Below are 57,671 nucleotides of genomic sequence, written 5' to 3'. Positions count from 1 at the left end.
GAGACCGGCTTACCCTCCTGCTTCATCGACATCATGACGTTGAGGCCGGCGGCGCGGAAATCGGCGATCCCGCTCTGGAGCGCGGGCTCGGTGATTTCCACCACGCCGCCCCATTTTCGCTTGTCGTTGTTCCAGCCGAAGCCGATATCGCCCATCAGCTCGCCGAGCTGCTTCAGGCGCACGAGATTGTTCGCCTGATCCTCCTCGGCGAACTCGACCACGAGCACCGCATCCGGATCGCCCTTGATCGCGGTGGAGATGATCGGCCGGAACATCGCGATATCGCGGCCGAGTGCGAGCATGGTGCGGTCGACCAGTTCGACCGCGATCGGCTTCAGCTTGACCAGATGCTGGGCCGCGTCCATGGCCTCGTAAAAACTGCCAAAATGGCAGATGCCGAGGGCCTTGTTGCGGATCACAGGCCACAGCTTCAGCTCGACCTTGGTGGTGAAAGCAAGCGTCCCCTCGGAGCCGACGAGAAGGTGGGCCATGTTGTTGCGGGCGTTGCGCGGCACCAGCGCATCGAGATTGTAGCCGCCGACACGGCGCTGCACTTTTGGAAAGCGCGCGGCGATCTCCCCGGCCTCGCGGGCGCCGAGATCGAGCATGTCGCGGAACAGGGCGCGGGCGCTGTCGTTCGCATCGAGATCGGAGAGATCGCGCGACACCTCGCCGAAGCGGCTCAGCGTGCCGTCGGCAAGCGCGGCCTCCATGGACAGCGTGTTGTCGCGCATGGTGCCGTAGCGCAAGCTGCGGCCGCCGCAGGAATTGTTGCCGGCCATGCCGCCGATGGTGGCGCGCGAGGCCGTGGAGACGTCGACCGGAAACCAGAGGCCGTGTTTCTTCAGCTGGCGGTTGAGGTCGTCGAGCACGATGCCCGGCTCGACCACGCAGGTGCGTCCTTCGACGTCGAGCGACAGGATCCGGTTCAGGTGCTTCGAGAGATCGACCACGAGACCGTCATTGACGGTCTGGCCGCATTGCGAGGTGCCGCCGCCGCGCGGGGTCACCTTCAGTCCCTCGTCGCGCGCGATCGCCAGCGCCCGCAAGGCCCCGTCCATGGTGCGCGGCACCACCACGCCATGGGGCATGATCTGGTAGAAGGAAGCATCGGTGGCGTAGCGGCCGCGGCTGAAAGCGTCGAACAGGACGTCGCCGGTCATTTCCCGGGCCAGACGTGCCGCAAGGCCGTCCTTTTTGGCCGATTCCTGTGATTTCCCGGGCACTTCCGCCGCCATGGTCCGCTCTTGCCTGTTCGCCGCCCCCGTCTTGCCTCCGGTCAGGGCCCTTGGCAAGGCGAGCCCTGCTTCTTGTGCATTGACGGACCCCGCCCGGCGAGGGACAAGCCCGGCGAATAGTGATATTCGAGCGGCTCGCGCAGCCCCTTGAGGCCAAAAGGCTGGAATCAAGCTGGGCTCAAGGCCAAGACAGACGCAAAAGACAGACTCAAAGACCGGGAAGGACGCCGATGACCGTGCATACTGGAAGGCATTTTCTCCAGATTCCAGGACCGACCAACGTGCCCGACCGGGTGCTGCGGGCGATGGACATGCCGACGCTGGATCATCGCGGTCCGGAGTTCGCCGAGCTCGGTTTCGCCGTCCTCGCCGGCATGCAGCGGGTGTTCCGCACCAAGCAGCCCGTGATCATCTTCCCCTCGTCCGGCACCGGCGCCTGGGAAGCCGCGATGGTCAACGTGCTCGCGCCCGGTGACAAGGTGCTGATGTGCGAGACCGGCCAGTTCGCCGTGCTGTGGCGCGGCATCGCCGACAAGTTCAAGCTCGACGTCGATTTCATCCCGAGCGACTGGCGCCATGGCGCCGATCTCGCCGAGATCGAGAAGCGCCTTGCCGCCGACAAGCAGCACACCATCAAGGCGGTCTGCGTCGTCCACAACGAGACTTCGACCGGCTGCGTGACGCCGCCGCTGGAGGTGCGCAAGCTGCTCGACCGGGTCAAGCATCCCGCGCTGCTGATGGTCGACACCATCTCCGGCCTCGGCTCGATCGAGTACGAGCACGATGCCTGGGGCATCGACGTCTCGGTCGCCGGCTCGCAGAAGGGCCTGATGCTGCCGCCGGGCCTCGGCTTCAACGCCGTCTCGGAGAAGGCGCTCGCGGTGGCCAAGGCCAACCCCGGCATGCGCTCCTATTGGGACTGGCAGGAGGTCATCGGCTTCAACAAGCTCGGCACCTTCCCCTATACGCCGGCCACCAATTTGCTCTACGGCCTGCGCGAGGCGATCAAGATGCTGGAAGAGGAGGGGCTCGAGAACGTCTGGACCCGCCACAAGCGCCACAGCGCGGCGACGCGCGCCGCGATCAAGGTCTGGGGCCTGGAGACGCAGTGCGCCGATCCTGCCGCCCATTCGCCGGCGCTGACAGGCGTGCGCGTGCCTGATGGCCATGACGCCGATGCCTTCCGCAAGGTGGTGCTGGAAAACTTCGACATGTCGCTCGGCACTGGCCTGAACAAGGTCAAGGGCAAGGTGTTCCGCATCGGCCATATCGGCCATTTCAACGACCTGATGCTGATGGGGACGCTCGCCGGCGTCGAGATGGGCCTCGATCTTGCAAAGATCCCGCACCGGAGCGGCGGCGTGTTGGCGGCCATGGACGTCCTGAAGGGACGCGACGCGGTGCCGATGACCAAAGCTCAGGTTGCCTGAAGGCCCAGGTTGCCTGAACTAACCTAGAGAAAAGAGAGCGCGCGATGAACGCACCGACGACCACCAACGAAGACCTGCTCTACTCCGTCACGGACGGCATCGCGCGGATCACCTTCAACCGCCCGCAGGCGCGCAACGCACTGACCTTCGCCATGTACGAGCGCATGGCGGAGATCTGCCAGGAGATCAACGCCGACCGCTCGATCAAGGCGCTGATCCTGACCGGCGCCGGCGACAAGGCGTTTGCCTCCGGCACCGACATTTCTCAGTTTCGTGCGTTCAAAACCGCGCAGGATTCGCTCGACTATGAGGCCCGCATCGACCGCGTGCTCGGCACGCTGGAGCAGTGCCGCGTGCCCGTGATCGCGGCGATCGCGGGGGCCTGCACCGGCGGCGGCGCCGGAATTGCGGCGTGCTGCGACCTCCGCATCGGGACTGAAACGACGCGTATCGGGTTTCCGATCGCGCGCACGCTCGGCAACTGCCTGTCGATGTCGAACATCAGCCGCGTCGTCTCGCTGGTCGGCCCCGCCCGCACCAAGGATATGATCTTCAAGGCGCGCCTCGTCGAGGCGCCGGAAGCACTGGCGCTCGGCCTCCTCAACGAAATCGTCCCTGATGTCGAGACGCTGCAGCGCCGCGCCGACGAGACCGCCAGGCTCGTGGCAAGCCACGCCCCGCTCACGCTTGAAGCGACCAAGGAGGCGGTGCGCCGCATCCGCCGCACGCTGTCGCGCGAAGAGGGCGAGGATCTGATCCTCAAGGCCTATATGAGCGAAGATTTCCGCGAGGGAATGGACGCCTTCCTCAACAAGCGCACGCCGAACTGGAAGGGCAAGTAGCGCATCTGCGGCTTAGCTTCGTCAGCCGAAAGTCATAGGCAGCGGCATGCCCGCGTGCTTGAACTCACCCGCATTAATCCGCACAATGCGTCTATAAATTCCTTGCAAACAAAGCCAATAATCCAGGGGACGAAACTCGTGCGAATTCTAGTGAAAGCTGTTGGCGTTGCAGCGGCGCTATCGTTGAGCGCGCCAGCCTTTGCGGGATGGGAGCCGGCCAAGCCGGTCGAGATCGTGGTCGCGGCGGGCGCGGGCGGCGCCTCCGACCAGATGGCGCGGATGATGCAGGCCGCGATCCAGAAGAACAATCTGATGAAGCAGCCGATCGTGGTCTCGCTCAAGGGCGGGGCTTCCGGCGCCGAAGCGCTGATGTACATGAAATCCAGCGAGGGCGACCCCAACAAGGTGCTGATCGCCTATTCGCTCATCTACATGCTGCCGCTGTCGGCGAAGATCCCGTTCAACTGGCGCGAGCTGACCCCGGTTTCGGTGATCGCGCTCGACCAGTTCGTGCTGTGGGACAACAGCGCGGGTCCCAAGACGGTGAAGGAGTTCGTGGCAGCCGCGAAGGCGGCGAGCGCGCCGTTCAAGATGGGCGGCACCGGCTCCAAGCGCGAGGATCACGTGCTGACCGTGTTCCTCGAGCAGAAGACCGGCGCGAAATTCTCCTATCTGCCCTACAAGTCCGGCGGCGAGGCCGCGACCCAGCTCGTCGGCAACCACACCGAATCCAACGTCAACAATCCATCCGAAAATCTCGAGGTCTGGCGCGCGGGCCAGGTGCGTCCGCTCTGCGTGTTCGACAAGGAACGAATCTCCTACACCAGCAAGGTGACTGAGACGCAGTCCTGGGCCGACATCCCGACCTGCAAGGAGGAGGGCGTCGACGTGCAGTATCTGATGCTGCGCGCGATGTTCCTGCCCGGCAAGGTCACCGCGGAACAGCAGGCGTTCTACGTCGAGCTGTTCCATAAGGTGACGCAGACGTCCGAATACAAGGACTACATGGAAAAGCAGGCGCTGAAGCCGATCTTCCTCACCGGCAAGGACATGGTGCAATTCCTCGAGGAGGACGATGCAGTCAACAAGTCGCTGATGACGGAAGCCGGATTCGTCGCGAAGTAGCCGGTCTTCACCTCGCCCCGCTTGCGGGGGCCGCCTAGGCGGCCGTTCTTAAGGGACGCCGACGCGAAGCTTCGGCTACATTGCATCGAAGATGCAATCCGGGTGAGGGGGACTCTCCGCGAGTCCAACTCTCACTGTCCCCGCCGTGACTTCCCCTCACCCTCACCCTCTCTCCGCAAGCGGGGAGAGGGGATCAGCCGTAGCGATTGTTGTCAGCTCATGCCCCAGACCGATCTTGAAATCGTCGTCGACGATCCGACCGCGCCCGAAGACGATTCGCCTTCCGTCGTCTCCTCCGGCACGATCGAGATATTCGTCTGCCTCCTGCTGCTCGCGCTGGCCGCGACGCTCGGCTACGACAATTGGCGCACCGGCGCCTCCTGGGATTCGACCGGACCGGAGCCCGGCTATTTCCCGTTCTATCTCTCCATCGTTCTCGGTGGTGCCAGCCTCTACGGCCTGATCGTGGCGCTGGTCGCGCACCGCGCAGCAGCTGAGACCTTCGTCACGCGTGCGCAAGCCCGCCGCGTCATGGCGGTGTTCGGGCCGACGCTGCTGTTCTGCCTGGCGACGCAGTTTCTCGGCCTCTATGTCGCGAGCTTCCTGCTGATCGCGGGCTTCATGCGCCTCGTCGGCAAGATCGCGCTGTGGAAGTCGCTGCTCACCGCTTTCGTATTCACGGCGATCATGTTCGTGACCTTCGACATCGCCTTCGACGTCATCATGCCGAAAGGGCCGCTCGAAGCGGCCTTCGGCCACTAAGGCGGGCGACGATGGAAGCTCTAGGTCTCTTGCTTCACGGCTTTGCGGTCTTGCTGACGTGGAAGACGCTCGTGCTGATGATGGTCGGGCTGGTGCTCGGCATCTTCGTCGGCGTCTTGCCCGGACTCGGCGGACCCAACGGCGTCGCGATCCTGCTGCCGCTCACCTTCACGATGGATCCGACCTCGGCGATCGTGATGCTGTCCTGCATCTATTGGGGCGCGCTGTTCGGCGGCGCGATCACCTCGATCCTGTTCAACATCCCGGGTGAGGCCTGGTCGGTCGCGACCACCTTCGACGGCTATCCGATGGCGCAGCAGGGCAGGGCGGCGGAGGCGCTGACGGCGGCGTTCACGTCCTCTTTCATCGGCTCGCTGGTCGCGGTGCTGCTGATCACCTTCCTCGCGCCGATGATCTCGTCGTTTGCGCTGAAGTTCGGCCCGCCGGAGTTCTTCGCGGTGTATCTTTTGACCTTCTGCTCCTTCGTCGGTCTGGGGCGCGAGGCCAAGCACAAGACCGTCATCTCGATGTCGCTGGGGCTGTTGCTCGCGGGCATCGGCATGGACACGGTGTCAGGCAATCTGCGCATGACCTTCGGCTCGTCCGAGCTGCTCCGCGGCATCAACTTCCTCGTCGCCGTCATCGGCCTGTTCGGCATCAGCGAGATCCTGCTGACGATGGAGGAGCGCCTCGCGTTGCGCGGACACGCGGCGAGCATTTCGTTGCGCGTGGTGCTGAGTGTGTGGAAGGACCTGCCGAAATACTGGGTGACGCTGCTGCGCTCCTCCTTCATCGGCTGCTGGCTCGGCATCACGCCCGGCGGCGCGATCGCAGCCTCTTTCATGGGCTACAATCTCGCAAAACGTTTCTCCAAGGATCCCGAGAGCTTCGGCAAGGGACGCATCGAGGGCGTATTCGCGCCGGAGACGGCGGCGCATGCCTCCGGCACCGCGGCGCTGCTGCCGATGTTGGCGCTCGGCATTCCCGGCTCCGGCACCGCGGCGATCCTGCTCGGCGGGTTGATGGTGTGGGGGCTCAATCCGGGACCGCTGCTGTTCGTCGAACACAAGGATTTCGTCTGGGGCCTGATTGCATCGATGTATCTCGGCAACGTCGTCGGCCTCGTGCTGGTGCTGACGACGGTGCCGATCTTCGCCTCGATCCTGCGCGTGCCGTTCGCCGCGGTGGCGCCGATGATCGTGGTGTCCTGCGCGATCGGCGCCTTTGCGATCCAGAACGCGATGTTCGATATCTGGCTGATGCTCGGCTTCGGCGTCGTCGGCTACGTCTTCAAGAAGATCGGCATTCCGCTTGCGCCGTTCACCCTCGCGCTCGTGCTGGGCAACCGCGCCGAGGATGCCTTCCGTCTGTCGATGATCGGTGCCGGCGGCGACCTCAAGGTGTTCTGGTCGAACGGCCTGGTCGGCTCGATCACGACCTTGGCGCTCGTGCTGCTGTTCTGGCCGGTGATCGACGGTTTGCTGGGCCGCATGGGCTCGGCGCGGCGGGCGAAGCAGACGCCGAACTAGGCGGGCGAATCTATCTCCCCAGGTTCCCAGCGAAGGTATCATGCTGACAGGCCGCAGCGTGAGTGTTGCTGGTTGTTGAGTGGGCCTACACCACTTTGGCGTCCCTGAGCTTGGCAATCTCGTCCGTGCCGAAGCCGAACTCCGTCAGCACTTCGTCGGTCTGCTCGCCGAATTCCGGCGGCCGCGCCACCATCCTGCTCGGCGTGCGCGACAGCGTCACCGGCTGGCCGACCAGGCGGATCTCGCGACCCTCTTCATTCGGCACCTCCTGCGCGATGCCGAGATGCCTGACCTGCTCGTCTTCGAACATCTGGTCGATGGCGTAGATCGGCCCGCAGGGCACGCCGGCCTCGTTGAGTTCACGGACCCACGTCTCGGTGGACTTCGTTAAGGTACGCTTCTCGATCTCGGCATTGAGCGCGTCGCGGTTCTTGGAGCGGGCGGGCGCGGTCAGATAGTCGGGGTGGCTGTAGAGCTCCGGCGCGCCGATCGCCTGCGCGCAGCGCTCCCAGATGCGGCCGCCCGTGGTGGCGATGTTGATGTAGCCGTCCGAGGTCTTGAACACGCCGGTCGGTATGCTGGTCGGGTGGTTGTTGCCGGCCTGCTTGGCCACTTCCTTTTCCATCAGCCAGCGTGCGGCCTGGAAGTCGAGCATGAAGATCTGGGCCTGCAGCAGCGAGGTCTGCACCCACTGGCCCTTGCCCGAAACCTCGCGCTCCAGCAGTGCGGTGAGAATGCCCATGGCACAGAACAGACCGGCGGTGAGGTCGGCGACCGGAATGCCTACCCGCATCGGGCCTTCGCCCGGCGCGCCGGTGATCGACATCAGTCCGCCCATGCCTTGCGCGATCTGATCGAAGCCCGGCCGCTTGTGGTAGGGCCCGTCCTGGCCGAAGCCGGAGATGCTGCCGTAGACGAGGCGCGGGTTGATCCTGGCGAGGCCCTCATAGTCGATGCCGAGCTTCTTCTTCACGTCGGGGCGGAAGTTCTCCACCACAACGTCGGCCTTGGCAGCGAGGCGCTTGAACACGGCGAGCCCGCGCTCGTCCTTCAGGTTCAGCGTCATCGCCCGCTTGTTGCGATGCAAGTTCTGGAAGTCGGAGCCCCGCCGCGGCCCGCCCGGCTGTTCGCCGCCGGCATCCTCGGTGAGCGCGTCGATCTTGATCACGTTCGCGCCCCAATCCGCGAGCTGCCGCACGCAGGTGGGCCCGGACCGGACGCGGGTCAGATCGAGCACGGTGAAGCGTGACAGGGCTTCCGAGGCATGCGGAAAGGGCATCTTGATGGGCTCCGGGATAGATTGCGGGCCTACCATAGTGCCGAAAGACCATGCAGCAAGACATCACGCGGCAGGTCAGGGCCGCGCGGATGCCACCTGTTGACAATGCAATGCCTGAGGGTCGCCCGCGAAGGATCAGCGCGCCAGCCGCTTCAGCTCAGTGCGCGCCTGCGCGGCCAGCGGGTCATCGCCGTGGCGCGCAATGAACAGCTCGAACGCCTCCCGCGTTCCCGTGCGCCGGGCGGATTCGTACTCCTCCGCGACTGCAGCCGAGGGGTCGCGGGCCATTGGAACGGAGGGCGCGCGCCCCGCTGTGCCGCCTTGCCTGGCGCTTTCCTTGCCGCTCTCATCCGCATTGGCTTTGCCGACCATGACAGGCAGTCCTCCGAAGGGTAGATCGCCCGGCCCGGCGAGCGCCAACAGGACGCCGAGCAGGCCGGCCGAGAGAGAACGAATTTTCATGATTTCACTCGTACACGGCAGCTGGCCGGAACCGACGTCCTTGTCCCGACCGTATGACTACGGGATTTCATGGCTAACACAGCCTTGTCCAGCGCGTTTGCGGGGCTTTTTTAGAACTGCAGGGACTATCTAGGGATCGTTGAGCGGACCCGCGGCGGCTATCGACATTCTGCGTACTGGCTGCTAGCCCGGTTTCCCAATACGGAAAACCCTGATCGGCGCGGTAGTGAAGACGTGGCGGATGATGGCCGGGTGACGGGCATGACGTTGAGAAAAACACCGCCTGATCTACTGGGGAATTCCGCGTGGAATGCGATGGCCTTCGTGGTAGCCGTGGTGCTGAACCTGGCCATCCTGCCTTTCGTGATCACCCATCTCGGCCTCCCGGCATTCGGTGTCGCGGGTCTTGTCACTGCATGCATTGCGCCAGCATTGGTGTTCAGCAACGCGCTCGGACTATCGACGTCGCGCGAGCTTGCACAGCGACTGGAGCCATCCGACCGCGACGACGCGCGACGCTTGTTCGCGACCGCAGTCATGCTCGCGGTCGGCGCGGGCGGGCCGATCGCCATTTTCCTTTTGGTGGCCGGGGCTCCGCTCGCGCGTCTCGGATTTCATCTGGCCGGTCCGGCCGCCGAGGATCTCGCGCTGGCGTTTGTGTTGGCCGGTATCGGGTGGTTATGCCAATGTCTATCGGCCGTCTTCATTTCGTTGTTCACCGCGCGGCAAGACTATCGCCGGATCGCCTCGATCGGCATCGTCAGCACCGTGGTCTCGACTCTTTCGATGCTCCTCCTGATCCCCGCCGCGCCCTACGCATCGACATTCCTGGGTTGCCAGGCGCTGGGGTTGGCGATCGGCCTGTTGCTGGCGATGGCTTGGTGTCGCGGCCAAATGCGTCAGTGGCTGGCGCCTCCAGCATTGCATCGCGAGGCGCTTGGCAGGCTGGTTCGGTTGGGCGGATGGCAGGTCGCCGCACAGGGTGGTGCGCTGCTTGCGGGCCAGGCTGATCGATATCTGCTTGGCGCGCTGCTGCAACCGCAGTTCGTCGGTTTCTACGGCGTTGCGCAGCGCCTGCAGGAGGCGACCTATATCGGTATCCTGAAGGTTGGCGAGATCCTGTTTCCCTTCTTCAGCACGCTGCAAGGGGAGAGCGAGGACCGCAAGGTCGATCTGCTGTTCCGATCGTCGTGGATTCTCAACGTCCTGGCCGCAAGCGCGCTCGGCGGGTTGATCCCCGTGGCCGGTCCGCTGCTGCATGTTTGGACCGGCGCCGAGGTCGCGGGCGAGGCTGCACAGGTTCTCGTCGTCCTGTCGATTGCCGGGATCCTCGGATCGAGCGCGAACGTCTTCGGCTTTTACTTGCTGGCGCACGGGCGGTCGCGCTCCAACGCGCTCATCGCCTTGATCACGGGTGTCGTCACACTCGTGACCAGCGCCATCGCGTTGCCACGCTTCGGATGGCAGGCCGCAGGCTGGAGCGCATGCGCCGGAATGGTTGCGCAGATGGCGACGATTGTCTTCTTAGTGCGCCGTAGTTTTGACGTCGCCGGCATGTGGTCGCGCATCGTGCATTGCGTGCTGATGCCGCTTGGCATCGGGATCGCGACGGCGCTGGCGGTGCGATATGGTCTCGACCGCGCGCCATTCCAGCCCGCGCCGTCGTGGTGGTCGGTGGGAGCTGTTTCATCGGTGACGGCCGCGATCATTTTCGCAATCGCCGTTGCGGCGTCGCAATTGGGTCCGTATCGAAGGGCTTGCCGGCAGGATATTCGTTCGATCGTCGGTCGCTTCTTGCCCCTCAAGGCTGTCTAGGACATGTGCGGAATCGCAGGCATCGTAAACCTGGGTGGCAATGCGGTCGAACCGGCCGACATCTCGCGGCTGACCAGCCTGATCGCGCATCGCGGTCCGTTTGGCGAGGGGACCTGGTTCAGTGCGGACCGAAGCCTTGCATTCGGCCACCGCCGCCTGGCGATCATCGATCCCGGCGAGGGCGGCTATCAGCCCATGCTGTCCGCGGACGGCCGCCATGTGATCGTGTTCAACGGCGAGATCTACAACTTCCTCGAGCTTCGCCGCGAGCTCGAGGCGCAGGGCGCGGTGTTCCGCAGCCAATCCGATACCGAAGTGATCCTGGCCGCCTGGCAGGCCTGGCGGGAAGACATGCTGCCCCGCTTCAACGGCATGTGGGCCTTGGCGGTCTTCGACACCAGCACTCGCGAGCTTTTCCTTGCGCGCGACCGCTTCGGTATCAAGCCGCTGCTCTATGCCGCGTCGCCGGAACGATTCATCTTCGCCTCCGAGCAGCGGGCGCTGGTGCGGAGCGGACTGATCGATACTTCCGTTGACATGGAGGTTGCACGCCGGCTGCTGCTCGATGCGTTCGGGATCGAAGGGAGCGAGCGGACCCTGTTTCGCCAGGTTCGCCGCCTGCAGGGCGGCCACTGCCTGTGGCTTCGCCAGGGCAAGGTCAGTGTCAAGCGTTGGTGGCGAACCGTGGATCATCTGCCCCCGGTGCCGGCCACCGAAGCCGAGCGTGTCGCGCGCTTTCGCGAGCTTTTCCAGGATGCCGTGGCCCTGCGCATGCGCAGCGATGTCCCGATCGGAACGTGCCTGTCTGGTGGCTTCGATTCGTCGGCCGTGATTTGCGCCATGGCCGCGCACGAGAAGGAAGGCATGGGGCCGCGCGACAGCACGGCATGGCGTCACGCCTTTGTTGCGACGTTCCCCGGCGCCTCGAATGATGAGAGGCCGATGGCCGAGGAGGCCGCCGCCTGGGCCAATGTCGCGCCTATTTTTCTCGAAATCGGACAGGCCGATGCGCTGACGGATATCGGTCAGATTCTCGACGATCTCGACGACGTCTACATCGCGTTGCCCAGCGCCGTTTGGTTGCTCTATCGGCAGTTGACGCGAAACAGCGTGACGGTGTCACTCGACGGCCACGGGGCCGACGAGCTGATGGGCGCCTATTTGCAGGAAGGACGAGTGGGCGCATTCCGAATACGGAACGCGGCTGAGGACCTCGCGTCGCGTTCGAAACTGGCCCGGCGCTGTGTGGATGTCCTGCGTGCGTTGGCCCTCAAGCGGAAGGGCGTGTATTTTCTGCGCGGTGGCCTGCGCAAACTTCCTGCCCCGCTCCCGCTGATAGCGGAGGACGATGTGCTGCCGCGTGAATGGGGTGGCTTGAACAAACGCCTCTATCGGATGTTTCACAGCACGGTGCTGCCGACCATCCTGCGCAACTTCGACCGGCTTTCGATGGCGCACGGCGTCGAGGTCCGCATGCCGTTCATGGACTGGCGGCTGGTGACTTATACGATGGCGCTTCCCGACAGCAGCAAGTCGGCAGACGGCTATACTAAAGCTGTTGCCCGGCGGGCGATGGCCAATTTGATGCCGGAGTCCATTCGCACCGCGCGCCGCAAGGTCGGCTTCAATTCGCCAATGCCGGAATGGTTGAACGGGCCGCTGGCCGGCTGGACGGCTGACCTGCTGGACAGGAACGTCCCGGCGTTCGCGGAACTGGTGGATGAAGCGGGTCTGCGCGCGGCGGTCAGCCGTTTGACGGCGTCGAAGTCCTGGGATTGGGAGTCGGTCGGGCGGATCTGGCCCTATCTTAATATGAAGTGGACTCTGGCAGGGTACGTCTAGAATATGCGGGTTTTTCAGAACTGCGGTCTCACTCCGTCCTACCTCGCGCGCTTGGATCGCCTTGCACCGGAGGGCCTAAGTTTTCAGGAACGGCGTAACACGTTTCTGGATGATCGTTTCGGCGCACTTCACCTTCTACAACCTGTGCTCGCAGGCGATGCGAGTGCGTTCCTGACCTGCGCCAACGATGGTCGTCTGCAAGGCCGCTGGGCATGCGAGCATGGCGTCCGCCGGGGAGCTACGCCGGAAGACATTCTGCTCGCACAGATCGAGCATCACCGAACCGAAGTGCTCTACAACCTCGATCCAGTCGCATTTCCGAGTTCTTTCGTTCGCAGGCTGCCCGGCTGTGTGAGGAAGACATTATGTTGGCGCGCGGCGCCGTCGGGCAACGCTGACTTGACTGCCTACGGAGCTGTGCTCGGAAATTTCCCGTCAATTCTGGATTCCTGGCGCGACAAGGGGTGCCGGGCGGAATGGTTTTCTCCCGCGATTGATCCTGTAATGAGCGAGTACGTGCAGGATGAGCGCCCCATCGACGTGCTGTTTGTTGGCGGCTACTCGCGGCATCATTCGGCGCGTGCAAGAACGCTCGAAAAGGTTGCTGCCCTCGCCGGAAGCCGCAACATCGTCTATTGTCTCGACGCGTCGCGGTTGACCAGGCTCGCGGAGAGCTCGATCGGCTACTTGCTGCCGCTACAGAAATATCGGCGCCCGAGGGTAGTTGCGGCAATCGCCAAACCGCCGGTCTTTGGGAGAGAGCTCTACGAGTTGATCGGACGATCCAAAATCGTCCTCAATGGCGCGATCGACATGGCAGGTCAGGACCGGGGAAACATGCGTTGCTTCGAGGCGATGGGGTGTGGTGCGCTGCTGGTTTCAGACGCTGGCAACTATCCCGAGGGAATGGTCGCTGAAGATACGATGCTGGCCTATCGCGATGAGAAAAATTGCCTTGAACAGATCGAGCGAGCTATCTCTGACTGGAGCGCTGTGCGGCGAATGGCAATGAACGGGCGAATTCGGGTTGATGAGATCCATACCAAGGCACGTCAGTGGAGCCTTTTTCAAGCTATCGTAGCGAGTCTTTAGCCATTTGACGCATCATGCCGAACGTCGTCCATTGGAGATCGAGGGTATTTTTGGGGCGATTCTGTGCAGTTTCGCGCGCACGTGTCGGCGCCGTATAGGAGGAAACGTTGATGTCCAGGCTCGGCGGCCTTGCGCGCCACGGCGCAAGATTCATAGACGGGATTAATCTCCATTTTCTCGCCCAGCGGCTCATCGGGCGTGCCACCTGCCGCCTGCAAGAGCGTGCTTTTCTGGCTCACTGCGCAAGGATCCGAAACGCGCTTGGCGATAGCGATCAGATCGTTATCGGACGCTATTCGCATATCAGGGGTGAATTGATGGTCCTCGGTCACGGCGGCCGGATTTCAATTGGAGAATGGTGTTACGTGGGCGTAGGGACGCGGATTTGGTCGGGAGCGTCAATCCAAATCGGCAACCGGGTCCTGATCTCGCACGCCGTGAATATATTCGACAATCTCTCGCATCCGATCAAAGCCGCCGAGCGGCACGAGCAGGCTAGGCAGATTTTTTCGACGGGCCACCCCAGAAAGGTATTTCTTGATGATCGTCCGATCAAAATAGGTGATGACGCTTGGATCGGGGCCGGCGCGATGGTCATGCGCGGCGTGACGATTGGCGAGGGCGGCATCGTAGCGGCGGGAGCGGTCGTCACCAAGGACGTTCCGGCCTACGCGATTGTTGCTGGAAATCCCGCAACCCTCGTCAGGGAGTTGTCTTCGGATGAGCGATGAGGCAATCAGTGAGGCGTCAGATTGCTACCGATCCGGCTTGCGATCGGAATGCGGCTAGTTGAGCATAAGAAAGTTCGATGTCCATCTGGGTCACGGGTGCAAATGGGTTCATCGGACGTCATCTCGTTCGCGAGTTGGCGAGCGCCGGGCATGCGGTCCATGGCGTCGGTCACGGTGCGCTCGATCCGGCCCAGGCACAGACCCTCGGTTTGCAGACCTGGATCAATGGCGAAGTTGACGCGGCCAATCTGAGCGCGCTCGCGGCCTCGCACGGGCTGCCGTCGCGAGTCTTCCATCTGGCCGGCGGATCGTCGGTCGGGCTGTCGATCGCGCGCCCGTTCGAGGATTTTTCGCGGACCGTGACGAGCACGGCGCGGCTGCTCGAATGGCTCCGAAGTTTTGCGCCCAGCAGCCGGCTGATCGTGGTGTCGAGCGCCGCGGTCTACGGCGCCGATCACACGGGTCCGATCCCCGAGAGCGCGGCGCTTCTGCCGATGTCGCCCTACGGACACCACAAGCTGGTGATGGAGCAGCTGTGCCAAAGCTACGTCCAGAGCTTCGGCATTCACTGCATGGTCGTGCGACTGTTCTCAGTCTACGGTCCCCACCTTCGCAAGCAACTGCTCTGGGATATCTGCTCTCGGCTGCGGAGCGAGGTGGAAGCGCTGAATCTCGGAGGGACGGGAACCGAGATAAGGGATTGGACCGACGTTCGCGACGTCGTTCGCTTGCTGGCGCGCGTCGCGGAGGCGGAGTGGCGCGACGATTTTTGGGTGATCAATGGTGGTTCGGGGCGCGGCGTGAGCGTGGCCGATATTGCCGACGAACTGATCAGGCATTGGGACAGCAAAACGGTCGTGCGCTTTTCCGGAGTCGGGCGGCCAGGGGACCCGACGAGCTTGCTGGCGGACAATGGGCGCGTGCTCGATATGAATTTCGATTGGCGTATCCCGCTGGAGCGCGGTCTGGCCGACTACGTCGAATGGTTCAGGGGCCAGGCTCGTGCCTGAGCGCGCGCCGCTGCGGATTGCTTTCACCAATATCCCACGTCGACTATGGGCGGGCGGCTACAACTATCAACGCAACCTGTTCGAGGTGCTCAACCGGCATTCTCCGGGGACGGTGGTCCCGGTGCTATTTGCCGGAACGGCGGACGATCCCGAGGAGATCGCGGTGCTGGCCGGCATTCCCGGCGTTGAGGTCGTGCGCTCGCCGGTGTTCGATCACGCCGCGACCGGTCTTGCCCGCGCGACGGACCTCGCCCGCGCGATCGTCTTTGGTTTGGACGCACCTGCCGTCGCCGCGTTCACGGCCAGCAAGATCGACATGGTGTTCGAATCCGCGCGTTTCTTTGGCTGGCGCCTGCCATTTCCGGCAGTCGCATGGTTCCCGGATTTCCAGCATCGACTACTCCCGCATCTGTTCTCTAGAAGTGCGTATTGGCGGCGCGATCTCGGCTTTCGGGTTCAGATCGCATCGGGCCGGCACATCATGTTGAGCAGCGCCACGGCGCTGCGCGATCTCAAGAAGTTCTATCCCGGCAATTCAAACGGCGTCTCGGTCGTCCGGTTTGCGACCGCGCCGCCCGCCAGTCTGCTCGCCACGCAGCCATCCCAAGTGATTGCGCATTATGGTCTTCCGTCACGCTATTTTTATCTGCCAAACCAGTTCTGGCGGCACAAAAATCATCAGATCGTGGTCGATGCGCTTGATCTGCTGAAATGTCGGGGGCTGGACGTCGTCGTCGCGGCATCCGGCAGTACGCAGGACTTCCGTGAATCCGGACTTTTCGAGCGGACCATGAGTGAGGTCAGGTCGCGCGGTCTCGAGATGAACTTCAAGCATCTTGGAATGATCCCGCTGGATCACGTCTACGCCCTCCTGCGCGCGTCGACGGCCCTCATCAATCCGTCGCGCTGCGAAGGGTGGAGTACGACGGTCGAAGAAGCAAAGTCATTCGGTGTCCCGATGCTTCTGTCTGGCCTCGATGTTCATCGCGAGCAGACCGGTGGTAAAGCGCGATATTTCGGCGTTGACGATGTCCAAGCGCTGGCCGATCACATCCGGGATGCCGCAGAGAGCGCGCCGGACGCAGTCGTTCGCCAGTTGCAGCCGGATCTCGATGATCGGGTTCGTGCGTTCGTCGCGGATTTCGTCCACCTCGCCACCGAAGTGGCCCGCGGCGCAGGAACGAGCTAGTCTCAGCCGGCCAAAAGGACCCTCTTCTGCCTTGATTTGTCGTGTTGTTCGGATAGAAACAGGTTCGGGTTCACCGGGAAATGCGTATTTTGGGGCTTTCAAGCCCTCCAGAGCATTCGCTCTGACGACGGCGGGAAGTCTTGATGATCAGATTCGGCCTGCTCGGCTGCGGGCGCATTGCGAAGCGTCATTCCGACTTGTTAGGCGGTAACCACATCGTGGGGGCCAAGCTCGTTGCCGTCTGCGATTCCGATCGAGCACGCGCCGATGCGATCGCGAGCAAATTCGCCGTCGCCGCGCATGACGACATCGACGAGTTGCTGTCGCGCGATGACATCGACGCCGTCGCGGTGCTCACTCCGAGCGGGCTGCATCCTCAGCATGCGATCGCCTGCGCGCGCGCCGGCAAGCATGTCGTGGTCGAAAAGCCGATGGCGCTACGTCTCCAGGACGCCGACGACATGATCCGCGCCTGCGACGAGGCGGGCGTAAAACTCTTCGTTGTCAAGCAGAACCGCTTCAACGTTCCGATCGTGAAGGCGCGGCAGGCGCTCGATGCCGGCCGGTTCGGCAAGCTCGTCCTCGGCACCGTGCGCGTGCGCTGGTGCCGCGACCAGAGCTACTACGATCAGGACTCCTGGCGCGGTACGTGGGGTTATGATGGCGGCGTACTCACCAACCAGGCCAGTCACCATATCGACATGCTGGAGTGGTTTTTCGGCGACGTCGTCAGCGTCCATGCGCGTAGCACTACCGCACTCGTGAAGATCGAGACTGAGGACACGGCGGTGGCGACGCTGAAGTTTCGCAGCGGTGCGCTGGGTATCATCGAGGCGACGACGGCCACGCGTCCCGCCGATCTCGAAGGCTCGCTGTCGATACTGGGCGAGAAGGGGACGGTGGAAGTCGGCGGTTTCGCCATGAACCACATCCGGCACTGGCTTTTCGTCGACGCGCTGCCGTCGGACAAGGAGGTGATCGAGAAATTTTCGGTCAACCCGCCGAACGTGTACGGCTTCGGCCATCAAGCCTATTATCAGCATGTCGTCGATTGCCTCGCGGATCGCGGCGCAGCGCTGGTCGACGGATTGCAGGGTCGCAAGAGCCTGGAGTTGATCTCGGCGCTCTACGAATCGATCGAGACCGGGCAGGAGGTGTCGCTCCACTTCGTGCCGCGACGTAGCCGGCTGGGTGTCGCCTCGTGAATCGGCCGGAGCTGCGTCAGGTCGGAATCCGCGATGTCGCCTTTGGCGCTGGCGTGAAGGTCGTTGAGCCCTGCAACCTCTATGGCTGCATGATTGGCGATGGCTGCTTCATCGGGCCGTTCAACGAGATCCAAAAGGGAGTCGTTATCGGCGCTCGCACGCGCGTGCAATCGCATAGTTTCATCTGCGAGCTCGTCACGCTCGGTGAGGATTGTTTCATCGGCCATGGCGTGATGTTCATCAACGATACGTTTGCGAGCGGCGGTCCGGCACGTGGCCGCAAGGAGTTGTGGTGTGAGACCAGGATCGGCAATCGAGTGTCTATCGGCTCGAATGCGACCATCATGCCGGTGCAAATTGTCGACGACGTCGTAATCGGTGCAGGTGCAGTGGTCACCAAGGATATCACTGTTGCCGGCGTGTACGCCGGAAATCCCGCGCGTCGGCTTCGGATGTAGAGGCGCACATGGCGGTTCCCTTCGCTGATCTTCAGCTCCAGTATCAGAACATCAAAGGCGAAATCGATGCCGCAATCGCCGCTGTGATTCGCGACAACGCCTTCATCCGCGGCCCCTACGTCGAGAGGTTCGAGCGGGAGTTCGCCAAAGCTGCGTCCGTGGAGCATTGCGTCTCATGTGCCAACGGAACCGATGCGCTGTATCTCGCGATGATCGCGCTGAAAGTGAAGCCGGGTGACGAGGTGATCACGACGGCACATTCCTGGATTTCGACTTCCGCGATGATTACGCATGCTGGCGCAGCCGTGAAGTTCTGCGACACCGACGGGCCGACCTTCACCATCGATCCCGCGGCAGTCGAGGCAGCGATCACCCCCCGCACCGTTGGCATCATTCCGGTGCACCTTTACGGGCAGCCCGCGGACATGGACGCGATCATGTCGATCGCGAAGAAGCATGGGTTGTGGGTGATTGAGGATTGCGCGCAGGCGCATCTGGCGGACTACAAGGGCCGGATGGTCGGAACGTTTGGCGACGCCGCGACCTATTCCTTCTACCCGGGCAAGAATCTCGGTGCGATGGGCGATGCCGGGGCCGTCGTCACCAGCGATGCGGCCTTTGCCGAGCATATCGCGATGCTAGCCCGTCACGGGGGAATCGTGAAGCACCAGCACCAGATCGAGGGTATCAACAGCCGCCTGGATGGCATGCAAGCGGCGATCCTGTCGGCCAAGCTGCGGCATCTGACGGGCTGGACGCGGGCGCGCCAGGAAGCCGCGAGGTTCTATGATGCCGCCCTGAACAAGATCGAGGGTGTGCAGGTCCCTCAATTGGCGCCCGGGCGAAGCCACGTCTATCACCTCTATACAATCAAGCATGCCGAACGAGACAAGCTTGCCGCGCATCTGAACCTCAGGGGGATCCAGACCGCGATCAACTACCCGACGGCGCTGCCGCTGCTTCCAGCCTATCAACGCTTGGAGCACAGTCCGGCGCAGTTTCCGAAGGCCTATGCTGACCAGCAAAGCATCCTGTCGTTACCAATGTTCGCTGAAATCACCACTTTGCAGCAGGAAGAGGTGGTGCGTGCGGTGCGCGAGTTCTCGGCCTGACGGTTTTCGGCCACGCGCAATTTACGGCTTCTCTTCGAAAATGCTCCAGGGCGTCATATACCAGAGTAGGAAGAGGAGCGCGGTGCCGAATTCACCATGGCGACCTGAGCGGGGAATTGAACAGAACTGCGGAAGTGCACCAATGGAGATCAAAAACGAAAGGTTGCGGCTCCTATCGGCCAGCGACGGTCGTTGGGACGTGGAATGAACAGCTGCAAACGCCTCCCGCGTTCCCTTGAGACGGGCGGATCCGTACTCCCCCGCTACCGCATCCGAGGGGTCGCGGGCCATTGGAACGGAGGGTGCCCCTTCGGCTATGCCGCCTGCTTGGATCTGCATTGGGCTTGCCGACCGTGACAGGCAGTCCTCCGAATGGCAGATGACCCGGCTCGGCCACCAGGGCCGGCCGAGAGTGGACCTAGTTTCATGCTTTCACTCTCAACACGCGGGTAGGCGGAACCGACATCCTATTCCTGATCCGTATGAATACGGGAGCTGAAGGCTAACACGCCGTTATGGAAGGAGTCTGGATGTCTTCGCCAAAATTTAACCTAACGTTTAGCTCTCAAGCTAGAATCACCTGTCCGCGCCCCGAATCGAACGGGGTTTGCCGCTTCGGAGATTCCCTTGGCCACCGCTGTCACGGTCAGTAAGACCAACAACGCAGATATCGACGGCCTGCTGTCAGGCTACAAATGGTCCGGCACGATCAGCTATAGCTTTCCTGACTCGCCTAGCGACTATGTCAATCCATACAGTGGCGGAAGCAGTGAGCCGACCACGTCGGGTTTTGCATCGGCACCCAGCCAGATGCAGGCGGCGATCAATTACGCGATCGGACTGATCCTCGGCTACACCAACGCCAACATCCAGTATGCCGGGACGAACGGCGCCGACATCATGGTCGCGCAGTCGCCCTCGGCCAATCCGACATCTTACGCTTATTACCCCGGCAATTACGCGTCGGGCGGCGACGTGTGGTTCGGAACTGCCTACAACTATTCACTGGCTGCGCTCGGCAATTACTATTTCACGACTGCGCTGCACGAGCTCGGCCACGCCCTCGGCCTCAAGCACAGTCAGGAAGCGGGCGGCCCTGCCAATGTCGCGGTGCCGAGCGCGCATGATGACAGCGAATACACCGTCATGACCTATCGCAGCTATGTCGGCGCTTCCACGACGAGCGGCTACACCAATGAAGCCTATGGATATCCGCAGACCTATATGGCCAACGATATCCTCGCGCTGCAGATAATGTATGGCGCGGACTACACCACCCAGGGCGGGAATACTGTTTATACATGGAGCCCGACCACAGGGCAGGAGTTCATCAACGGCATCGGACAGCTTGCGCCGGGCGGGGGTGCCGGCAGCTCTGCCAACCGCATCTATGAGACGGTATGGGACGGCGGCGGCGTCGACACTTACGACCTGTCAAACTACACGACGAACCTGAGCATCAATCTTGATCCCGGTGCCTTTTCGGTGTTCTCCACCGCGCAACTGGCTAATCTCGGCAACGGCCATCATGCGTCGGGCAACGTCTACAACGCCTACCTCTACAACAACGACGCGCATTCTCTGATTGACAACGCCACCGGCGGCTCCGGCAACGATACGATCCTGGGCAACGCCATTGCGAACGTGCTGAACGGCGGCTCCGGCAATGATACGATTACCGGAAGTGGCGGCGACGACACCGTCATTGGCGGCGTCGGCGCCGATTTGGTGGTGTACTCGGGCGGGAAGCTCAACTACAGCATAGCCTACAATTCGAGCACGCAGACCTTCACCATCAGCGATCTGCGCTCAGGCTCCCCTGACGGGAACGATACCGTAACGGGGGTCGAGGAGTTCACATTTGCAGACGGCACGATCTCAAGCACGGCGCTCATCGACCAGATCACGCCAATCACGATCGAGGCGATCGGCGCTACCAGCCTCGTGCAGGTTGGAGGGCATTATTCACTGAATCCCGTTGGCGGTCTCGCGGGACCTCTGCTGACGGGCGGTGGCCTGGCAGTAACGGTCGGTCAGTTCGGCCTCTCTCCCATCGGTGCGGAACAGGTCGCAGGTGGTGGATATTACGTAGCCTGGAAGGCGGCCGGTGCGGATCAGTACGCCGTATGGTCCACCGATAGCAGCGGCAACTTCATCTCCAACCTGACTCCGGGCGGGGTGGCGGGTAGCAGCACCAGCTTAGAATCATTCGAGACGGCCTTCCAACAGGATCTGAACGGCGACGGATTTATCGGAGCGCCCCCGACGATTGTGATCGAAGCGATCGGCACCACCAGCCTCGTGCAAGTGGGAGGTCAATATCTCCTGAATCCCGTTGGCGGTGATGCTGGACCTTCGTTGAAAATCGGTGGCTCGGCGGTCACGCCCGGTCAGTTCGGCCTCGCGCTCATTGGTACGGAACGTGTCGCAGCTGGCGGATATGATGTGGCTTGGAAAGCAGCGGGCGTCGATCAGTACGCCGTCTGGTCTGTCGACAGCAGCGGCGAATTTCTCTCCAACCTGACCCCTGGCGGGGTCTCGGGCAACAGCGCCGCATTAGGGGCCTTCGAGACGATCTTCCATCAGGATCTGAACGGGGATGGCGCAGTTGGCAGCCAAACTTCGCAAATTGTGATCGAGGCGATTGGCGCTACTAGCCTTGTGCAAGATGGCAGTATCTATTTGCTGAATCCCGTCGGTGGCGGGAGTGGACCATCGTTGAAGATTGGCGGTACGGCGGTCACGTCTGCTCAGTTCGGGCTCCTGCCAATTGGTGCAGAACAGGTTGCTGGCGGCGGGTATGACGTGGCCTGGAAAGCAGCGGGTGTCGATCAGTACGCGGTCTGGTCGGTAGACAACAACGGCAATTTTGTCTCGAACCTGACGCCCGGAGGGGTAGCAGGCAATAGCGCCACACTGAAGTCATTCGAAACGACGTTCCATCAGGATTTGAGCAGTGATGGAGCGATCGGCATGCTGCCCGCATCTACGAGCATGACGGAATTTACCGAGGGTGAAAATGGGACGTCTGCCTTCGTCTTTCGCCCGAAATCGGACACGACCAACACGCCAGCTCTGAATAGCGGCCCTGCAGAATTGTCTTTAGGCTTTACCCTCCCGAGTGAGTTTCGGTGGATTTTGGATAGCGCTCAGTCTGAACATCTGCTCGCAAACGGCCACGAGCCTCTAAATTTCGGGACCCAACTCATTGCTGGGCATCTCGATCATTTCTTTGTTTCCTGATTTCGGCGGGTTTGAGCAAGATCAGATTGCCAAAGCGCGATGAGATCGGAATGCCTCGTCATTGCGCTTTAAGTTGTTGTTGAGGATGACCTTTTGGAAGACCGCGCCTTTAGTCCAACACGCGCTTGAAATACTCTATGGTTTCCTTGAGACCGTCATCCAACGGTACCTTTGGCTGCCAGTCGAGCTCCGCCTTGGCCTTGTCAAGATCAGGCTGCCGCTGCCGGGGATCGTCCTGCGGCAATGGCTCGAAGATCAGCTTTGAAGCTGAATTGGTGAATTTGATCACCTTCTCGGCCAGCTCGAGAATGGTGAATTCCGAGCTGTTGCCAAGATTGATCGGGCCGGTGCAATCATCCGGTGTCAGCATCAGTCGAGTGATTGCCTCGACGAGATCGTCGACATAGCAGAATGATCGAGTCTGTCCCCCGTCTCCGAAGATTGTGATGGGATCGCCCTTCAGTGCCTGAACGATGAACGACGAGACGACTCTTCCGTCATTGGGTTGCATTCGCGGACCATAAGTATTGAAGATGCGACCTACCTTGATTGGCAATCCATGCTGTCGCCAATAGTCAAAGAACAGCGTCTCTGCGCATCGCTTTCCCTCATCGTAGCAGGCGCGAATGCCGATTGGATTGACGTTGCCCCAGTAGTCCTCCTTCTGAGGATGAACAACTGGATCGCCGTAAACCTCGCTGGTGGACGCTTGGAAGATCCGGATCTTCAAACGCTTGGCCAACCCAAGCATGTTGATGGCGCCATGTACGCTAGTCTTGGTGGTCTGCACTGGATCGCGCTGGTAGTGAATCGGCGAGGCTGGGCAGGCAAGATTGAAGATTGCGTCGACCTCGAGATAGAGGGGAAAGGTCACATCGTGCCGTATCGCCTCGAACAGCGGATTGTTCAAAAGACTGGCGATGTTGCGGCGGGTGCCCGTGTAGTAGTTGTCCACCGAAATTACTTCCGCGCCTTCGGCGAGCAGCCGTTCGCACAGGTGCGAGCCGACAAAGCCCGCCCCGCCGGTTACGAGGATGCGGCTGTTTCGATACTGATCAAGGGGCATCGGTTTTTCCGTTCTTCCATCGGGTGGCCTGTGAACTAGTGGGCGGGGAGTGGTATCGATCTCGATCGGATTATCAACATCTATCTCGATTTGTTGTAATATGATACCTCTAAGAGAGGTCTAATGGGACGACACAAATCACGCACGAGAATCCATTGGCTTGCATATCGACCCGGGCAGCATTCGGTTGTTTTGGTGCTAGCGTGTGGTTCCCGGAGGGCCCGCGGTCAGGGTTATCGGCCGACAATCATGGTTGATCGGGGGACCTCTTAGCCTTACGCACAAAGCTGCTGTGCGCCTTTCGTGGAGCTGCTGCATCAAAGCCGGAAATATTTGCGCCAGCGAGGTCGGATCCTCCTTAGTGGGTGATCAGCCGAAGTCAGCGAGAGTCTGGCACTGCAGCAGGCTTTCGGGTAAGGGTGTTTGTCGATGTCGAATTGATCTCGACTTCCGGACTGTGATCATCCGCGAAGTCCGGGCCGCGTCTCTCATGCACAGTTCACAATCATTGAAACTTAAGTGCTGAGGAGAGTTCACTTCAAATGGCTGAGCTCGTCTCCATCATAACGCCGGCTTACAAAGCGGCGGGGTATATAGACAAAGCCATCACATCTGTCCAGCAGCAGACCTATCCACATTGGGAGTTGATCGTAGCCGACGACTGCTCTCCGGACGACACCAGACGGATCGTCGCCCGCTATGCGGAGCGAGATCCGCGCGTGAAGCTGGTCGAGCAGCCCGTAAATCAAGGGCCGGCAATGGCGAGAAACGCCAGCCTTGGAAAGGCGCAGGGCAGGTTCATCGCATTCCTGGATGCCGATGATTGGTGGCTGCCAAGGAAGCTCGAGCTTCAGCTCGATTTCGCTGGTCGTTCAGGGACTGCGCTAACCTACACCCAATTCAAACGGGTCGATCAGGATGGTAATAACGAAGGCCGCCTAATCAAAGTGCCGGACCGGCTCACGTACCGAATGCTCCTCGGTAATACCGCGATCGCAACATCCACGGCAATGGTCGATCGGAAGCAGACAGGCGATTTTCGGATGACCAAAACCTACTACGACGATTTCGCCCTCTGGCTGAAGTTGCTTCGCGCCGGACACGTCGCTGGCGCGCTGCACGAGGATCTTATGCGCTATCGAGTGCTGAAAGGGTCGGTATCGCGCAGCAAGGTCAATTCGGCAAAGAAAGTCTGGTCCACGTATCGGGAGATCGAGGGCCTCAGCATCACAAGCTCGTCCGTCTATTTCTCTCTGTATGCCTGCAACGCTCTTCTCAAATACGTCCGGTTTTGATGCTAGCATACGGCCGGCAAATGCATTGCCGCCATCACGATGAGACGAGCGTTCAGTAGAGCTTCGGCTAGCAGGAAATCGCAGGAATGAAGCAAGGCGTCGGGGGGAACATCAAGCGCGAGGTCATCATCGGGAAAAACTCGGCAGTCTGGCGCGAATTGGCGAGACGGCCGGATATCGCTGCAAAATTTCAAGTTGCACTCGGCCACACCGAGATTGCGAATGCTGGACTTCTGCCGACGGACCGGTTGTGGGTTCTTGCGTATTCGAGGAAGGCGGACGAGAACGCGGCGTTGATCGAAGAACTGGCACGCGCCGGCGCCGCCGAGTACGTCTATGTGTCGTCGGCTACGACAAACGTCGTTCCCTATACCAGATGCTACAACTACCCCACGGCGAAGCTGATGGCGCAGAACCTGTCGCGCGAGAGGCTGGACGCTCGCATTCTAATCATCGGCGTTGTCTTCGGCCGAATCTCCGAGCTGCCGGCTGGCGCAACGATCGCGACAAGCTACGACGATCTGGCCGGTTTCATGCTGGCGCCGCGTTGGCCCGGCACTGTTGACCAGGCGGTATGCCTGTTCAAGCCTTGCGAGCGCCCCTTCAGAAGCAAGGCGGAGGCGATTGCGTTCAAGCTCTATGGGTACGCCATGCGCGTGCTGCGAAAATGGCCTTGTGTTCTCCGCCCGGTGGATTTCGTCCTGCGAGGAATGGGATACAGGTGGTATGGCTATCTTTATCTGAGTAACAAGACGTGGTTTACGACGACATCATAGTTGGCTCCGGGCTGGCAGCGCTTGCGACCGCCCTTGGGCTTGCGCCATCGCGAAAAGTTCTCGTTCTCGGCGGGCCCGAGACGGGGCAACTGGAATTCTATGGTGATCAGAAATCCATCCCCTCCTCCTATAGTGGGGTCGGGGGGCTAGGCAATTTTTGGCATGGCGTCATCCCGACAGCAATTCGGGCTCCCTATGCGCGTGAGTCCCGCAGCGAAATTGTCGAACTCTTCCAGTATTTTTATCCGCGAACTTCAATCCAGGAGAAGATCGATCAGCGTTGGCTTTTTGTACCAAGGAGGCCAGTGCGGCCGCGGCAGGAATGGGAAAGATTGTCGCGCGAGCGTGGTGGCAATCTGCGATTTGTGCCGCTTGCCGTGGATCGATTTGACATGGGTGGTGGCGGCCAAGCGGTCTTGACTGCCCATGAAACGTTCAAGTCGAGGCGGCTTTGGATCGCGGCAGGCGTGCTCAACTCGCCCAAGATCCTGTCCAGATCCGTCTCCCCCGATCTGAGGCGAGCATTCATATCAGACCATATCATCTGCTATGCGGGACAGATCCACCAGCACACGCCGGACTATTCTCCACCGCAGGTGGAGAGGGCAGGGGACGGGTTTTGGCTTGCTTTTGAATTCAGTTCGAGTGGTGATGCGCTACTCACGCAGCGACCTGCGCGTTTCGACTATCGCACGCTCGATCGCGGGATCGAGCAGCGGGCGGTATACGGGCTCCCGACGAACAGCGCGATGGTCAGGCTCCTGAAGACGACCTCGCCGGGGCTGGTGGCGGAAGCGCTCTTCAACAAGTTTGGCCTGTTCCCGCGTTCGCCTGTGTTGAGTGTCTACGCGCAGCTGGTGGTCCGCGACGCGCTGGACTTCTCTCGAGAGGATGCCGCGTTGAACCCAATCGACCACAACGCCGCGCAGGCTGTGTCTCGCTTGTCGCTTCCCTGGCCGGCGCTGCTCAGGACCGGGAGACCGGATTTGTTCATCCGGGGTATCCACCTTCACCACTCAATCGACCTCGACGCTTTGAACGCCGCAGGGCTAGCGACTGATGAATCGACCGTCAGGGTCGTCGATGCTTCGACGATTAATGGTATCGGCCCCGAACACCACAGTTTCTACACGATGGCGCGCGCATATCGTCTCGCCCGTCAGGCGAGTTCGTAAGTGACGATCTGCTGGCTCCCGCGATCTTCCCAACAGATTGCTGTCCGCTCAACATATCGGCTGGCGTTATTTTCAAGGGGCAAGTCATGAGCAATCTTCCGGCTTGCGCGAGGCGGGCGTGAACTATAGGGGTATAGGCAAGTATACTTGTCCGGGGCGCTCGTGACCCACAAAACGAACCTCCATTTTGACGTGGTGCGAGGCGTGGCCGCGATTGTCGTGTTGGGCGCACACGTTGCTCAGGCCTTCCTCTGGCGGCTTTACGGCGCAGGCTCGTGGGCGGACATGGCGTCCGGCTGGGCCGCACGTTTTGCGGTGCTGGCCTTCTTCCTGCTGTCAGGACGACTGATTGTGGCTAGTATCGGTTCCAATATCCGCAGGAACGGCTCCTTTGATCCTATCGATTATTTCCTCAATCGCATCGCCCGCCTTTACCCACCGCTTCTATTCGCAATCGTGCTGACCGTGGCAGTCGTCACAGCAATTCAACTATTCGGGTTACCAGGTTCGAAGGGCAGCCCCCTTGGCACTCTTCGCGCGTCCGGCATTTCGCTTCGGCTCACTGAGCTCGCGCAAAGCATCCTGCTTTATAATGGACTGACAATCGCGGACGGCCCGCTTTGGACCCTCTACATTGAGGTAAAGCTCTACATCGCGGCTGCGGGCGGCGCGATGCTTATATTCGGACGAAACTTGGCAGCAAGAGCCATCGGCTCTGCTTTGGTGCTGTTCGCCGTATGGACTGGCATCGACCATCATCGTTTCTGTTTTTTTGCGGTGATCTGGTGCCTCGGAGCGTTCACAAACCTACCTGTCGCCAGGAGGCCCGGCATCTTCCTCGCGGCGTCTACGGCGTCAGGGATCCTTTGCTACATGACTCCGGGCTATTCCGACTATATCGACGGCTCTTTTGGGACTTTGGCGCAAGCTATAGGTTGCGCCGGAATTGCCTACGGCTTGCTTGTTTGGAACGGGGAGGGATTCATCTTCCCGGCGTGGCTGGTGAAGACCGGTGATTTCTCCTACACGCTTTACGTGACCCATTTCCCTATACTGGCGCTCGCCCTGTCAATATCGCTTGCAATCAGCGACAAATCGTTTGTCGTAGCGGGGCTCGCTGCTTTTCTGGCTTCTGCAGCAGCGCTCGCTCTCTCTGTTTGCGCTGCGTCGCGGCTCGAGGATACGGCCGCATTCAAGCGAGCGCTGGTGGCAGCTTTTGATCGCAAATCAAACCTGATAGACTTCGCTAGATATGGCCGCCGCCTGTAGGGGCTACCATCGAGCCAGGTGCATCGGCGGGATTCGTTAAAGCGCGATGAGATTGGGATGAATCGTCATCGCGTTTTAGGTTTTTGTTCGTGCATGATCGTCTCGGAAAACCCTGCGCACTTTCCGGATCATGCTCAACTCTATTGATTCTTGTTTTGGGAAGGGACGGGCACCATTAACACCAGCGGGTAGACCTCGTCTAATCGATCGGGATCAACAGGTTCCAACGTATTCTTTCTGCCCTTCAAGAGCAGCTTCAGAGATCGCCAGATCTTGGAGCGCCCGGTGTCATGCATTCGAATGCCATGTAGCTCATAGCCCGGTATCGCGCGCGCAATGTTGACCAGATTGGGCTGCGCCTTTGTGAAGAGCTCGAATCCCACGAGTGGCCTGTATTGCCGCAGAAGGGGTTCAAGGGACTCGATGATCTCCTGTTCCATCCCCTCGACGTCTATCTTGATGAACGCGCGAGAGAGCTGGTCTGCGTATTGCGCCACGAAATCATGTGCCGACTTGAGTTGAATAGAATATCGATTTCCGAATTGCTCTTCCGACAGGCCGAACGTCTCCGGCGGCAGCACAGACCTCTCGGCCACGCGGCTGATGGAATGCTCGTCCGGAGACTCCTCCAGTGTCACGATTCCCTCGGTCTTGCCCAAGCCGAAGTTGTGGCAGGACAAATGCGACATCCGGTTGCGTAATACATTGGCCTCCAGCACCCGATAGAGAATCGGATGAGGCTCGACCGCTTCCACCCGCCGGAACAGCGGCGCCAGCGCGATGCTGTGGTTACCGATGTTGGCGCCGATATCGATCATCAGCTCCGTGGTGCCTGAGCGGGAAAGGACGTAGCGCAACGTCTCTATCACGCCCTTTTCGAACAGCCCCTCTGACAAAATATGCCGATCGACGGTGCTCGATACTTCGACAAACATCTTTGCGGGCCGTTTGCGGGCACGACGCGCCAGGAGCGTGAGCAGTCCGAAGCTCGTCAGATAACGGATCGCATCGTAGCCGGGTTTCACCTCGAAGAAGGAGGTACGTTCTATCCTGTTAGGCTGCACTCCATCCCCCTCCGACCGGTCTCGTCGAGACCGGCCTCTTTCGCACTGCTTCGACCAGCATCGCGAGATGCTGCGGATCGATCAGTGGCCATCGTCGCCCCCCTGAACGAGGGAAAACCGAGCTGGCGAGACAGGCGCTGATGAAATCATGCTTCTCAGTCTCCGACAAGGTACGAGCCGACCGGACAGCCGCGACGATAGTTTCGGCCCAATTGTCGATCGACGCAAGGTCGAGATAAACAGCGCCCGACCGGGCAAACCAATAGCTTGTGTTGCTGAAAGTGAATATGGGTTTGTCGCGAAGCGCGGCTTCGATGCCGACGCTGCCGGCGCCCAGCAGTACCGCATCGCTTCTTGCCATGACCTCAGCCGAATATTCGAGCGGCGGCACCATCACGACATTGGAGATCGACCTGAGTCGCTCGTAGAATACAGCGTTGCGCGCCCCGAGCATATGCGGGTGCTCCTTAATGGCCAGCGCGCAGTCCACTGATAGTGCCGCGACGATCTCGACCGTCTTGTTTTCATAGTCGATGATCGATTTATCCTTGATCCAATAGTCGATCGCCGCTTCGGGAAAATAGGCCAGCGGCACAAATACAGTTGGAGAGGACGACTTCTTCTGCAGGGAGGTTAGCTCGGATTGCCAGTCGTTGCTGAAGCAATTAGCGGATGGAAAGTCCCGAATTCTGCGCCGCTCAGCCAAGTAAGGAGTTATCGCATAATGTACATGAAGAGGATCGCGCTCCAGATATCCTTTGGCGAGAAAGGCAATGCGCTTGACATAGTAGCGACCTATGCCGAGCACGTGGCGGCACAGGGAATAGTTCAGGCGTTGGTTGTAGTCCTGCCGGAAGAATGGCTTCACCACGGCGGCAATGGCTTTCTCGATCTCGTCGGAAGACGGAATCCTGATGTCGAAAGCATCGCCATTCGCAGAGCTGGTGAGCTGGAGGAGGCCTGGAAATAGCGAGTGGGCATAGCCCACAAACCTGATCCCGCGGCGTCGGGCGAAGATGCTCAGGAGATGCGTCACGTACTCGTCAACCCAGTGGCAGATGATCCCCTCGGGATTCAAGCGGTCCAGCCACTCCTGAAGCGCAGCCGCCATTGCATGAAGCCGTCGCTCGGCGTCGTCCCGGTCCAGGTTGCGCAGGAGGCGGCAACGCCGAATGCAATCGTCGCTTTGATCTGCGTCCAGCAGCGCCGCAGGCCGCCCGGATCGCAAATGGCGATAGAATGCCTCACGCGTGTCGTCGGTCCCCTTCTTCCTGCCGTCGGTGAGAAAGAACAGCTTCTCCGCGCGCGGGAGCGCAGCGAAATTGGCCTTGAAATCGTCAACCAGGTACGGGCGACAAAAAACAAGGATTCCTGAGGGATCTGGTGAGACTGCTTTGGTCAATAGAAAGATTACCTGCGCTTTCCGGAATTGGCGAATGCCAGGCGGCCTGCCGGGGCTTTACTGACTGTGACGCAATCCGCTAAACATTGGAAACGGTCAAAGTCAAGCGAGAGGATCAGAGTGTTTGTCATCTCACATGTGCGGCAATTATCGCGTAAGTCCTGCAATGGCCGGTGCTAATGTCGTATGCGGAACCCGGCGTTCGCGCGCTGCTCGACGCCGACTGGCAACGGTTAATGGTTGCGATGGGCAAGCCGTCCCGAAACCGGAAATGGACCGACGCGTTCTCGCCCAGGTTCGCTCATATCGTCCTGATCCGCTGGGCCCATGCATTCCACAGATCGGGCTGGCGCCGGCTCGGAAAACTGACATCCTTGTTGAATTTTTGCCTGTTCGGCATGGAGATCCCTAGCAGTCTCAAAATTGGCCCTGGCCTGATCATACCACACACGAATGGAATTATCCTCGGCGCCGCTTGGATAGGGGCCAATGTGACCATCTACCAGCAGGTGACGCTGGGAGCGAAAATGGCTGACTGGGACTACGACCTGGCCCAAAGGCCGGTGGTCGAGGATGGCGCGACCATCGCTGCCGGCGCCAAGGTGCTGGGGCCCGTTGTCCTGGGAAGCAGATGCGTGGTCGGGGCAAACGCTGTGGTCGTCAGCGACGTAAACCCGGGAGCGGTCGTGGGCGGAGTTCCCGCCCGGGTACTCTCGTCCGAGAGGTGATCAGGGGCCTCTCGGTCGCCGCCCTAGGGCGTCGGCGACTGCGCGACTGCAGCCTTTACAGCATGATGTGGAAAAGTGCGCGGCGGTTGTTCGAAAAAATCATGCGCAAACAACAACCTGAAGCGCGATTACGATTCATCCTATTCCCATCGCGCTTTAGCGCAGATAGACTCGATTCACATATCGGTCGAGCGCAACACCGTTTTGCTCCGGCGTAAACTTTGCAACCGGCCGCTTGGGGCCGCCGACATATTCGACGAGAGAATAAAGAACCTGAAAAAGCAGACGGGTTCTTGTCTTGGGCGGAACACCGCGGTGAATGCCATAAGTGTTTTCGAGGAAGGCGGTGCCGGCGGGTCCGGAAAACGACAACATGTTCTCCCTGCCGAACTCGAGGGCAACTTCCTCTTCCGAAAGTCTGCGGATGTTTGTCAGCTTGTCGATGTTGTGTGTGCCGCGCACAAAAGCGTGGGGGCCCGACTCGTCGTCGACATCCGTCAAATAGACGAACAGTTTGACGAAGCGATAGTCGTCCACGTCGCGATGATAAAGTTCTGCTTCCTGGGGACGCTCGCCGTGCGCGATGGACCACCAAGCGGCCATCAAGCTGATCGTCGGCTTGGCGCCAAGAACGTCCGCCACTGCGGAGAGCACGATAGGGTTGTTGGCTATTGCCAAAACGTGGGGGCAGCTAACGACGTCGAGGTGATCAAAGTGCGCAACATGGGTGCTTTTTGGCACGCCGTCCGGCGCATTGAATTTGGCGAGATCGGGGCGATACGGGTCAAAAGCGAGACGCGCCTGAAAATATCGACGGATGTCGCTGACCTGCTGTGGCGATACCAAATCGGGAAGCATGGCATAGCCGTCGACGTTCAACCGCTCGAACGTTTCGGAGGCCTGTGGCAGATTCACGTAGCTGGGAAGCTGAGTGACAATGCGGTCCGCTGCTGCGTTTCTTTCCTTGAGGCCAACCACGCGACGTTGGAGATACATGTGCCGGTAGCGAGGATCGTAGAGAAACTTCGCCCTGTTGCTGATCGCAGACTTAATTCCCATTTGGTCCCCGTTCCGTGATAGGCCCGTTGTACAGAGTAGAACGCTGGAATATCCTGGTCAATCAGCGGAGCGTCCCTGCTCCATCCCTTCGCGCGATCATGACTATTGCGACGATCATCTGGGCCGCTCGCGCGCACCCCATCGACAGCATGTAAGCCGGGAATCCCAGCTGGAAAAGCGAGACGACGAGAAAGAGTGCTGCCCAGACAAGCACAAAAGCCACCGCTCCTGCGAAGACTGCTCGCTCACTGTCGAGCGCAATGAGCGCCCAATCGAAGACGGGACTAATCTGAAGCGTCAAGGCCATAACGGTCAACGCTGCGTCGGACCAGGAGAGCCGGTATTTTGCCCAATAGATGTCGGGATAGACCTGGTTCAGGAGCACGAAGGAAGCCGCTGCTCCGACCGCCATAAAGACTGCCACTTCGGCCGAGCGCGACAGTGCCGCCTTGAGGATGCCACCACGCTCGGCAAGTCTCGTACGAATAAAGTCCGGTCCCCATTTCTGGACAAATATGCTCGTCACCGTGTAGGCCGCGCTTAGCCAGATGCTGAGAAACGCATATTTTGCGCTATCAATTCCTGATGCGGAATGAAGTACCCAGCTTCGGTCGAAGCTGATTGGGATAAGCGCGCTACTCGTCGCTGCAAAGAGCCAGACGCCATCCGCCTCCCGGCTGACGAACGAATCCTTGTCGCTGGCCACAAGGTTCGGAGCTTTGGCTCGCGAACGAATGATTGTACGAAAATAGAGCAGTACGGCAACGCCGATCAGTGCAGAAGACGCGGCTTCCGCCCATAGGCCTACCTCCCAGTTGAACAGCGATGCAAACGTAGCGCAGAATACCAGCGCGCATACCGCGCGCAACATCGTCGCCGCGCTCATTGCGAACGGCTTGTCGTACGCCCTGAACAATGAAGCTGAAATGGCGAAGGCATTGGTAGCGAACGCGAGCACGGCAACGGCGGAAGCCACGATCGTCATCCGTAGTCCGTAGACGGCGAGGGCGATCAGGGTAAGGGCACCCAAAGCGGCCAGATGTCTCCAGGCGAGTTTTCGCACGTCCCATCCAAGCGTACGGCGCAGTTCATCGGAGCGGCCGAACGCGACCAGACGTGTGAATTTCTTGACCATGCCCTCGGCAAGGCCAAAACTGATTACGCTTGCCGCGAGGCTCACGAAAGCGAACGCCGCTGAATACTGAACAAAGTCTCCGGGCGATAGCACGCCTGCCAGAATCGCAGACTTACCGAGGGTTACCACGCTCGCCAATGCCATAAGCGTGAAAAAGATGTAGTGGGACTTCACCCTTTTGACTTCGGAAAGGTTTTCGCCGGACAGCCGATTGCAATCGAATTCGGCGGAACGTCCTTCGTGACGACGGCGCCGGCACCGACGACGGAGCCTTCACCAATAGTCACACCGGCAAGCACGGTTGACCGATATCCAAGCCAGACACCGTTTCCAAGAACAATCGGTTTGGCTACGTGCGAATAGGGGAGAGGGCCGCCGATATCAAGGCCGCCAGTTTCAACGCACGCCCCCTCGGACAATCTTACATGATCACCCATTGTGATGCCTCCCATTGCTCCCAGGACACAATTGGGACCGATCCTGATACTGCGTCCTAGTACAATGCGCTCCGGATGTTTGACGCGACAGTTCCAGAATATATAGGTATCCTTTTGCCAGGAATCTGACCATAGGTAGCTGGAATAAGCTCGGTTGGCTATTCCCTCGGCGACCGAATGCATCTTGGCAAGGGCGTGCATTAGCCCTCGTGGGCCGCTTGTCGCGAAGAGGCGTGTGATCATTGTTTTTGACATGGTCATCCCATGGTACCAGTAGCGCTAGTTCGACATCAATCGTGGACAATATGCCGGCTTTTTATATCAGCTGTCGCTTGGTGATTGCACTTGTCGTGGGAACTCTGGTTGTTCCGATGGTCTTGGTCGTAGGCCTCCGGTACCTGACCGTATATGGCACGTGGCCTTCTATTAGCGTCGGTGCCTGGGCTTTCCTGCTCGGATGGTATCTCGCGTTCTTCCTTGGGTTTCTACTTCCGGTCCGCTTGAGATACTCACCCGGCCGGACTGCGGTCGGCCGGAAGAGATGGGATACGAATTTTTGGACGATCGGTCTCTCATGTGTGGCAGCTGTCGGCGCGGGAGTCATGACCTATAATTTCGCGGTCGTTCGCGGCTTCGGATTTGATGTCCCGGTCACGGAGCTGCGCACGATCGTCATCGAAGCGGCGTCTGCAGGCTATGTCGGTTCGTGGTTGGGGGGGGTGGGGCGGCTTTTCGTCTCTGCGATTGCGGTGGCTTGGATTGTCGCTTGCTTGAAATGGAGGGAGCTTTCGTGGCCGGCTCTGACGATCCTCTTTATCTCAACCACGGCGGTCTTTGCTTACCAGGCGAAGTTTGAGGGAGGGCGTTTCTTTTCTTCAGCAATTCTGCTGGCATCGTTTTTTGCGACGGCGGGCTTCTTTGTTTCGGACGTCGGTCGAGAGCAGCGCGTGAACATTTTCGCCGTCCGGCCAATCCACGTCTCTCCCGTCGCGATTTTGTTGCTGATGTCGGTCGGAGTAACTGCCTACAATGAGATGGTGTTCGTTTCTCGTGGCGCTCGATCCGCGCAAACCTTCGCTCAGCTGAAGGCAGATGACGCTCCGGCTGCAAAAAAGGTCGAGGAAGCAGTCGGGCTGGAGAGGCTTGCGGAGGACCAAAATCCCCTTGCCATTGCTTATCTGCAGTATGCTGCAAACTTCAGTATCGATCTCTCGTCTGCTGGTGATTCCCAAGCAATCGCAACAAGCTATGGCCGAGCGATGGCCTGGATTTACCTCACGCAGGGAATTGGCGAATTCGACCGGATTTTCCGGATTGAAAACTTGCGACACTCCGCCGGCCTTTATCAGTTTTCGCAGATCGCGCAGGTACTGAGCAAACTCACTGGTAAAGACATGCGGTACGATGTGGCAGAGAATCTGCCGAATTACGGCAGCTATATCACGCTGCCGGGCACGCTGTATGTCGATTTTGGCACAGTCGTGGCGCTCATGCTTGCAGTTCTCGTGGGGATCTGTTTGCGTGCCGGTGTTGAATTGATGTTTGCGGGCGCCAGCACCTTCCTAGCCATTATGGCGCCGATTCTCTTTGTGGTCGTTGCTACAGGACCAGTCACCACTTTGGTGCCCAATCTCTGGCCGTGCGCGTTCTGGATAGCGCTCACGCAGATTCCTATCCACGCGAAATCCCGGTAGATTGCGACGTTGCCTCTTGGGGGAGACTTCGTAGAAGCTTGCTACTGCGCGCCTGTCTTCGTCAGACCTCTGCGAACCGGTATGCCCGCATTCGCCATGAATTTCTTCGCCTCGGCGGGCGTCTTGTCAGTGAAATGGAAGATGCTGGCTGCCGCCACCGCACTGGCCCCGCCGAGTTTAACGGCATCTACAAAGTGCTGATAATGTCCTGCGCCGCCTGAAGCAATGACCGGAAGGTTTACTGCGCTGGCCACTGCTCCGATCAAGTCAAGATCATATCCCCGCATGGTTCCGTCGCGTTCGACTGACGTGAGCAGGATTTCTCCTGCTCCGAGATCGGCGACCATTCGCGCAAAGGAGACCGGATCAGTGCTTTCTGGTTTCGATCCGCATCGGCTCATACAAACGTGCGTTCCGTCTTCATTCCGGGCGACGTCTATGCTGACCACGACACACTGCGAACCGAAATAACGCGCGGCTTCCGCGACCAGCCCTGGGTTCTCATGGGCGGCGGTGTTGATGGAAACTTTGTCAGCGCCGGCTCCGAGTAGCTCAGCTATCTGATTTATATTGGTGATACCGCCCCCAACGGTGAGGGGAACCGAAACGCTCTTACCCAGACTTCGTACAGACTCCACATCCGGCTTTCTGCCTTCAGCAGTTGCAGCGATGTCCAAGAGCGCCAATTCATCGACGTCTCGCTTGTCATATATCTTGATGGCCGGCAAAACCGAGCCAACGCGCCGCCAGCTATCAAAGCCTACGCCCTTGACCAGCCCATGTCCTTTCCACAACAGCGTCGGGATAACGCGGACCTTGAGCACGCCTAAACCTCTAGAAAGTTTTGGATTACGCGCGCGCCGGCCGTCGAGCTCTTCTCAGGATGGAATTGAGCTCCAAAAGTGTGTCCGCGCTCGATCGCGGAAGTAAACGGAAGGCCATACGTTGTCGTGGCAGCAGTGCTGGAGGAATCCTTTGGCTCGAACGCAAAGCTATGAACGAAATAAAAGTCGGTCCCGGACGGGACGCCGAGAAATAGAACGCTGTTGCTCGTCGGTGAGATGCTGTTCCACCCAACGTGGGGGATTCGAAGCGACGGGTCCTTGGCTCCCAAGGAGGTGACGCGACCTGAGACGAGGCCTAAACCGCTCGTGATGCCGCCTTCCTCGCTCTCGTCCGCGAGGAGCTGCATACCTAGGCAGATGCCCAAAAGCGGCATTCTGCGATTCAGGACGGCTTCACGTATCGGAGCAACCCACCTGAATTCAGTCAGGTTGGCCATCGCCGCCGCGAATGCGCCCACGCCGGGTAGTATGAGCTTGTCTACCTGATCAATATCGCCCGGCTTGTTGAGGACGACGGCAGACGTGCCCAGTCTCGCAAGCGAGTTGCAGACCGAGGCGATATTGCCCATTCCATAGTTGATGATGCCAACGTTCATCGGTTGTCATAATTCTGCTTCTGCAGATTTCCGCGTTTGTCCTTCTTGAGATTCCCTTTGTTGTCACTTTGGAAGATGCGCCGGTTTGTGAATTGGTCACAAACGTCGACGAATTCATCCACTGAGAGGTCTAGCGGCTCAAGGATATCTTCCAGTGATTTGCCCAGGTAGCTCCACGGAAACTTGCCGTCGTTGCGACGAACCATTTCGAGCCCATCTTCTCGAGAAATCCGGCCGCGACGAATATGAAGGCACGCTATGTCCGTAGCACGCCCGAACCCAAACTTCAGAAACTTGAAATAATCGTGGATACCGGTTTGATAGTTGTCAAGATTCTCATAGTCGACCACGGACCCTTCGATGGCCTTGCCGTAAGTTCTGAGCCCGTTCGCTTGCGCTATCAGGGCATTCGCCAAGCCGTCCCACGACATGTAGTAACCAAGAAACAGGCCGGTGACGCCTACGCGCTGTAAATCGTCGTCAGAGGGATATTGGTAGGGGATGATATCTCCGGGGGTAAAACCGTAGACATCGCAGAGGTCCGACACACGCAGACCGAGGAGCCCGCCAAATTCCTCGAGCCAAGCTCGTGAAAGAGTATTGTTCTCGGCCGCGGCTGCCGGTCCACCATACTCGTTTTGCGAGTTCTCACCCCAAACTATGAGGGGAACGTCAAACTGGACGGCTGCCCGAACCGGGATGGTGAAAATTCCGACGTGCTCCGGCCATGAGATATCGCCAACTTCAGTCAGCCCGATTCTGTTCAGCCTTGCGCGGACGAGAGGGTTCGGTGACATCTCGATGAGATCGACACCCAACCGCTTGATATTATCGAGATTGTGCCGGCCAATCTCCGACAAATCGCATGTCGTTGACGTGACGCAGAGAGGCCGCAGTCCGAGTTGCAGCATCCTGACAACCTGGGTGGTGCTATCCTTTCCGCCACTCACCGGGACGATGCAGTCCCAGTTCGTTCCGCCGCGACGATATTTCTCCAGAACGTGCAGGAGCTCGTCTCGCCGGGCGTCGAAATCGATGACTGCCCGGTTCTCGTAGGAGCGGCAAGCGCTACAGACGCCTTGATCGTCGAAGTGCAGGTCCGGCTTCGTGCTCGGCATCACGCATCGCTTGCAGTAGATCAGCATCGGTTTACGCGCCCTTCTTCATCAGGAACCAACTGATATCGTCTTGGGGAAACGCGGGATCACGATGATACGCGAAGCCGTAGTCGACCAGACGTAGATCAGGATATCTATCCATGATCTCCCCGGCAAAGTCGCGCTTGAAAAGTCGATCGTGGTGGCCGCGGTAAGGTATCGAAACCGGGCTGGGATTGTAATACTCGCAGACCAGGAGATATCGAGACGTAGCGTCGTACAACTTATCGTAGACCAAGGGAAGTTGTTCTGGATTAATGTGAATAAGTACGCCCTTGATCAGCGCCAACTCGGAAACGTCGGCAGAGGCGTAATCCAGGATCGAACCGCAGAACACGTTCGATGCGCCGATTTCGTTCCCAAGCAGTGCAGCGGCCTTTTCGTTGATTTCCACGCCCCTCAAGGTGCAGTTGGGATATATCTGACGGATGGCCTTCAGGTTCATTCCTATGTTCGCGCCAAATTCAATGCAGCTCTTGGGAGGAAGGGCAGCATTGAGGCCCTTGCTGAAGAACTTGATGTTCGAAGCAAGAAGCGCGGGGCTCATGTTTCTGGCGATATAGTCATTCCCGAAATCGCCAGCCCAGAAGCCTTCCTGAGCACTATGAGGATCAGATTTCGGCATGGCTTCATTCTCTTTCGGTTTTGATTAACGGCCCCGTTGAGGAGCGTAGATGGACTAGCGGGGCGGCTTGTCGGCGCACACGATGGAGGCTCACGGCCACGTTGTCGTATCGTCTATTATCGGGTTCCCCTCAGGCGGTACTGAAAGATGCGTTCCGCGATTTCAAGATCTTCGGGCGTATCAATGTCAACGGCGGTGTCGCGCGCGACCGGAAGGATGGCTGATGGAACCACGTCGTACGAAGCGCCTGCAAGGGCGGTCTCCGTTTTGGACAGATAGAATTGTCCGGCATCGTGATACGCGGGGGGCAGATCTTGCGATCGCGCAGAATAGTATTCGGGATAAGCCATGCGCACGCGCCCGTCGTCGGTCATGAAGAGAGCGCGCTGGATCCGCGAGGGAAATTCGACGGCCGAGAAGACCATTTCGCAATTCAGACTATCGATTGTAGCTACGGCGCTTTTGATGTCATCGGCGGAAACGAACACGGCGGTTGGATAGACAGTAAGGATCAGATCGGGCCGATAGCGGTTGCTAACGAACCAGTCGACCGCGTGCTTTGTCACGGCCGCAGTGCCCGTGTAGTCGTCTGACAGCGAGGCAGGACGCATGAATGGCACCTCGGCGCCGATGTTCCGAGCCATCTCCGCAACCTCCTGGTGGTCCGTCGAAACCAGAATATTCGCTACGAGACCGGACGACTTCAGCATGCCTATGGGCCAAGCCATCATCGGCTTGCCATGAAAGAGAGTGATGTTCTTGCGGGGAATTCGCTTGCTTCCGCCGCGTGCGGGGATGACCGCCAATATCGTTGGTAGCGTCACGCGAATGCACCTTGGCAAATGATCTCATCGCTCGCAGCAGCGCCCCATCGAACGAGATCGCCGAAACGATCTCGAACATTCGCCTTCGCCGCAAGGATCGCTTCCGGGGGGCGACCAAAGTGCGGCGCCCTCCTGTTGGGGAGCCCATTCGTGAAAACAGAACGAGCAAAGTTCGTTCTTGACCATCGAATGTCTTCCGATCGCCCCGTTTTCCCTTCAATCCGGATTACACAGCGTAAGCATGAAGATCAACCCTGCCGGTAAGTACTCCTGAGAGGCGGAATCGCCGACTTGGCCGTCAATCGCGACGGACGTTCGCTCAGCCCCTTCCGATTTTGTGTTCTCTGAATGTTCCATTGGGCGTAAGCGCTGCGCTTCTACAGCTTGCGTGCGCCAAGCTCCTTCCAAGAGGAGCCGCAGCCGATCGACGCAGTCCAAGGGGATCAAATGAGACTTGGCCGTGGCGCTCCAGAATGGTGCGTAACCCACGGGCGCCTCTGCCTACCGAAGGTGTTTCAGCTCACTGACGGTTGTGACAACGTGGTCCTGCTCGGCGTTTGACAGCGTTGGGAACATCGGCAGGGTCAGGATTTCTCCATAGACTGCCTCGGCTTGGGGGCACAACCCAAGTTGATATCCGAAGCGTTCGCGATAGAAGCTGTGATGATAGACGGGGGCATAGTGGACGTTCGCGCCGATGCCGGCCGCCCTGAGATGATCGAACGCCCGGCGTCGATCCACCTTGAGCTGATCAAGGTCGAGGCGGATTACATACAGGTGGTAGGAGTGAGATCGGTCTGCATGCTTCGCGAGGGGACGCACGAACGGGATTTCCGCAAACATCTTGTCGTAGCGGGCCGCAATGGCGCGACGTCGATCCAGCCATAACGGCAAATGCTTCAGTTGCGCGATTCCAAGAGCGCATTGCACGTCTGGCAGTCGGTAATTGAAACCGAGTTCGACCATATCGTAGGAAAATGTTCCGCTTTTTTCCCTCGACCTGTGATCGGAATCGATCCCATGATTGCGGAAACGGCGCATGTGGGCAGCCGTTTCGGGATCGTCTGTCAATACCATCCCCCCTTCGCAGGTCGTGAGGTGCTTCACAGGATGGAACGAGAAGGCAGAGAGGTCGGCCAGCGTCCCCACCTTGCCGCCCTTGTAAGTTGCTCCGGGAGCATGGCAGGCGTCGGCGATCAGCTTGATACCGCGGCCGGCGGCAAGCGCGCGCAGGGCGTCGTAGTCGGCCGGCTGCCCGCCGTAGTCGACGGCGATGATGGCTCGGGTCCGGGCCGTAATTTTCTGCTCGACGGATGTCGGATCTATCAGCAGCGTTTCGCGCTCCACATCGGCGAAGATGGGCGTGCCCCCCTCGTAGACCACGGCATTTGATGAAGCCGCAAACGTGATCGCCGGAACGATCACTTCGTCGCCGGGTCGGATCTTCAAGGCGCGCGCGGCGGCATGAAGCGCAGCGGTTCCGCTGTTGACAGCAACGCCCTCGCGCGCCCCGCAGAACTCTGCGAATGCACGCTCGAAATCGCCGACTTTCGGGCCGGTCGTGAGCCATGCCGACCGTAACGTCTCGGCTACCGACGCGATATCCTCATCGTCTATGATCTGCCGGCCGTAAGGAATTGAATCCCTAGCCATGCAGGCTCGCGGGATTTTCGAGCATCGTCGTCAGCGCCGCAGCATCGAGCCATTCCGGATTGTTGTCGCTGGCGTAACGGAAGCCTTCGGGGACGAGCCGGCCAATATCGCCGTATCCCTTATAGCTCCACCAGGCGAGCGCTGGCTGCACGACGTAGCGATCCTCCAATTCAATGGTGAAGCGCGCATCGTCTTCGGTGATCATCACCTCGTGAAGCTTTTCGCCAGGCCGAATACCGACGATCTTGTGCGGGCAGTTCGGAGCCATTGCCTTGGCCAGATCGACAATCGACATCGACTTTATCTTCGGAACGAACAATTCCCCGCCCTGCATCATCCTGGCGCTCGAGAGCACGAAGTCCACGCCCTGGTCTAGCGTGATCCAGAAACGCGTCATGCGCGGGTCGGTGATCGGCAGATGTTCGCTCCCCTTGGCAATGAGATCTCGGAAATACGGAACGACCGAGCCGCGGGATCCGACCACATTTCCATAGCGAACGACAGCGAACTTAGTCCCGGTGTTGCCGGACAGATTGTTAGACGCGACGAAAATCTTGTCCGAGGCGAGCTTGGTGGCGCCATACAGATTGACCGGGTTGCAGGCCTTATCCGTCGACAGCGCGACGACCTTGGAAACCCGATTCGCGATCGCAGCTTGCACCACGTTTTCGGCGCCGACCACATTGGTCTTGACGCACTCCATCGGATTATACTCTGCGATTGGAACGTGCTTCATGGCCGCCGCGTGAACCACGAGGTCAACTTCGCGCATGGCCATATTCAAGCGGTTGAGATCACGCACGTCACCGATGAAGAAGCGCAGCCGGTCATCGGGCATCGCCTGCGCCATGATGGCCTGCTTGTACTCGTCTCGCGAGTAGACGATGATCTTGCCGAGGTTGTGATCCCGCAACAGGGTCTTTACGAGCTCCGTGCCGAACGAGCCGGTACCCCCCGTGATGAGAATGGCCTTTTTGTCGAGCATGGTTCCAATTGTGGATCGTTGAAGAGCCGACCGGTAGTAGTCAGTTCGCGCAAATATTGCAAGCGAGAGTGGTTGGCTGGAATTACACGCCGCCTTGGGACGCTCCGGTTTGCGTGGCCTCAAGGCGATGGACCGCCCTCGAGCGCCGAGGCGGTTGAGCTCGTCGTTTACGTGATCGCTGACCACGTCAGCGCCTCACCATAGGCGATGTCGCGCGAGGCCGTACGTCCGATGATGTCAGGCAGGTGCTTCGGCGGCAGACCAAAACCGGGTCTGATCACGCGCACATTCTCGGGCGTGAACGGCTGGCCTGCTTTGATCGACTTGACCGCGTAAATCGAGCGGCGGAAGCGGGTATTGGCGGCTTCGCTCGGTGCCAAGCCGTAGTCGACCCTGCCAAGAGAGGACCATGCCGACTTGCAGTCAGTGACCAGCTTCCGGAATTCATCCGGTTCCAGCGAAAACGCTGCGTCGGGCCCACCATCGGCACGTGAGATGGTGAAATGCTTTTCGATGATGGCGCCCCCCAGGACGGTGGCGGCGACGCACGCAGCGGAGCCGGGCGCATGATCCGAAAGGCCTGATATCACGCCGAACGCATCTCCGAGGTGCACAACCGTGCGCACGTTGGCTTCCTCGATCGGCGCAGGATAGGCGCTGGTACAATGCAGCAGGGCGATGCCACCGGCGCCATTGTTCCGCGCCGTTTCGACCGCTTCCTGGATCTCACCGAGATTTGCCATGCCGGTCGAGATGATCATGGGCTTGCCGCGCTTGGCTACATATTTGATCAGGGGCAGGTCTATCACCTCGAAGGAGGCTATCTTATAGGCTGGCGCCTTGAGACCGGCGAGCAGGTCGACTGCGGTTTCGTCGAACGGCGTCGAAAAGATCGTGACGCCGACCTCGCGCGCCTTCGCAAACATCTCCGCATGCCATTCGTAGGGTGTGTAGGCTTCCTTGTAGAGTTGATGCAGTTGATAGCCGTCCCACAGCCCGCCCCTGATCTGGAAGTCCGCGCCTTCGTGCGGAATCGTCATGGTGTCCGGCGTGTAGGTCTGAATCTTGATGGCGTCTGCGCCGGTTGCCGCTGCCGCCTCGATCAACTCCAGGGCTTTCGCGAGGCGCCCGCCATGATTGGCCGACAATTCGGCGATGATATAAGGGGGCTGGTTGCGACCGATCTTGCGGCCGGCGATTTCGAGTTCCGCGTCCGTGCTCATTGTTGACCTCTCGCAACACATTGCAGCATCTGCGACCGAGGTCGCCGGTCGAGCGCAATTTCGCGTGTCATCCGCTTGTTCCCGTTCAGTTATTCCCTTCGGACGCGGCGCGCAAAGAAAGCTGGTACACTAGGAACTCAGTCTCTTGGCCAGTTAGCACGAAGCCGGCCTTCAGGAAGATTTTCTGAGAGGCGAGATTTTCCCGCTTCACTCGTGCTTCGACGCGTTCGCAGAAACCCTGACCAAATGCTTCCTGGCAGGCCAGAACGAGGGCAGTGGCACCGTAACCTCGCCCGCGGACGTTACGGGCCATTGCAATACTGACCACGGCCGTCCCCGTCAATTCGATGTGAAATCGTACGTTGCCGCAAGGTCTTCCATCGGCCTGGATGATGTAAATAAGAGTGTTCGCATCCGCGATGCGGTTGTTAAACCATTTTGTGTGGGCATCCCAAGGCACTGCTCGGCTATCTCCGGACATTGCGCGGGCGTCGGGATCGTTGCGCCACAACCAGAGCCGCCGTGCGTCATCGGCAGTCGCACGGCGCAGCGTTAACTGCCCGGTACGTTCCTGCTGCACAAGCGCATCGATGGCCTCGCCAACGCGTTGCGCGCCAACGCCATCACACACGTTGGCGGCCTGCCGCGACATCCGGGCGAGTTCGTCGGGCCGTCGGGCAAGTTCAGCCAGGATGCGCGCAATGGTATCAGGGGCATCGCAACCGGGCGGGACGATTCGTGCTGCGCCCGCCTGCTCAAGCGCGCGAGCATTCTCGCGCTGGTTGTCAGCTACAACGAGCTGGATCGATGGAAGACCGAGGCAGCACCGCTCCCAACTCGATGTGCCGGGCGTTCCGATCGCGATGTCGGCATTCGCCATCAATTCGGCAATCTCGGGAGGATCGACGTGGACTTGAACCCGCGTTGATTCTTCCCCAAGCGCGACGACCTCATTGAGAGATGAAGCGGTTGGGCCGATCACAACGATGATACGCGAATACGTCCCCGCATTTGCCAGGGACCGGGCGATGTCCGCCGTCTGCCCCCCGACGTCGGTGAGCCCGAGCGAGACATATATCGACGCAGGCTCAAATGCCTCGCGTCGTCGCGCAAGTGAAACAGCGCGCAACTCCCAAAACGCACTGCGCAGCAGCGCATAGGGCGAGCCCGCGATGACGCGACAATGCCGCGGGATCAATCCGGCGTAGTCGTCGGCGCTCCGGCCCAGCGTCATGTCTACGAGAAGGTCGCAATCATGTGGGCGCACGGGCGCATCGTCGATCACGAGGATCGGACATCCAAGTCGGCGTAGAGAGTGCTCGAACGCTTCGCCGAGCCGAAAGGAGTCGATGACGATGAGATCGATCCTCGTCCCCGCAAGTCGGCCGTCCTTGAGGTCCGTGTTCCAATCGTGCCGATCAGCCTCTAGCCACCGGATGCCGCAGTGAGTGAGGGCTGGCACGGTATCGGCGGTTATCGGAGAGCACACGAAGAGAACGTCTGCGCCGCGCCGTTGCATTTCGGTTGCAAGCGTCAAGCACCGCATGACGTGGCCGCCTCCAGTGGCCGGATCGGCATCGGCTCGGAAAACTATCAGCATCGCACTTTTGGTTCAGGCCGGGTCAGTTGGAGCGTTCGGCCCCGCTTAGGCTTGCGCGGGGCGTAACATACCAGAGCACGAGCAAAACGAGAAATCCATGGGTCAGGAGGATCACAGTCAGGGGTACATTGAGAAAAATCTGCGGTAACAAAGCTGCCGACATAAGGACAAATCGCGGCGGCAGGCCCGCGGATACACGGTTGCCAAGCGCGACCACAAGTCCGCCAACGGCAGCTGTCGTCGGCGCCAACCAACTACCCACTGACGCAATTCCCTCTGTCGCAAATAGCGAGGCATTGAAGTACCCGCCAATACCAAACGCCTTGTAGATAACAATGCCTAGCGGTTCGCGATAAGGGCAGGTGGTCAGGGCTTTTAGAAAGCTAATTTGGCAGAAGAGTGTGAGGTCATTCTTGGAGAAGAACTCATTATAATAATCCATGGCCAGCGAGGGAAATGTCATCATGCGGAGATTGATCAAGGCGAAGTAAGGGTGCGCCACTGAAGTCTGCATTAACCCGGATTTCCACAGGATGATCATCAAGATGCCAATTGCTGTTGGAACCAAGAGAGAAGCGATAACAAGAAATCGCGCTTCCATGAACCGGGCCGCCATTGCGATCAGGCTGATCCAGGCTGCACTGAATAGGGCGACCTTGCTCAGGGTAATCGGATAAAAGAGCAGCAGGAGTCCTAATGTTGTTGCAGCCCGCTTGAACGTGCGGCGTTCCACAAAACAGGCGAATGCGAAAGGCAGCAGTGCGCTGCTCGTTATTCCAAGAAGATAGTCGAGGAGCTTCGGGAATTTGAGCGTGTCGCGCGAAACGTAGATGTCACCATCAAGCCTGATCAGGTTGAGCAATTGGGCCAAATCAAAATGGTATGCTGCGCCGGCAAGAAGCGTCGCTCCGGCGCCCAACAGGATCGCATTGAGAAAGCGGTCAAACCCAACGGGGGAAGGCGTCCAGAGCTGCCTGAGGGGAGCTTTCATCAGTACTGCAGGCAAGATAAAGGCCACCGCAGAAACATACGCAGAGATGCCCGCCAGCCGGTGGTCGTATTCGAAGGTGGAAAAACAGTTCAGCCAAAGATAACCTGCTATCATGGAATAAAAATAGAATGCGATGAAATAGCCGAAGCTGAATTCGGAAACAACAAAGATGGCAGCGATTGGCAGGAATGTCGCCACTGCGGCGAGCGCGAAAGGCAGGCGGTCCGTTCGAAAGGCCAGGTACTGAGGGTAGAGCTGCGACGCGAGAAAAAGCGTTAGGCAAAATGCAGCCACATGAAGGCAAATCGGCGCAAGAAGTCGAATGTGTCGCATGTTTTTGCCTGATGCCGCTTACTTTTGACCTCGTATCCGAGTCAGGACACGTGAACAAGTCCGAAAGATCGGATCTCCCTCGGTGCTCCGGACGATCAGGCCGAATTTAGCGCGCGCGGCACGGTCGTGGTGACTTCGTGATGACAGTGGGAAGGCGCACATGGCTGCAGGGATTGATATCGAAGACGTTCGTGATCTAGGCGTCGCGAGACGATAATGCTAGCCGTAAGCCCTCGTCGAGCGAAACCTGCGGCTGCCATCCCGTCGCGATTGCCTTGGACACGTTGAGCTCAAGCGAGCCAATCAGGCTGTCGTGCGCATTCTGCTGGCCCATCACCCTAAGAAGCGGCCTGAGCAACTCTGGGGGCACACTAAACAGCCGGGGGCTCTTGCCCGCCGCCCTTGCCAGCCGCTCGATGAATTCGGGCGTCGAGACCTGCTCTCGGTCGGCTAGGAGAAAAATCTCGAGATTGCTCTCACCATCCGGTTGGGCAAGCCGGTGCACGATGAACGACGAGAGATTTTGGACTGCGAGGAAGGCGCGATGATTGCGGATCGCCGCAAAAGGCAATGGCAGTCCCAGATTAACCGCACGCGCGAGCAGCGCAAAATTGCCCTTCGCACCGGCACCATAGACCAAGGGGGGGCGGATCACCGAGATCTTCATGGAGCTCTCGTGCGCCAGCTTCCTCAACCCCGCCTCTGCCATCGCCTTGGACATGCCATAAAGGCCGCGCGGCGTGAGGATGTCGCCTTCGCTGAAGGGCGCACGACCGTCATTGCTGCGGCCATGCACGAGAACCGTGCTGACGAAGATAAAGTGTCGCACCCCGGCAGTCGCTGCACTGCGAGCCAGGTGCAGCGTGCCGTCGACGTTGACATTGCGGTAGAGCTGGACTGCATGCTCTTCGTGCTTGTGGTGCACGCGGGCGGCGAGATGCACCACGCAGTCGATGCCTTCAAGAGCCACTGACCAATCGGTGTCGGGGCCGATCGTCTCGACCACGACATCGTCTATCATGCTTTCCGCACTGAGGACCGCGCGACGGACCGACCATCTTTCGCGAATTAACGCGGGTGCCACATGGCTACCGATGAAGCCATTTGCCCCGGTAACTAGTACACGTGAACGTTCCGCCATTCTGTGTTCGTCGCTAGTAGGTATTGCGTGGCGAGTTTAGTTTGCCGCATAGCGGATCATGTTCCGCATACTACGAGCGGAGCGGGTTGTCAGTCGCAGCGCACAGGAAAACGCAAAAACTAGTGTTAAAGAGAAATTGACGCTTTGTCGACGACCAAGCTGCGTGGAGTTGGCGGCAATGAAGATGCTGTCGAAGAGGGTCTTTCGACGGAATTCTCCGCTTCGGTCTCTGGTGCATGTGCTTGTGCGCTGCCCCTAAGGAATGGCAGGGCAGCACTTGCCTTCCAATACTGCTTGTCTCATGGCACACCACCGATGAGCCTTGCTCCGCTCCATATCTGGATTGTGTAGCCATCTTCCGGATACTTCTGTCTGATCGCGGCTGATCTTCTTGTTCCCGCGGCTGGTTGAATTTTGGATCAGCTGTATGACAGTAGGTAGCTTATCGTCCGTTACCCCGCGATCGAGCGGCTGCCTCGCGACCGTCTTCAAGGTCCGAATCTCGCGCACCGAACGAAACGCATGCTAGGCGATGTTCGCTTTCACGATCGCGAGGCATCGCTGGAGTGATTCTGCAGCAGCGAACTGGATCTCGTTCTTGATCGGACCTTCGGTTGAGCGCGGACGAAGTTAGCCGGGTCCTGCATTCGGCGGCGGCTATTGATCTCCTTGAGCAAGAACAGCCGCCTCAGCTGTGCCGCGTTCATTAACGTTTCGAATAAGGTGAAGATCTCGCGGGCCTGCACGTAAACTTCGACGCTAATGGTGTGCTGATCGAAGCCATATGATGCGAGACGCGCCTCGATCTCGTCTGCCGCAATGCGATCGAGCTGCCAATCGAGCGCGTTCTGAACGATGTAGCGTTCGGCGTCGTTTTTGAAGTCGGGCACTATGCCGGGCACATCTATCCGACGAATCGTCATCTCGATTGCTTTTTGGCGATATGATTCCAGCAGCTTGTGCCGCAGAATTCGATAGCGCTGCATCTCCCAGGACAGCTCCGCAACATCAATGGTGAGTAGCCATTCAATAGCGGATTGCGGGGCGATGTCTTGGAAGATTACGGCCTGGAGGGCACGATAATGCTCGATGCTTTCTCCGGGCAGGATTGGGGGAGCAGGACACAAGGCCTGGAATTCAGCTGGAATAGCAACTGCGGCTAGCGTTGGGGCGGTGCTGAAGCGGCCGTTCATTGCCGTGTGGCCTCCAACCCGGCTTGCGGAGAAGGATCATACGTGGCCGTGTTTGGCCGTGTGGGTTCGTGAATGGGGCTCGTTGCCCATAACTGGCAGCGACAGGCAATGGCAATATCTGCATATCCACCCACCATGCCTTTTCGTTGCCATGTCGATGGAGAGCCTGATGGTGCGAGCGGCATAATGGGACGGTGTATTCGTCGCTGACCTTGCGCCCGAGTGTTCGCGGCTGGGCGAACTTGAGGTGGTGGGCATCGGACGGAGCCTGCTTGCAGACCAGGCAGGGCTGTGCCCGGATAAAAGCAAGGTGGGCCTTGCTCCGCTTGCGCGGTGGCTCTTTGGTGAAGGCGAGGCCGCCCCCTCGCTGGTCCGCCGGCCCATCGGAGCTTGAGCTTGGGATAGCGGCTTGGGAGAGGGAAAGTTCTTCCGCCGGTTCCTGTCCGGTGGCACGCTCGGGCTCGGATGGTGGCAGATCAGCTTCGGTCTCAAGCCGGGCCATCTCCTCGAACCTCACCCGATAGGCCGCCTCAAGCGCCCGGGCGTCGGCCTCAAGCAGGGTGTTCTTCAGGGGAAGGCTGGTTTTGGCCCAAGCCAGGAGGTCGTCGCTATTCCCCAAGGCTGCAGCCAGCTCCGCCAGCAGCCGCTCCAGTAGCTCAGCGGATTGCTGGGGTTTCAGGATAGCCGGTCGGTTCAAGACGGCTTTGGCGGGCTTCGCTTTCGGCCCGGGAGCCATTTGCGGCTGGGAAGCCGCGGGAGGTCCGGCGATTGCATCGGGCGCGTCGAGGTCGTCCTCACCGGCAATGCCAACCAGAGCAAAAAGCGCGTAGCGGCGGGCATAGGTCAATGAGGCTCCCATCCGATGCGGTGCCTCGACCTCCTTTGCGGGGCAGACCGGCCAATCGGAGGAGATCCATTCACCGGAGGCATGGGCCAGCAGGGTCGTGAGACGCACTTGGCCGCTGCTGGAGTCGATCCGTGTGGTCTGGACGGTTGCGATCTCCTGCTTGCTGAGGGTCTTGCGGACAAGGTCCAGGCCGGAAGCCAGGGAGGCGTAGCGGAAGGTCCGGTCGTCCTCCCGCGGGAAGGGGGACCGGATTACCGCCGTGAGGGTCTTTTCCGGGTTGGTAAGCTCGGCCTGTGCTCGGGCAAGGGCACCCGCGATGGCCCCGATCCGCTCACTGGACTGATGCATCGGACCCCTCCAAGACGAGAGCGTCAAAGCTAATCGCGCCGGACTTGGAGCGCTTGGCCTTGATCCCGTGCCCGCTTGCCTCCTTGGCATCCTCGGGCACGAGCTTCTTCAACTCAGCTTTAGAGAGCTCGTGCTCCCCGTGGGCATCCTTGGTGCGGAGGTAGGTTGCAGCGAACTCGCCCCAGGCATTGGACGAAGACATATCGACGACCTTAACGGCCTCCAGCCTTGGTCGCGGCGTTTCGATGTTGAAGAGCAGAGGCGCATCGCCGCTCTGGACGCAGCGCCAGAATTTCTTCTCGGCGGTGAGGAGCAGGTGCTGATAGAGCGGGTCGGCATGAATCTTGATCTCAACCCATTTGCCACCGCCGGTGATGATCGAGAGTACGGACGAGCGAGCGGCGACCACCCACATATTATGCTGCAGCTGTGCCATATGCTTTTCGGCGGCGGCCTCCTCCGTGAACGCCCAGGGCAGCATGAACTTGGCCTCGAACACCGCTCCCGTCTGCTCGACCATGCCATCGAGTGTTGCCGCCATCCATTTGTGCACGGGATGCCGAACCCGCTTCTGGATGTCCGATATGGTTTGTCCTGTTGAGCGCTGGTACCAGGCGCGATTGAGGACCTCTGTTATCGAGCCGAGCTGAACGATGAGATTATCCGAGAGATCTTCTGGTGCGACCTCTCCACGTTTCTCTTGCCAAAGGCGGATGAGCTTGTCCTGATCGTCACCCATGATGACACGCGCATCCGAGCCGCCGATGAAGTGGCGGCGGTCATTGGGGTTGAACCTGATGATATGATTGGCCGCATCGGCGCCGTTTGTTTGAACTGTTGTCACCGGTATCTCCTACGCAAAACAAGCGGCTTCACATGCCGCACTGCTTGAAGCCCCGCTTCCGCGAGGCGAGATACCGGCGCTACGATCGAAGGTGGCGCCCGGTCGAATCAGTAACGCTCCAATCGCGGATGAAGGCCAGTCCTATCTGCAGCAACAATCTTGCTCGTTTTAGCGGCAGGAATGGCTCTTGTTCTCACGCTCTTAGGGCAAGGACGAGACGAGGCTGGCCGGTATAAAACCGACAAAACGAAGCCAATTCACGCATGAACAGCGAAGACCTACGCAAAAGGCGCTCGCAGCGAACGATGTTGTCCGGTCGCATGAATTGTTGAAACAAAGCTGTGATTGTCGGAAGATCGGGGCGCACCCCTCCAACTTGGGCCTGTGAGATTTGAATCGTCCGGCAGTATTTTTCGATCGCGATGGCGTCCTCAATGAGGACGACGGCTATGCTTTTGATCCCGACAAGATCCGGTGGGTAGAAGGAGCCCAACAGGCCGTCAAAGCAGTCAATGACGTCGGATATCTTGCGTTTGTCGTGACCAACCAGTCAGGAATTGCGAGGGGGTTTTACGAGGAGTGGCATGTTCGGAATCTGCACGAATGGATGTCGCGTGAACTTGCCAACGTCGGTGCCCGTATCGATGCGTTCGAATTTTGCCCACATCACCCCGATGGCCTGATCGAGCGTTACCGTATCCTCTGCAGCTGCCGCAAGCCGCAGCCGGGGATGATTAGAGCCCTCGTTGAACGGTACTCGGTGGATATCGATGCTAGCTTCATGATCGGGGACAAGCAGAGCGACCTTGCTGCGGCGCAGGCGGCCGGCATCGCAGCCTATCTGTTTGATGGGTCTAACCTGCATGCCTTCATCGCACCGCTATTATCTGCCCGGTCCCAAAATCCTCCGTAACAACATCCATCGTCCGCGGAGACGCGGGAACGGAGGAGTAATGCCGTCGATCTCGCGACCGAAGATCGATCGGCTGCCCGTAGCAAGCAAGGAGGAAAGTTGGCGTCAAAGCGACAAATCGAAGCAAATCGCGCAAACGCTGCGAATAGCACGGGCCCGCAAACAATCGTTGGCAAGGCTAGATCGAGCCGCAACGCTTACCGGCATGGCTTTTCCCGTTGGGACGCCGCCGCTGGTTTTGGTTCCGGCGGGTTCGATACAGCGCTTGCGGACGCACTCAGCGGCTCCTTAATGGAAGTCGCACTTCAAGATTTTGCTCAAGCTAGGAAACGTCAGGATCTTCTCCGCGCTCTTAGGTTACGACTGATCCTGGCCGTGATTGAGGGAGCTGATCGAAGGCAAATGAGAGAGCTCTCGGGGCTAGAGCGGTACGAAAAGTTTGCCCTTTCGCGGCAGCGGCGCGGCCTCAAGCGCATGAAGCCCTGCAACGGGTGAGGGACGACAAGGTGGCGAGCTACGATCGCTGCGAGTCATTGCTTGAGCTAAATGACTTTACCCATGGTAGCACTGCGCGTGTTCGAATGATGGAGGCTACAAACTACGTCTTCCCCTCGCTGGCGTGGGCTCTACCACCGGTCTTTTTCGTGCTCCGCGCGATATGGCGTTGTAAATGGTCGATCCCCGGCCCGCTGATGAGGTCCTACGCTGGCGCAATCCGGATTGCGCATAGGTCCTTAACGGGTTGCGCAGGCCTTTCGGTAGGGCGAGCTCCCGTACAAGCGTTCCCAGTTTGCCATTCGCATCTGCATCAAAAGCTGCAATGTGCTTTGACAAACTCAACGGGCCCGGGCGTGTACTGACAAATCGCCATGCCCACTGAGTCCTTAAACGGCCGCGGAGCGGCCGGCATATCAGTAGTTCGAAAGGGAGGACAGACGTCTCCCCCGACGACGGTGTTTAGTCCCGAGGCCATCTTTTTCCGAATACCGAGTCAGGTGCAGCGGGAGGCGCTGAGGCTCTATGTCGTGAGGGCCGCCACTTTGGTCATGATTGCCAGCAAAACGTCCTCGATTGTGGGGCAAAGATAGGGCGCAAATCGAGAGCGAGGCGTCGCCGTGAGATTAATTCGCTCCTTGGCCATTTCACTTAGCGGCAAGAGGAAATAGTCCGTCACCTGTCTGTTTGTTGCAGGATCCAGCCTCAGCGCCAAAATGAACTCGGCGGGTTCAATAATCCGTCGATGTACCAGCCAGGCGGGTGCGTGTCGCGGCGCGATGTAGTAGCGAGCCATCCGAAGGGAAATGGCGAGCCTTCCGTCAACAGTCATCACGTTGGTGTCGTCGTCCCATACGGCCGCAGCGCCAAGTGCTCGAATGCGCGTGGCAAGCTTCGATGCCTGTTGCAGCAGTTCAGCATCAGATTGTCGGCGCGCGTCAAGATAATCGAAATCGCGGTCAGAGTTCACATAGCCGATTCGCCGGAAGGCTTCCCGGAGGCTGCCGAAACGGTGTGCATAAAGTGGAGGGCTAGGCACGCCGTCCGTCGCCGCCATTATCGAGACGCTCAACTTACCATTTGCTGCGAGCGTCTCTCGCAGCTTTTTCAACAATTGCTCGTCCGAAAGCCTGACATACTGCTCTTTCAGAAGCTCTTGAGCTTTGAGAAAAATGCTTCTGTCAACGATTGGCTCGTAGAGGCCAGTCGCTCTAACCCATAATTTAGGGGGGTCTTTTTCATCACCTGCTTGAGCCGGAACGACTTGCGGTTATAGACGCTGTTGCCGATGCTTCGTTGCTCAGTATATTGCGGATCATCCCCTCGGACCATGGCGTTCGCCGATGATTGGGAACTTGTTCGTTGTTGAGCAGGCGTACAATCGACGCCTGCGACCGTCGTCGGACAACATACTCACGGAAAATCTGGGCGACGATTTGCTGCTCGTGCAGGGGGCCGGGTTGGACGAGGACCCGGTCGGTCTGCAAATGTTTGCGCTGTCCGCTGCCCAGAATGATGCCTCTCGAGCAGCGGTCTTCATCAACCAGTTCGCGCTTGAGCCCGTAACTGATGGCGCCGCCCTGCCTGAAGCCAAGGCTCGCCATTCGACAGGCGCCGGCGTGAACCTTGACCGAAAGTTCTCTTGAGTACTCGGCCGCCATCACTCGCTTGAGATTCTTCACTATGGTCGCAATCACACTGCCGTCGTTATCAAATTCTTCGGCGCAATAGCAGACCTTGATCCCAGCCTGACGGCAGGTGAACTCGTAATACGCGCTCTCATCAATGTCCTGGAATCTTCCCCAGCGGCTGACGTCGTAAACCAGTACATGGTCAAAGTCCGCCCGGTCGCTGCGGACATCGTCTATCAGCTCAATCAAGCCTTCGCGGCGATGAATGCGAAGGCCACTCTTGCCCTCGTCTGCGTAGGTGCGAACGATGATCAGACTGTGCTGCGCGGCATAGACGGCGATAGCAGCCGCCTGGTTTTAGGTCGAGTATCGCTGATGGTCCGTTGACATGCGCACATACTGGGCCGCGCGCCCGGTTTTCGTCGGCGCTACATCGGCCCGACGCCGAAGGATCAGTGCGTTGGCCATGCTTCTGCCTCCGCCAGGTTGAGTGAGAGCCGATAGTATCACCAACCAGACCAGGAAGAGAGATGCTTGCCGACCCAGTTCAGCACAACCGAGCAGATGACGGATGCCAAGCCGGCCCAAAGCCAGGATCGCTGCCGTGCCGCGCTTATAGATCTCAGATACAGAAATGCGCCGAGAAGAATGCCGTAATTCCGTTTGAAGTCGCCATTGAGCTGGGCGATCTTCGACAGCTCGCTAGATGCTTGGCCTTCCTCCGCCATTCGGCTGCTCCTTCAATTTCGTAGGACCAGCGCTCTATAAGCACCTGTTTTGCCCGACGGCGCAAGCGATATTTCGGCAAATCGAAATTATCTCAAGTCGAGAGCTCACAAACTGGACTCCGCTTATGGAAATGAACATCTCAGTGGGTGTAGAAGCCGTCAGCATGATCTGGCGCGTAGAAGTGTAGCCAGGATTGGGTTTATCGCCGCGGCCTCCAAGACCTCAATCCGACGAATTGCACGGGTTACCGGCTAGCGCCCAAGCAAACGGCTCCGCCGCTCCCGGATTCCCTTGGTCTTCAGGTGCGAGATTCGCAATCGACGCCCGCCACATCCGATTAATCCCGGTGGTGATCGCCTGGCCAGCGCGGATCGCAGGCAAATAATATCCTTGCCTCTAAACGGCTGAGCGGCTTCTTTGCCCGGTAGCGTCCAAGCTGAATAAGCAGCGGTCAGACTGCCTGCCCAAGGTGGTCGTTCGATTCGAGAAAAAGATGAAACGAGTGCTCGCTATAGCGGTGATGCTACTTCTGCCGATAACCTGCCTGAACGCCGGATCAACGATTGTGGGCGCTGGCTCGCAATCTTGTACCGCCTGGCTGAATAGGAAGAAGAACTTAGTCGTAAAGGCAGCCTTTGAATCCTGGGTCGTAGGCTTCGTCAGCGGACTAAACGTGAGTGCCGAGAGGGACATTGTCGGGGGCGGCGATTTCTCCGCGATCGTTGCTTGGATGGACCGGCGCTGCAAATCTAATTCTTCAGATCAAATTGGAGTTGCAGCTCTGGAGCTAGCGATGGAATTGGCTGCTAACGCGGCGAAGCGCTGATCTGCTAGCCACGCAAGTTGACGCTGAGGCCGCTAACGTCCTTAGCTCGGCCATGAATCACGGAGACACATGTGCGGATCAAGCTACCCGAAACAGACCTCAAGTCAGTGCAAAGCCTTGGTAGCATTGAGCTCAAAGACGAAGGCGGCGGACACGTCGGCCAATACTTTTTCGGAAAGGGTCACGGCCGGACCGTCTTCCTATTCGGGAAGTACAAGGGCACTTTCAAGACCCACGCTGAGTGTCAAGCGTTCATCGATGGCGTGATCGCTGTGATTGATGACAAACGCAGCTCCCGCAGCAAGGAAACTGAAGCGTTATAGCAATAGCTTCGATAGCTTGAGTTTGGAGGCAGTCTGCGCATTCTTCTGGCGCGCCAATGGCAGCGCAGACCGGAGCAGGTGTTTTGAGCTCGGCAAAGCCTATTCGACCGGATTCAGTCGGGTGAGTATTTTGACCGACACGCAATCCTCGCGCCACCCCATTCCGGCTTAGGAGAAAGGGCCAGCCCGTATGGCTGGCCCTTTAAGTATATTACGTAAGCCGTCAGTAACGAGAAGCCGAGGCGGCACCCCAATTAAACCGGTAGTTCAGGCCGGCCTTGATGGTGTGCTCGTCATTGCGGAAGCCGACGGCGGTAACAACACCACCGGCGCTGGTGAAGAGAGCGTTCCGCGTGCCGAAGTCGTAGTACTGGTATTCGACCTTACCCGACCAGTTCTGGGCGAACAGGTATTCGAGACCACCGCCGACGGTGTAGCCGTCGCGACCACCGCCGTTGTTGGTGAAGGTGCCGCCGCCGAAACCGTTCGTAAGGCGGGAGTCAGCCCAGGCATAACCGCCTTTGACGTACAGCAGCGCCGGACCCCAGGTGTAGCCTAGGCGACCGGTGACCGAACCGAGCCCACGGTTGACGAAGGGATTGTCATTGGTGTCGAGGAAGCTGTAGTTCGCTTCAAGACCCAGCACCCAGTTCGGTGAGAACTGATGGTCGTAACCGACCTGCACGCCGCCCATGAACACACCGTCGTTGCTGTTGGTGCCGGTGAAGCCGGGGGCCAGAATGTTGTTATCGCCGCCGAATGCGCCGCCGACGTGACCGCCGATGTAAAAGCCGGTCCAGTTGTAAATCGGCGAAGGCTGCATCGCTGGGGCTTTGGTGTAAGGACGCGCGGCCATATCAGCCGCAGATGCTGTACCCGCTAGGGCGGCAAATGCGACAGTAGCGAGAAGGAACTTTTTCATTTCGAGTCTCTCAGGTTTCAAAGTGTGCCAAAGCTACTACCCCAACTCATCGAATTTGCTGTAGCGCGGCAGACACACAGCGGAATAGATGCTGAAGCAGCACCCTTTTCGCGCACGACCGCAGGCAACGGCGCTTGATTGCGGAACTTCAGCGCCAATCGCTGTCACTCCGCGCTTGCGAAATCAAGCGAGTAAGGCTTGGCCAGCTGACTGATGGAACCTTGCCGTCGCTGCGGCGCCAAAGCGGGCGTCGCGCTGCCAGGTTTGAAAGGTGACTCGAGGCTTGCGCAACGTCAGACCTCTGCATCTTAGGAACTGGCCGAGGCGCGCTGCGACTCTTTAAGGAGCCACACCGGACAATGCGAGCCTGTCGCCGCTGGCTGCACCAGTCGTGACGACACCGGTCGCCTAAGGTGAGGGGGTGATACGGGCGTTGGGGCGCGCCGTTGCGGTTCATGGGGAGCGTAAAAGAGAGCCCGGCATTGCCTCACGCTGAGTTCTGGCCCGGCGGCCGTAAAACTTGCCCAAATTGATCGGACCGCGGTGCCTGAGTTCGACCGCGCCGATCCCGCGTCATGCTATGCCGTTTACACGACCAAGACCCCCGGGCATTTTTTAAAAGCCCGGTATGGACCGCCACCCTCAGTTGACGCCGATGCGAAAACCGAAGCAGCTCTCGTGAGAAACCAGGCCCTAACAGTCAGTTGCTTTGCTCAATTACCTTTAACGGAAGGGACCTGGTTTGCCCCTGTTGATGTACGTGAGCAGGCGCCGGAGTGTGCGCCACTCGTCTTAGTGGCCGCGGCGATTGCCCTACGCACCATCATCTTGCTGACGATCGGCGAAGTCGAATATTTCGCGTACTAGGGCGTGTACTCATTAAGCAGCTGGCCGCCGACGTCCGCTCTATCTCAACAGTGGCGAAAAAGCGGCCATCTCCTGAAGTCGCCGAAGGGCCAGAACCGGAAACGCCTCGCGCCTGTGTGATAGTGGCTCGCGCAGAAATAATAATACGGCGGCTTCGTCTCACGGGACGCACGGAACAGCACGGCCGGTTCTAAGCTATTTCCGAAGTCGCAGATCATTCTGTGGCTTTAAAAAGCTTCCCCGGCTCACCCGCGGAGACGTTTTTGGATCCGCTCGACCCGCCCCTATCCCCCAAT

At 59.5% G+C, this 57,671-nt stretch carries 51 protein-coding genes and 2 pseudogenes (1 of these 53 cut by a window edge); 25 read left to right on the top strand and 28 right to left on the bottom strand.

The genetic code is table 11. From position 1 onward, the window contains the following. Positions 1-1,238: the 5' end (the start) of an FAD-binding and (Fe-S)-binding domain-containing protein gene (locus AC0L20_RS28205; RefSeq protein ID WP_473293969.1), read on the bottom strand. Its footprint begins 1,774 nt before the window's first position; 1,238 of the gene's 3,012 nt are visible here — the first part of the coding sequence; it begins with the start codon at positions 1,236-1,238; its stop codon lies beyond the left edge, outside the window. Between the two features lie 230 nt (positions 1,239-1,468). On the opposite strand from AC0L20_RS28205, the gene AC0L20_RS28200 reads away from it, so the two are divergent. From AC0L20_RS28200 to AC0L20_RS28180, 5 genes are all read left to right on the top strand, one after another. Continuing rightward, positions 1,469-2,668, top strand: coding sequence for a pyridoxal-phosphate-dependent aminotransferase family protein (locus AC0L20_RS28200; protein WP_473293968.1), 1,200 nt, complete (start codon positions 1,469-1,471; stop codon positions 2,666-2,668). Between the two features lie 44 nt (positions 2,669-2,712). Further along, positions 2,713-3,510, top strand: coding sequence for an enoyl-CoA hydratase/isomerase family protein (locus tag AC0L20_RS28195; protein ID WP_473293967.1), 798 nt, complete (start codon positions 2,713-2,715; stop codon positions 3,508-3,510). A 138-nt stretch (positions 3,511-3,648) separates the two neighbouring features. Further along, positions 3,649-4,635 (top strand): tripartite tricarboxylate transporter substrate binding protein, encoded by a 987-nt coding sequence (locus tag AC0L20_RS28190; RefSeq protein ID WP_473293966.1) that lies wholly within the window; start codon positions 3,649-3,651, stop codon positions 4,633-4,635. Between the two features lie 219 nt (positions 4,636-4,854). After that, on the top strand, positions 4,855-5,397 hold the full coding sequence (locus AC0L20_RS28185) for a tripartite tricarboxylate transporter TctB family protein (protein ID WP_473293965.1): 543 nt from the start codon (positions 4,855-4,857) through the stop codon (positions 5,395-5,397). A gap of 11 nt (positions 5,398-5,408) precedes the next feature. After that, on the top strand, positions 5,409-6,926 hold the full coding sequence (locus tag AC0L20_RS28180; RefSeq protein ID WP_473293964.1) for a tripartite tricarboxylate transporter permease: 1,518 nt from the start codon (positions 5,409-5,411) through the stop codon (positions 6,924-6,926). An 85-nt stretch (positions 6,927-7,011) separates the two neighbouring features. On the opposite strand, the gene AC0L20_RS28175 is transcribed toward AC0L20_RS28180, so the two are convergent. Together AC0L20_RS28175 and AC0L20_RS28170 are read right to left on the bottom strand one after the other, a co-directional pair. Continuing rightward, positions 7,012-8,205 carry a CaiB/BaiF CoA transferase family protein gene (locus AC0L20_RS28175; RefSeq protein WP_027566732.1) on the bottom strand — a complete coding sequence of 398 codons (1,194 nt, stop codon included), beginning with the start codon at positions 8,203-8,205 and terminating at the stop codon, positions 7,012-7,014. Between the two features lie 135 nt (positions 8,206-8,340). Next, positions 8,341-8,667 (bottom strand): hypothetical protein, encoded by a 327-nt coding sequence (locus tag AC0L20_RS28170; RefSeq protein ID WP_473293963.1) that lies wholly within the window; start codon positions 8,665-8,667, stop codon positions 8,341-8,343. Positions 8,668-8,928: 261 nt separating this feature from the next. On the opposite strand from AC0L20_RS28170, the gene AC0L20_RS28165 reads away from it, so the two are divergent. The 10 genes from AC0L20_RS28165 (at position 8,929) to AC0L20_RS28120 (ending at position 22,364) form a co-directional block, all read left to right on the top strand. Continuing rightward, positions 8,929-10,482: a lipopolysaccharide biosynthesis protein gene (locus AC0L20_RS28165; protein WP_473293962.1), complete on the top strand. Its 1,554-nt coding sequence runs from the start codon at positions 8,929-8,931 to the stop codon at positions 10,480-10,482. A gap of 3 nt (positions 10,483-10,485) precedes the next feature. Next, positions 10,486-12,324, top strand: a complete 1,839-nt coding sequence (asnB, locus tag AC0L20_RS28160) for an asparagine synthase (glutamine-hydrolyzing) (protein WP_473293961.1) — start codon at positions 10,486-10,488, stop codon at positions 12,322-12,324. 3 nt (positions 12,325-12,327) lie between these two features. Further along, the gene (locus AC0L20_RS28155; RefSeq protein ID WP_473293960.1) at positions 12,328-13,416 is read left to right on the top strand and encodes a glycosyltransferase family protein; all 1,089 of its coding nucleotides are present in this window, start codon (positions 12,328-12,330) and stop codon (positions 13,414-13,416) included. Positions 13,417-13,526: 110 nt separating this feature from the next. Next, positions 13,527-14,147 (top strand): acyltransferase, encoded by a 621-nt coding sequence (locus tag AC0L20_RS28150; RefSeq protein ID WP_473293959.1) that lies wholly within the window; start codon positions 13,527-13,529, stop codon positions 14,145-14,147. 77 nt (positions 14,148-14,224) lie between these two features. Next, the gene (locus AC0L20_RS28145; protein WP_473293958.1) at positions 14,225-15,157 is read left to right on the top strand and encodes an NAD-dependent epimerase/dehydratase family protein; all 933 of its coding nucleotides are present in this window, start codon (positions 14,225-14,227) and stop codon (positions 15,155-15,157) included. Further along, positions 15,150-16,346: a glycosyltransferase family 4 protein gene (locus AC0L20_RS28140; RefSeq protein ID WP_473293957.1), complete on the top strand. Its 1,197-nt coding sequence runs from the start codon at positions 15,150-15,152 to the stop codon at positions 16,344-16,346. Before AC0L20_RS28145 ends, AC0L20_RS28140 begins: the two co-directional genes overlap by 8 nt. Before the next feature lie 143 nt (positions 16,347-16,489). Then, complete coding sequence (locus AC0L20_RS28135) at positions 16,490-17,551, top strand: Gfo/Idh/MocA family protein (protein ID WP_473293956.1); 1,062 nt, start codon at positions 16,490-16,492, stop codon at positions 17,549-17,551. A gap of 53 nt (positions 17,552-17,604) precedes the next feature. After that, positions 17,605-18,009 (top strand): acyltransferase, encoded by a 405-nt coding sequence (locus AC0L20_RS28130; RefSeq protein WP_473293955.1) that lies wholly within the window; start codon positions 17,605-17,607, stop codon positions 18,007-18,009. Positions 18,010-18,017: 8 nt separating this feature from the next. Continuing rightward, positions 18,018-19,121, top strand: coding sequence for a DegT/DnrJ/EryC1/StrS family aminotransferase (locus AC0L20_RS28125; RefSeq protein WP_473293954.1), 1,104 nt, complete (start codon positions 18,018-18,020; stop codon positions 19,119-19,121). Between the two features lie 627 nt (positions 19,122-19,748). Next, positions 19,749-22,364 carry a M10 family metallopeptidase C-terminal domain-containing protein gene (locus tag AC0L20_RS28120; protein WP_473293953.1) on the top strand — a complete coding sequence of 872 codons (2,616 nt, stop codon included), beginning with the start codon at positions 19,749-19,751 and terminating at the stop codon, positions 22,362-22,364. A 109-nt stretch (positions 22,365-22,473) separates the two neighbouring features. On the opposite strand, the gene AC0L20_RS28115 is transcribed toward AC0L20_RS28120, so the two are convergent. Continuing rightward, the gene (locus AC0L20_RS28115; RefSeq protein ID WP_473293951.1) at positions 22,474-23,430 is read right to left on the bottom strand and encodes a UDP-glucuronic acid decarboxylase family protein; all 957 of its coding nucleotides are present in this window, start codon (positions 23,428-23,430) and stop codon (positions 22,474-22,476) included. Positions 23,431-23,972: 542 nt separating this feature from the next. On the opposite strand from AC0L20_RS28115, the gene AC0L20_RS28110 reads away from it, so the two are divergent. The 4 genes from AC0L20_RS28110 (at position 23,973) to AC0L20_RS28095 (ending at position 27,945) form a co-directional block, all read left to right on the top strand. Next, on the top strand, positions 23,973-24,725 hold the full coding sequence (locus AC0L20_RS28110) for a glycosyltransferase family 2 protein (protein WP_473293948.1): 753 nt from the start codon (positions 23,973-23,975) through the stop codon (positions 24,723-24,725). An 86-nt stretch (positions 24,726-24,811) separates the two neighbouring features. Then, on the top strand, positions 24,812-25,501 hold the full coding sequence (locus AC0L20_RS28105) for a hypothetical protein (RefSeq protein ID WP_473293947.1): 690 nt from the start codon (positions 24,812-24,814) through the stop codon (positions 25,499-25,501). After that, entirely contained in the window at positions 25,480-26,676 is a 1,197-nt protein-coding gene (locus tag AC0L20_RS28100) for a hypothetical protein (protein ID WP_473293945.1), read from the top strand. Before AC0L20_RS28105 ends, AC0L20_RS28100 begins: the two co-directional genes overlap by 22 nt. A 147-nt stretch (positions 26,677-26,823) precedes the next feature. Further along, on the top strand, positions 26,824-27,945 hold the full coding sequence (locus tag AC0L20_RS28095; RefSeq protein WP_473293944.1) for an acyltransferase family protein: 1,122 nt from the start codon (positions 26,824-26,826) through the stop codon (positions 27,943-27,945). Positions 27,946-28,085: 140 nt separating this feature from the next. Here AC0L20_RS28095 and AC0L20_RS28090 read toward each other — a convergent pair whose 3' ends face one another. Continuing rightward, positions 28,086-29,009 (bottom strand): FkbM family methyltransferase, encoded by a 924-nt coding sequence (locus AC0L20_RS28090; RefSeq protein WP_473293943.1) that lies wholly within the window; start codon positions 29,007-29,009, stop codon positions 28,086-28,088. Continuing rightward, positions 28,999-30,411: a hypothetical protein gene (locus tag AC0L20_RS28085; RefSeq protein ID WP_473293942.1), complete on the bottom strand. Its 1,413-nt coding sequence runs from the start codon at positions 30,409-30,411 to the stop codon at positions 28,999-29,001. The genes AC0L20_RS28090 and AC0L20_RS28085 overlap by 11 nt, the downstream gene beginning before the upstream one ends. Positions 30,412-30,590: 179 nt before the next feature. Between AC0L20_RS28085 and AC0L20_RS28080 the strand changes: the two genes are divergently transcribed. Beyond that, positions 30,591-31,139, top strand: a complete 549-nt coding sequence (locus tag AC0L20_RS28080) for a serine O-acetyltransferase (protein ID WP_473293941.1) — start codon at positions 30,591-30,593, stop codon at positions 31,137-31,139. A 156-nt stretch (positions 31,140-31,295) separates the two neighbouring features. Here the strand turns inward: AC0L20_RS28080 and AC0L20_RS28075 are convergent, their stop codons facing one another. The 3 genes from AC0L20_RS28075 to AC0L20_RS28065 all read right to left on the bottom strand — a co-directional run bounded on the left by AC0L20_RS28075 (position 31,296) and on the right by AC0L20_RS28065 (position 33,770). Next, positions 31,296-32,198 (bottom strand): phytanoyl-CoA dioxygenase family protein, encoded by a 903-nt coding sequence (locus AC0L20_RS28075; protein WP_473293940.1) that lies wholly within the window; start codon positions 32,196-32,198, stop codon positions 31,296-31,298. A 61-nt stretch (positions 32,199-32,259) separates the two neighbouring features. Next, a complete protein-coding gene (locus AC0L20_RS28070) occupies positions 32,260-33,507 on the bottom strand; it encodes a hypothetical protein (RefSeq protein ID WP_473293939.1) in 1,248 nt (415 codons plus the stop codon). Further along, the gene (locus AC0L20_RS28065; protein ID WP_354100488.1) at positions 33,504-33,770 is read right to left on the bottom strand and encodes an acyltransferase; all 267 of its coding nucleotides are present in this window, start codon (positions 33,768-33,770) and stop codon (positions 33,504-33,506) included. Before AC0L20_RS28065 ends, AC0L20_RS28070 begins: the two co-directional genes overlap by 4 nt. Positions 33,771-34,372: 602 nt before the next feature. On the opposite strand from AC0L20_RS28065, the gene AC0L20_RS28060 reads away from it, so the two are divergent. Continuing rightward, positions 34,373-35,464, top strand: coding sequence for a hypothetical protein (locus AC0L20_RS28060; protein ID WP_473293938.1), 1,092 nt, complete (start codon positions 34,373-34,375; stop codon positions 35,462-35,464). A gap of 41 nt (positions 35,465-35,505) precedes the next feature. Here AC0L20_RS28060 and hisF read toward each other — a convergent pair whose 3' ends face one another. The 14 genes and pseudogenes from hisF to AC0L20_RS27990 form a co-directional block, all read right to left on the bottom strand. Continuing rightward, entirely contained in the window at positions 35,506-36,288 is a 783-nt protein-coding gene (hisF, locus tag AC0L20_RS28055) for an imidazole glycerol phosphate synthase subunit HisF (protein ID WP_473293937.1), read from the bottom strand. A 2-nt stretch (positions 36,289-36,290) separates the two neighbouring features. Next, a complete protein-coding gene (hisH, locus tag AC0L20_RS28050) occupies positions 36,291-36,905 on the bottom strand; it encodes an imidazole glycerol phosphate synthase subunit HisH (protein WP_473293936.1) in 615 nt (204 codons plus the stop codon). Beyond that, complete coding sequence (locus AC0L20_RS28045) at positions 36,902-38,050, bottom strand: N-acetyl sugar amidotransferase (RefSeq protein WP_473293935.1); 1,149 nt, start codon at positions 38,048-38,050, stop codon at positions 36,902-36,904. Before AC0L20_RS28045 ends, hisH begins: the two co-directional genes overlap by 4 nt. A 4-nt stretch (positions 38,051-38,054) precedes the next feature. Further along, positions 38,055-38,687 (bottom strand): pseudaminic acid biosynthesis-associated methylase, encoded by a 633-nt coding sequence (locus AC0L20_RS28040; protein WP_473293934.1) that lies wholly within the window; start codon positions 38,685-38,687, stop codon positions 38,055-38,057. 116 nt (positions 38,688-38,803) lie between these two features. After that, a complete protein-coding gene (gene pseF, locus AC0L20_RS28035; protein ID WP_473293933.1) occupies positions 38,804-39,511 on the bottom strand; it encodes a pseudaminic acid cytidylyltransferase in 708 nt (235 codons plus the stop codon). Positions 39,512-40,012: 501 nt separating this feature from the next. Continuing rightward, on the bottom strand, positions 40,013-41,164 hold the full coding sequence (gene pseC, locus AC0L20_RS28030) for a UDP-4-amino-4,6-dideoxy-N-acetyl-beta-L-altrosamine transaminase (protein WP_473293932.1): 1,152 nt from the start codon (positions 41,162-41,164) through the stop codon (positions 40,013-40,015). Continuing rightward, positions 41,157-42,149: a UDP-N-acetylglucosamine 4,6-dehydratase (inverting) gene (pseB, locus tag AC0L20_RS28025; protein ID WP_473293981.1), complete on the bottom strand. Its 993-nt coding sequence runs from the start codon at positions 42,147-42,149 to the stop codon at positions 41,157-41,159. Before pseB ends, pseC begins: the two co-directional genes overlap by 8 nt. A 167-nt stretch (positions 42,150-42,316) precedes the next feature. Continuing rightward, positions 42,317-43,372: a pseudaminic acid synthase gene (pseI, locus tag AC0L20_RS28020; RefSeq protein ID WP_473293931.1), complete on the bottom strand. Its 1,056-nt coding sequence runs from the start codon at positions 43,370-43,372 to the stop codon at positions 42,317-42,319. An 85-nt stretch (positions 43,373-43,457) separates the two neighbouring features. Further along, positions 43,458-44,972 carry a UDP-2,4-diacetamido-2,4,6-trideoxy-beta-L-altropyranose hydrolase gene (gene pseG / locus AC0L20_RS28015; RefSeq protein WP_473293930.1) on the bottom strand — a complete coding sequence of 505 codons (1,515 nt, stop codon included), beginning with the start codon at positions 44,970-44,972 and terminating at the stop codon, positions 43,458-43,460. A gap of 22 nt (positions 44,973-44,994) precedes the next feature. After that, positions 44,995-46,296, bottom strand: coding sequence for a hypothetical protein (locus tag AC0L20_RS28010; RefSeq protein WP_473293929.1), 1,302 nt, complete (start codon positions 46,294-46,296; stop codon positions 44,995-44,997). A gap of 196 nt (positions 46,297-46,492) precedes the next feature. Continuing rightward, on the bottom strand, positions 46,493-47,437 hold the full coding sequence (locus tag AC0L20_RS28005) for an NAD-dependent epimerase/dehydratase family protein (RefSeq protein ID WP_473293928.1): 945 nt from the start codon (positions 47,435-47,437) through the stop codon (positions 46,493-46,495). A gap of 542 nt (positions 47,438-47,979) precedes the next feature. After that, positions 47,980-48,630 carry a hypothetical protein gene (locus AC0L20_RS28000; protein WP_473293927.1) on the bottom strand — a complete coding sequence of 217 codons (651 nt, stop codon included), beginning with the start codon at positions 48,628-48,630 and terminating at the stop codon, positions 47,980-47,982. Next, a pseudogene (locus AC0L20_RS27995) lies at positions 48,627-49,825 on the bottom strand (ERF family protein). Before AC0L20_RS27995 ends, AC0L20_RS28000 begins: the two are co-directional and overlap by 4 nt. Then, a complete protein-coding gene (locus tag AC0L20_RS27990; protein ID WP_473293926.1) occupies positions 49,809-50,669 on the bottom strand; it encodes a YqaJ viral recombinase family protein in 861 nt (286 codons plus the stop codon). The pseudogene AC0L20_RS27995 and the gene AC0L20_RS27990 overlap by 17 nt, the downstream one beginning before the upstream one ends. Before the next feature lie 391 nt (positions 50,670-51,060). Between AC0L20_RS27990 and AC0L20_RS27985 the strand changes: the two genes are divergently transcribed. After that, positions 51,061-51,582: a D-glycero-alpha-D-manno-heptose-1,7-bisphosphate 7-phosphatase gene (locus AC0L20_RS27985; RefSeq protein WP_473293925.1), complete on the top strand. Its 522-nt coding sequence runs from the start codon at positions 51,061-51,063 to the stop codon at positions 51,580-51,582. A gap of 1,018 nt (positions 51,583-52,600) precedes the next feature. Here the strand turns inward: AC0L20_RS27985 and AC0L20_RS27980 are convergent. From AC0L20_RS27980 to AC0L20_RS27965, 4 genes and pseudogenes are all read right to left on the bottom strand, one after another. Next, positions 52,601-53,191 (bottom strand): hypothetical protein, encoded by a 591-nt coding sequence (locus AC0L20_RS27980; protein WP_473293924.1) that lies wholly within the window; start codon positions 53,189-53,191, stop codon positions 52,601-52,603. A gap of 127 nt (positions 53,192-53,318) precedes the next feature. Continuing rightward, positions 53,319-53,681: a recombinase family protein gene (locus AC0L20_RS27975; RefSeq protein ID WP_473293979.1), complete on the bottom strand. Its 363-nt coding sequence runs from the start codon at positions 53,679-53,681 to the stop codon at positions 53,319-53,321. 18 nt (positions 53,682-53,699) lie between these two features. Next, a pseudogene (locus tag AC0L20_RS27970) lies at positions 53,700-54,053 on the bottom strand (recombinase family protein); the annotation flags it as partial. 161 nt (positions 54,054-54,214) lie between these two features. Beyond that, on the bottom strand, positions 54,215-54,436 hold the full coding sequence (locus tag AC0L20_RS27965; RefSeq protein ID WP_473293923.1) for a hypothetical protein: 222 nt from the start codon (positions 54,434-54,436) through the stop codon (positions 54,215-54,217). A 494-nt stretch (positions 54,437-54,930) separates the two neighbouring features. Between AC0L20_RS27965 and AC0L20_RS27960 the strand changes: the two genes are divergently transcribed. Continuing rightward, on the top strand, positions 54,931-55,263 hold the full coding sequence (locus tag AC0L20_RS27960; RefSeq protein WP_473293922.1) for a hypothetical protein: 333 nt from the start codon (positions 54,931-54,933) through the stop codon (positions 55,261-55,263). 71 nt (positions 55,264-55,334) lie between these two features. Then, a complete protein-coding gene (locus AC0L20_RS27955; protein WP_473293920.1) occupies positions 55,335-55,586 on the top strand; it encodes a hypothetical protein in 252 nt (83 codons plus the stop codon). A gap of 223 nt (positions 55,587-55,809) precedes the next feature. On the opposite strand, the gene AC0L20_RS27950 is transcribed toward AC0L20_RS27955, so the two are convergent. Further along, entirely contained in the window at positions 55,810-56,508 is a 699-nt protein-coding gene (locus AC0L20_RS27950) for an outer membrane protein (RefSeq protein ID WP_473293919.1), read from the bottom strand. Between the two features lie 543 nt (positions 56,509-57,051). Between AC0L20_RS27950 and AC0L20_RS27945 the strand changes: the two genes are divergently transcribed. Further along, positions 57,052-57,375, top strand: coding sequence for a hypothetical protein (locus AC0L20_RS27945; RefSeq protein ID WP_473293918.1), 324 nt, complete (start codon positions 57,052-57,054; stop codon positions 57,373-57,375). Positions 57,376-57,671 lie beyond the last annotated feature (296 nt).

This window comes from Bradyrhizobium sp. Kon58 (assembly GCF_055807455.1).
Note: the sequence above shows the minus strand (reverse complement) of the source record. Positions and strands in the feature narration are given on the sequence as shown.

Coding starts and splice junctions, on each gene's coding strand:
- AC0L20_RS27975 (WP_473293979.1), bottom strand. CDS start 53,681: ATGGCGAGCCTTGGCTTCAGGCAGGGCGGCGCCATCAGTTACGGGCTC.
- AC0L20_RS28200 (WP_473293968.1), top strand. CDS start 1,469: ATGACCGTGCATACTGGAAGGCATTTTCTCCAGATTCCAGGACCGACC.
- AC0L20_RS28000 (WP_473293927.1), bottom strand. CDS start 48,630: ATGAACGGCCGCTTCAGCACCGCCCCAACGCTAGCCGCAGTTGCTATT.
- AC0L20_RS28040 (WP_473293934.1), bottom strand. CDS start 38,687: ATGCCGAAATCTGATCCTCATAGTGCTCAGGAAGGCTTCTGGGCTGGC.
- AC0L20_RS27950 (WP_473293919.1), bottom strand. CDS start 56,508: ATGAAAAAGTTCCTTCTCGCTACTGTCGCATTTGCCGCCCTAGCGGGT.
- AC0L20_RS28105 (WP_473293947.1), top strand. CDS start 24,812: ATGAAGCAAGGCGTCGGGGGGAACATCAAGCGCGAGGTCATCATCGGG.
- pseB (WP_473293981.1), bottom strand. CDS start 42,149: ATGCTCGACAAAAAGGCCATTCTCATCACGGGGGGTACCGGCTCGTTC.
- pseG (WP_473293930.1), bottom strand. CDS start 44,972: ATGCTGATAGTTTTCCGAGCCGATGCCGATCCGGCCACTGGAGGCGGC.
- AC0L20_RS28185 (WP_473293965.1), top strand. CDS start 4,855: ATGCCCCAGACCGATCTTGAAATCGTCGTCGACGATCCGACCGCGCCC.
- pseI (WP_473293931.1), bottom strand. CDS start 43,372: ATGAGCACGGACGCGGAACTCGAAATCGCCGGCCGCAAGATCGGTCGC.
- AC0L20_RS28165 (WP_473293962.1), top strand. CDS start 8,929: ATGACGTTGAGAAAAACACCGCCTGATCTACTGGGGAATTCCGCGTGG.
- AC0L20_RS28145 (WP_473293958.1), top strand. CDS start 14,225: ATGTCCATCTGGGTCACGGGTGCAAATGGGTTCATCGGACGTCATCTC.
- AC0L20_RS27960 (WP_473293922.1), top strand. CDS start 54,931: ATGAAACGAGTGCTCGCTATAGCGGTGATGCTACTTCTGCCGATAACC.
- AC0L20_RS28075 (WP_473293940.1), bottom strand. CDS start 32,198: ATGGGAATTAAGTCTGCGATCAGCAACAGGGCGAAGTTTCTCTACGAT.
- AC0L20_RS28010 (WP_473293929.1), bottom strand. CDS start 46,296: ATGCGACACATTCGACTTCTTGCGCCGATTTGCCTTCATGTGGCTGCA.
- AC0L20_RS28125 (WP_473293954.1), top strand. CDS start 18,018: ATGGCGGTTCCCTTCGCTGATCTTCAGCTCCAGTATCAGAACATCAAA.
- AC0L20_RS28005 (WP_473293928.1), bottom strand. CDS start 47,437: ATGGCGGAACGTTCACGTGTACTAGTTACCGGGGCAAATGGCTTCATC.
- AC0L20_RS28150 (WP_473293959.1), top strand. CDS start 13,527: ATGTCCAGGCTCGGCGGCCTTGCGCGCCACGGCGCAAGATTCATAGAC.
- AC0L20_RS28080 (WP_473293941.1), top strand. CDS start 30,591: ATGTCGTATGCGGAACCCGGCGTTCGCGCGCTGCTCGACGCCGACTGG.
- AC0L20_RS28115 (WP_473293951.1), bottom strand. CDS start 23,430: ATGCCCCTTGATCAGTATCGAAACAGCCGCATCCTCGTAACCGGCGGG.
- AC0L20_RS28180 (WP_473293964.1), top strand. CDS start 5,409: ATGGAAGCTCTAGGTCTCTTGCTTCACGGCTTTGCGGTCTTGCTGACG.
- AC0L20_RS28060 (WP_473293938.1), top strand. CDS start 34,373: ATGACCTATAATTTCGCGGTCGTTCGCGGCTTCGGATTTGATGTCCCG.
- asnB (WP_473293961.1), top strand. CDS start 10,486: ATGTGCGGAATCGCAGGCATCGTAAACCTGGGTGGCAATGCGGTCGAA.
- AC0L20_RS28135 (WP_473293956.1), top strand. CDS start 16,490: ATGATCAGATTCGGCCTGCTCGGCTGCGGGCGCATTGCGAAGCGTCAT.
- AC0L20_RS28045 (WP_473293935.1), bottom strand. CDS start 38,050: ATGCTGATCTACTGCAAGCGATGCGTGATGCCGAGCACGAAGCCGGAC.
- AC0L20_RS28170 (WP_473293963.1), bottom strand. CDS start 8,667: ATGAAAATTCGTTCTCTCTCGGCCGGCCTGCTCGGCGTCCTGTTGGCG.
- pseC (WP_473293932.1), bottom strand. CDS start 41,164: ATGGCTAGGGATTCAATTCCTTACGGCCGGCAGATCATAGACGATGAG.
- AC0L20_RS28155 (WP_473293960.1), top strand. CDS start 12,328: ATGCGGGTTTTTCAGAACTGCGGTCTCACTCCGTCCTACCTCGCGCGC.
- AC0L20_RS28175 (WP_027566732.1), bottom strand. CDS start 8,205: ATGCCCTTTCCGCATGCCTCGGAAGCCCTGTCACGCTTCACCGTGCTC.
- AC0L20_RS28195 (WP_473293967.1), top strand. CDS start 2,713: ATGAACGCACCGACGACCACCAACGAAGACCTGCTCTACTCCGTCACG.
- AC0L20_RS28110 (WP_473293948.1), top strand. CDS start 23,973: ATGGCTGAGCTCGTCTCCATCATAACGCCGGCTTACAAAGCGGCGGGG.
- hisH (WP_473293936.1), bottom strand. CDS start 36,905: ATGAACGTTGGCATCATCAACTATGGAATGGGCAATATCGCCTCGGTC.
- AC0L20_RS27965 (WP_473293923.1), bottom strand. CDS start 54,436: ATGGCGGAGGAAGGCCAAGCATCTAGCGAGCTGTCGAAGATCGCCCAG.
- AC0L20_RS28065 (WP_354100488.1), bottom strand. CDS start 33,770: ATGGGTGATCATGTAAGATTGTCCGAGGGGGCGTGCGTTGAAACTGGC.